42 protein-coding genes and 2 pseudogenes (2 of these 44 only partly in view) are annotated in these 57,671 nt (G+C 65.1%); 28 read left to right on the plus strand and 16 right to left on the minus strand.

Features of this window, described 5'->3' with window-relative positions; genetic code table 11:
- Window positions 1-188, minus strand: partial view of a hypothetical protein gene (locus tag LKE06_RS07535; protein ID WP_227997899.1) — the 5' portion only. 709 nt of this gene lie to the left of the window's left edge; the window shows 188 of its 897 coding nt (coding positions 1-188); it begins with the start codon at window positions 186-188; its stop codon lies off the left edge, out of view.
- A 134-nt stretch (window positions 189-322) separates the two neighbouring features.
- Between LKE06_RS07535 and LKE06_RS07540 the strand changes: the two genes are divergently transcribed.
- A complete protein-coding gene (locus LKE06_RS07540) occupies window positions 323-1,075 on the plus strand; it encodes a lysophospholipid acyltransferase family protein (RefSeq protein ID WP_227997900.1) in 753 nt (250 codons plus the stop codon).
- Window positions 1,076-1,152: 77 nt separating this feature from the next.
- On the opposite strand, the gene LKE06_RS07545 is transcribed toward LKE06_RS07540, so the two are convergent.
- From LKE06_RS07545 to LKE06_RS07555, 3 genes are read right to left on the minus strand one after another with little or no spacing between them, the layout of a single operon-like run.
- Window positions 1,153-3,408 carry a heavy metal translocating P-type ATPase gene (locus LKE06_RS07545; protein WP_227997901.1) on the minus strand — a complete coding sequence of 752 codons (2,256 nt, stop codon included), beginning with the start codon at window positions 3,406-3,408 and terminating at the stop codon, window positions 1,153-1,155.
- Window positions 3,409-3,436: 28 nt separating this feature from the next.
- Window positions 3,437-4,366, minus strand: coding sequence for a DUF8832 domain-containing protein (locus LKE06_RS07550; RefSeq protein ID WP_227997902.1), 930 nt, complete (start codon window positions 4,364-4,366; stop codon window positions 3,437-3,439).
- Window positions 4,367-4,393: 27 nt separating this feature from the next.
- Window positions 4,394-4,609 carry a heavy-metal-associated domain-containing protein gene (locus tag LKE06_RS07555; RefSeq protein WP_227997903.1) on the minus strand — a complete coding sequence of 72 codons (216 nt, stop codon included), beginning with the start codon at window positions 4,607-4,609 and terminating at the stop codon, window positions 4,394-4,396.
- A gap of 125 nt (window positions 4,610-4,734) precedes the next feature.
- On the opposite strand from LKE06_RS07555, the gene LKE06_RS07560 reads away from it, so the two are divergent.
- Entirely contained in the window at window positions 4,735-4,872 is a 138-nt protein-coding gene (locus tag LKE06_RS07560) for a hypothetical protein (protein WP_227997904.1), read from the plus strand.
- A gap of 167 nt (window positions 4,873-5,039) precedes the next feature.
- Here LKE06_RS07560 and LKE06_RS07565 read toward each other — a convergent pair whose 3' ends face one another.
- A complete protein-coding gene (locus LKE06_RS07565; protein WP_227997905.1) occupies window positions 5,040-6,320 on the minus strand; it encodes an erythromycin esterase family protein in 1,281 nt (426 codons plus the stop codon).
- Window positions 6,321-6,673: 353 nt separating this feature from the next.
- Window positions 6,674-7,588: a LysR family transcriptional regulator gene (locus LKE06_RS07570; RefSeq protein WP_227997906.1), complete on the minus strand. Its 915-nt coding sequence runs from the start codon at window positions 7,586-7,588 to the stop codon at window positions 6,674-6,676.
- A 115-nt stretch (window positions 7,589-7,703) separates the two neighbouring features.
- Here LKE06_RS07570 and LKE06_RS07575 point away from each other — a divergent pair, with 115 nt between their 5' ends.
- From LKE06_RS07575 to LKE06_RS07590, 4 genes are all read left to right on the plus strand, one after another.
- The gene (locus LKE06_RS07575) at window positions 7,704-8,444 is read left to right on the plus strand and encodes an SDR family NAD(P)-dependent oxidoreductase (protein WP_227997907.1); all 741 of its coding nucleotides are present in this window, start codon (window positions 7,704-7,706) and stop codon (window positions 8,442-8,444) included.
- A 295-nt stretch (window positions 8,445-8,739) separates the two neighbouring features.
- On the plus strand, window positions 8,740-10,197 hold the full coding sequence (locus LKE06_RS07580) for an NF041680 family putative transposase (RefSeq protein ID WP_227997908.1): 1,458 nt from the start codon (window positions 8,740-8,742) through the stop codon (window positions 10,195-10,197).
- Between the two features lie 139 nt (window positions 10,198-10,336).
- Window positions 10,337-11,602: an IS701 family transposase gene (locus LKE06_RS07585; RefSeq protein WP_227997909.1), complete on the plus strand. Its 1,266-nt coding sequence runs from the start codon at window positions 10,337-10,339 to the stop codon at window positions 11,600-11,602.
- Window positions 11,603-11,930: 328 nt separating this feature from the next.
- On the plus strand, window positions 11,931-12,500 hold the full coding sequence (locus LKE06_RS07590) for a TetR/AcrR family transcriptional regulator (protein ID WP_227997910.1): 570 nt from the start codon (window positions 11,931-11,933) through the stop codon (window positions 12,498-12,500).
- A 177-nt stretch (window positions 12,501-12,677) separates the two neighbouring features.
- On the opposite strand, the gene LKE06_RS07595 is transcribed toward LKE06_RS07590, so the two are convergent.
- Window positions 12,678-13,382, minus strand: a complete 705-nt coding sequence (locus LKE06_RS07595; protein ID WP_227997911.1) for a sterol desaturase family protein — start codon at window positions 13,380-13,382, stop codon at window positions 12,678-12,680.
- A gap of 24 nt (window positions 13,383-13,406) precedes the next feature.
- Window positions 13,407-14,126: a FadR/GntR family transcriptional regulator gene (locus LKE06_RS07600; protein WP_227997913.1), complete on the minus strand. Its 720-nt coding sequence runs from the start codon at window positions 14,124-14,126 to the stop codon at window positions 13,407-13,409.
- Window positions 14,127-14,335: 209 nt separating this feature from the next.
- Here LKE06_RS07600 and LKE06_RS07605 point away from each other — a divergent pair, with 209 nt between their 5' ends.
- Complete coding sequence (locus LKE06_RS07605; RefSeq protein WP_227997915.1) at window positions 14,336-14,929, plus strand: hypothetical protein; 594 nt, start codon at window positions 14,336-14,338, stop codon at window positions 14,927-14,929.
- A 74-nt stretch (window positions 14,930-15,003) separates the two neighbouring features.
- Here LKE06_RS07605 and LKE06_RS07610 read toward each other — a convergent pair whose 3' ends face one another.
- From LKE06_RS07610 to LKE06_RS07640, 7 genes are read right to left on the minus strand one after another with little or no spacing between them, the layout of a single operon-like run.
- Window positions 15,004-15,672: a hypothetical protein gene (locus LKE06_RS07610; RefSeq protein ID WP_227997916.1), complete on the minus strand. Its 669-nt coding sequence runs from the start codon at window positions 15,670-15,672 to the stop codon at window positions 15,004-15,006.
- Window positions 15,669-17,339 (minus strand): ABC transporter family substrate-binding protein, encoded by a 1,671-nt coding sequence (locus LKE06_RS07615; protein WP_227997917.1) that lies wholly within the window; start codon window positions 17,337-17,339, stop codon window positions 15,669-15,671. The genes LKE06_RS07610 and LKE06_RS07615 overlap by 4 nt, the downstream gene beginning before the upstream one ends.
- 34 nt (window positions 17,340-17,373) lie before the next feature.
- Window positions 17,374-19,065, minus strand: a complete 1,692-nt coding sequence (locus LKE06_RS07620) for an ABC transporter family substrate-binding protein (RefSeq protein ID WP_227997918.1) — start codon at window positions 19,063-19,065, stop codon at window positions 17,374-17,376.
- Window positions 19,062-20,771, minus strand: a complete 1,710-nt coding sequence (locus LKE06_RS07625) for an ABC transporter family substrate-binding protein (RefSeq protein ID WP_372477293.1) — start codon at window positions 20,769-20,771, stop codon at window positions 19,062-19,064. The genes LKE06_RS07620 and LKE06_RS07625 overlap by 4 nt, the downstream gene beginning before the upstream one ends.
- A gap of 24 nt (window positions 20,772-20,795) precedes the next feature.
- Window positions 20,796-22,661, minus strand: coding sequence for a dipeptide ABC transporter ATP-binding protein (locus LKE06_RS07630; protein WP_227997919.1), 1,866 nt, complete (start codon window positions 22,659-22,661; stop codon window positions 20,796-20,798).
- Entirely contained in the window at window positions 22,658-23,608 is a 951-nt protein-coding gene (locus LKE06_RS07635; protein ID WP_227997920.1) for an ABC transporter permease, read from the minus strand. The genes LKE06_RS07630 and LKE06_RS07635 overlap by 4 nt, the downstream gene beginning before the upstream one ends.
- On the minus strand, window positions 23,605-24,582 hold the full coding sequence (locus LKE06_RS07640) for an ABC transporter permease (RefSeq protein WP_227997921.1): 978 nt from the start codon (window positions 24,580-24,582) through the stop codon (window positions 23,605-23,607). The genes LKE06_RS07635 and LKE06_RS07640 overlap by 4 nt, the downstream gene beginning before the upstream one ends.
- A gap of 159 nt (window positions 24,583-24,741) precedes the next feature.
- Between LKE06_RS07640 and LKE06_RS07645 the strand changes: the two genes are divergently transcribed.
- Together LKE06_RS07645 and LKE06_RS07650 are read left to right on the plus strand one after the other, a co-directional pair.
- On the plus strand, window positions 24,742-25,536 hold the full coding sequence (locus LKE06_RS07645; protein WP_227997922.1) for a hypothetical protein: 795 nt from the start codon (window positions 24,742-24,744) through the stop codon (window positions 25,534-25,536).
- A gap of 77 nt (window positions 25,537-25,613) precedes the next feature.
- Window positions 25,614-26,414 carry an HAD family hydrolase gene (locus LKE06_RS07650; RefSeq protein WP_372477353.1) on the plus strand — a complete coding sequence of 267 codons (801 nt, stop codon included), beginning with the start codon at window positions 25,614-25,616 and terminating at the stop codon, window positions 26,412-26,414.
- A gap of 245 nt (window positions 26,415-26,659) precedes the next feature.
- Here the strand turns inward: LKE06_RS07650 and LKE06_RS07655 are convergent, their stop codons facing one another.
- Window positions 26,660-29,005, minus strand: a complete 2,346-nt coding sequence (locus LKE06_RS07655) for an N-acetylmuramoyl-L-alanine amidase (RefSeq protein WP_227997923.1) — start codon at window positions 29,003-29,005, stop codon at window positions 26,660-26,662.
- A 214-nt stretch (window positions 29,006-29,219) separates the two neighbouring features.
- On the opposite strand from LKE06_RS07655, the gene LKE06_RS07660 reads away from it, so the two are divergent.
- From LKE06_RS07660 to pks13, 19 genes and pseudogenes are all read left to right on the plus strand, one after another.
- Complete coding sequence (locus LKE06_RS07660) at window positions 29,220-30,680, plus strand: SpoIID/LytB domain-containing protein (RefSeq protein ID WP_227997924.1); 1,461 nt, start codon at window positions 29,220-29,222, stop codon at window positions 30,678-30,680.
- Window positions 30,681-30,883: 203 nt separating this feature from the next.
- Window positions 30,884-31,489: pseudogene (locus LKE06_RS07665) on the plus strand (TipAS antibiotic-recognition domain-containing protein); the annotation flags it as partial.
- A gap of 58 nt (window positions 31,490-31,547) precedes the next feature.
- The gene (locus LKE06_RS07670) at window positions 31,548-32,099 is read left to right on the plus strand and encodes a hypothetical protein (RefSeq protein ID WP_227997925.1); all 552 of its coding nucleotides are present in this window, start codon (window positions 31,548-31,550) and stop codon (window positions 32,097-32,099) included.
- A gap of 102 nt (window positions 32,100-32,201) precedes the next feature.
- Window positions 32,202-32,339, plus strand: a complete 138-nt coding sequence (locus LKE06_RS07675; protein WP_227997926.1) for a hypothetical protein — start codon at window positions 32,202-32,204, stop codon at window positions 32,337-32,339.
- Window positions 32,340-32,707: 368 nt separating this feature from the next.
- On the plus strand, window positions 32,708-33,946 hold the full coding sequence (gene glf, locus LKE06_RS07680; RefSeq protein WP_227997927.1) for a UDP-galactopyranose mutase: 1,239 nt from the start codon (window positions 32,708-32,710) through the stop codon (window positions 33,944-33,946).
- The gene (locus tag LKE06_RS07685) at window positions 33,943-35,955 is read left to right on the plus strand and encodes a glycosyltransferase (RefSeq protein ID WP_227997928.1); all 2,013 of its coding nucleotides are present in this window, start codon (window positions 33,943-33,945) and stop codon (window positions 35,953-35,955) included. The genes glf and LKE06_RS07685 overlap by 4 nt, the downstream gene beginning before the upstream one ends.
- 116 nt (window positions 35,956-36,071) lie before the next feature.
- Complete coding sequence (locus LKE06_RS07690) at window positions 36,072-36,587, plus strand: phosphatase PAP2 family protein (RefSeq protein WP_227999323.1); 516 nt, start codon at window positions 36,072-36,074, stop codon at window positions 36,585-36,587.
- 307 nt (window positions 36,588-36,894) lie between these two features.
- Window positions 36,895-37,821, plus strand: a complete 927-nt coding sequence (locus LKE06_RS07695) for a decaprenyl-phosphate phosphoribosyltransferase (protein WP_227997929.1) — start codon at window positions 36,895-36,897, stop codon at window positions 37,819-37,821.
- A complete protein-coding gene (locus LKE06_RS07700) occupies window positions 37,805-39,772 on the plus strand; it encodes an arabinofuranosyltransferase AftB family protein (protein WP_372477354.1) in 1,968 nt (655 codons plus the stop codon). Before LKE06_RS07695 ends, LKE06_RS07700 begins: the two co-directional genes overlap by 17 nt.
- A 271-nt stretch (window positions 39,773-40,043) precedes the next feature.
- Window positions 40,044-41,051 (plus strand): alpha/beta hydrolase, encoded by a 1,008-nt coding sequence (locus LKE06_RS07705; protein ID WP_227997930.1) that lies wholly within the window; start codon window positions 40,044-40,046, stop codon window positions 41,049-41,051.
- A gap of 305 nt (window positions 41,052-41,356) precedes the next feature.
- Window positions 41,357-42,418, plus strand: a complete 1,062-nt coding sequence (locus LKE06_RS07710; protein ID WP_227997931.1) for an alpha/beta hydrolase — start codon at window positions 41,357-41,359, stop codon at window positions 42,416-42,418.
- Window positions 42,419-42,765: 347 nt separating this feature from the next.
- Window positions 42,766-43,643: pseudogene (locus LKE06_RS07715) on the plus strand (alpha/beta hydrolase-fold protein).
- 467 nt (window positions 43,644-44,110) lie between these two features.
- Complete coding sequence (locus tag LKE06_RS07720) at window positions 44,111-45,145, plus strand: alpha/beta hydrolase (protein WP_227997932.1); 1,035 nt, start codon at window positions 44,111-44,113, stop codon at window positions 45,143-45,145.
- A 218-nt stretch (window positions 45,146-45,363) separates the two neighbouring features.
- Window positions 45,364-47,157: an alpha/beta hydrolase-fold protein gene (locus LKE06_RS07725; RefSeq protein WP_227999325.1), complete on the plus strand. Its 1,794-nt coding sequence runs from the start codon at window positions 45,364-45,366 to the stop codon at window positions 47,155-47,157.
- Between the two features lie 681 nt (window positions 47,158-47,838).
- Entirely contained in the window at window positions 47,839-48,369 is a 531-nt protein-coding gene (locus LKE06_RS07730; protein WP_227997933.1) for a DUF732 domain-containing protein, read from the plus strand.
- Between the two features lie 50 nt (window positions 48,370-48,419).
- Window positions 48,420-49,355, plus strand: a complete 936-nt coding sequence (locus LKE06_RS07735; RefSeq protein WP_227997934.1) for a cutinase family protein — start codon at window positions 48,420-48,422, stop codon at window positions 49,353-49,355.
- 193 nt (window positions 49,356-49,548) lie between these two features.
- Entirely contained in the window at window positions 49,549-50,568 is a 1,020-nt protein-coding gene (locus LKE06_RS07740; protein ID WP_227997935.1) for an LLM class F420-dependent oxidoreductase, read from the plus strand.
- 192 nt (window positions 50,569-50,760) lie between these two features.
- Window positions 50,761-52,680 (plus strand): long-chain-fatty-acid--AMP ligase FadD32, encoded by a 1,920-nt coding sequence (gene fadD32, locus LKE06_RS07745; protein WP_227997936.1) that lies wholly within the window; start codon window positions 50,761-50,763, stop codon window positions 52,678-52,680.
- Between the two features lie 150 nt (window positions 52,681-52,830).
- Window positions 52,831-57,671, plus strand: partial view of a polyketide synthase Pks13 gene (gene pks13 / locus LKE06_RS07750; RefSeq protein WP_227997937.1) — the 5' portion only. Its footprint extends 619 nt past the window's final position; only the first 4,841 of its 5,460 coding nucleotides appear in the window; it begins with the start codon at window positions 52,831-52,833; its stop codon lies beyond the right edge, outside the window.

Here is a 57,671-nt window from a genome sequence, read left to right on the forward strand (position 1 = left end):
GTGCTGTTGGCAGTGCTCGGCGACGCACTAGTGGATTCGGTCGCTCGGTTCGGCTCGTCACCGGGGATTCCGGACACGGAATCGCAACCGGTGAGCAGGATGGCCCCGGTCAGTGCCAGGCTGCCGATTAATGCCAGACGGTGGTCCTTCCGGTCGCGTCGACGCGTTGTCGGTCGGGGGCGTTCCACTTCGACAGTCCTCTTTCGTAGGCGTTCGGTCGGGCTACCACTCACGGTCCCCGTCCGGTTCGACGCTCACGAGTAGGAGCGAGTGGCGGCGGCTATGCCGGAATGGGACAGTCAGCGACTACGCTAGCGGACTTGTGGAACCCGTCTACCGGACGATCATCGGCCTGGCCCGTACCGTCTTCTTCCTCGAAGGTCTCAAGTTCACCGTCAAAGGCGCGCAGCACATCCCTGCGCGGGGTGGTGCCGTGATCGCGGTCAACCACACCGGGTACATGGACTTCACCTATGCGGGGCTGCCGGCGCGCACGCCCAAGCGCTACATCCGCTTCATGGCGAAAAAGGAAGTGTTCGACAACAAAATTTCCGGCCCGATCATGCGGGCGCTCAAGCATATCCCGGTAGACCGCGGCGCCGGCGCCGACTCGTACCAGGCCGCGGTGGACTATCTCCGCAAGGGCGAACTGGTCGGCGTGTATCCCGAGGCGACCATTAGTCGCAGCTTCGAGATCAAGGACTTCAAGTCCGGCGCCGCGCGCATGGCGATCGAGTCCGGGGTGCCGATCATTCCCATCGTCATTTGGGGCGCGCAGCGGGTGTGGACGAAGGGCTTCCCCAAGCGTCTGGGTCGCACCAACACTCCGATCTACATCGCCGTCGGCGAGCCCATCGCGCCCTACGAACCCGCCGCGGATCTCACCGCCCAGCTCCGCTCGACCATGCGGGAGCTGTTGGCGGACCTGCAGCGCGACTATCCCCATGAGCCGGGCGCCTACTGGGTGCCCGCCCGTCTCGGTGGCGGCGCGCCCACCCTGGAACAAGCCGATGCCATGGACGCCGCCGAAGCCGAGGAGAAGGCCGCGCGCCGGGCGTCGAAGGATTCTCGATAGGGGAGTGATGGCGCGCGAACCGGACGGCGCGGCATCCAGGAATGCCGTGCCGTCCGGATTCCTGTGTCAGTGGCCGATTACCGCGCCGTCGATCGGAACCGGCGCAACCGCAGGCTGTTACTCACCACGAACACCGAGGAGAACGCCATCGCCCCACCCGCGAGCATCGGGTTCAGCAGGCCCGCCATGGCCAGTGGGATGGCGGCGACGTTGTAGGCGAAGGCCCAGAACAGGTTCCCTTTGATGGTGCCCAAAGTCTTGCGGGACAGGCGGATCGCGTCGGCGGCGGCGCGTAGATCGCCGCGCACCAGGGTCAGGTCGCTGGCCTCGATGGCGACATCGGTGCCGGTGCCCATGGCCAGACCGAGATCGGCCTGGGCAAGCGCGGCAGCATCATTGACGCCGTCACCGACCATGGCGACGACCTTGCCCTCGGCCTGTAGGCGCTTGACGGTGGCCACCTTGTCCTGCGGCAGCACCTCGGCGATCACCTCGTCGATGCCGACCTGATCGCCGATGGTGCGGGCTGCGGCGGCATTGTCGCCGGTCAGCATGATGGGAGTGAGCCCGAGCGCACGCAGCTGCGAAATCGCCTCGGCGGAGGTCGCTTTCACCGCATCGGCGACCACGAGCACGCCGCGTGCCCGACCGTCCCAGCCCACCGCCACTGCCGTCGCGCCCTGTGCTTCGGCGGCGCGCATGGCCTGCGTCAGATCGGTATCCAGATGTTGGGACCAATCGGCGAGCAGGCGGGCGCGTCCGACGATCACCGCATGGCCATCGACCACACCCTGGACACCGAGACCCTCGAGATTCGCGAAACCATCGACCGGCCGCAGCTCGCCGAGCTTGTCGCGAGCGCCCTTCGCGATCGCCTGCGCGATCGGGTGCTCAGATGAATGCTCAAGTGCACCAGCAAGTTTCAGGATCTCCTCGGCGTCCTCGCCCGCGGCCGCAATGACATCGAGCAGCGTCATCTTGCCGGTGGTGACGGTGCCGGTCTTGTCCAGCACGACGGTGTCCACGCGCCGGGTCGATTCCAGCACCTCGGGGCCCTTGATCAGGATGCCGAGCTGCGCGCCGCGACCCGTGCCGACCATCAGCGCGGTCGGCGTGGCCAACCCCAAAGCGCAGGGGCAGGCGATGATCAGCACCGCGACCGCGGCGGTGAAGGCCGCCGCGATGGAACCGCCGGTGCCGAGCCAGAATCCGAGCGTCGCGACCGACAGCGCGATCACGATGGGCACGAAGATCCCGGAGATCCGGTCCGCCAACCGCTGTGCCTGCGCCTTGCCGGACTGCGCGTCCTCGACCAGCTGAGCCATCTGCGCCAGCTGGGTATCGGAGCCGATCCGGCTGGCGCGCACCACGAGTCGCCCGCCGACATTGACCGTCGCGCCGACCACCGCATCGTCGGGGCCGACCTCGACCGGGACCGACTCACCGGTCAGCATCGAGGCGTCCACCGCTGAGGAACCCTCGATCACCACGCCGTCGGTGGCGATCTTCTCGCCCGGCCGCACCACGAACTCATCGCCAACGGTCAACTGCTCGACCGGGATTCGCTGTTCGGTGCCGTCGCGCAAAACCGAAACCTCTTTGGCGCCGAGCTCGAGCAGGGCCCGCAGTGCCGCACCGGCGCGGCGCTTGGAACGTGCCTCGAAGAAGCGTCCGGCAAGGATGAAGGTGGTGACACCGGCCGCGGCCTCCAGGTAGATGCTGCCGGTGCCGTCCATTCGGGAGATAGTGAACTCGAACGGGTGCTTCATTCCGGCGGTTCCGGCGGTGCCCCAGAACAGTGCGTACAGCGACCAGCCCAGCGCCGCGAGGGTTCCCATCGACACCAGCGTGTCCATGGTGGCGGTGCCGTGCCGGAGGTTGGTCCACGCCGCCTTGTGGAAGGGCAGCGCCCCCCACACCACCACCGGAGCCGCGAGTGTCAGTGACAGCCACTGCCAGTTGGTGAACTGCAATGCCGGAATCATCGCCATCGCGATCACCGGCACCGTCAGCACCAGCGAAATCAGCAGCCGGTTCCGCAGCGAAGCGGTCGGATCATCTTCGCCGGCAACGGCTTCCGTCGACTGCTCGACCTTCGGTGCCGGCAGTGCGGCGGAGTAGCCCGCCTGCTCGACCGTGGCGATCAGCTCGTCGGGGGAGACATCACCGGTGACATCGACGCGCGCCTTCTCGGTCGCGTAGTTGACCGTCGCGGTGACACCATCGAGCTTGTTCAGCTTCTTCTCGATGCGATTGGCGCACGACGCGCAGGTCATCCCGCCGATCACCAATTCGACCTGCCCGGTGACCGAGGGGTGCGTCGTGGTGGTCATCGTGGCTCCGTTCTGTAGTGGTGGGCGGTCAGTGGCCGTGGCCGCTGTGCGCGGGTTCCGGTGTCGTCGCGCCGTGGCCTTCAGGCACTGGTGCGACGCTCAGCGTGAACTCGGCCGTGCGCACGACTCCGTCGTGCTGGAAGTCCAGGAACAGCCGGTAGTCGCCCGCGCTCGGTGCGGTGACGTAGAAGGTGATGCCGGGACCGGACGGGGTCACCCCGTCGCCGGGGTGGCCGTCCGGATGGACGTGCAGGTAGCCCAGGTCGTCGGCACGAAGGGCGACGAGATGACCGTACGCGGCGAGGTAGGGCTGTAGGTCGGTGACCGGCTTGCCGTCGCGGCTGACCGAAAGGACCACCTTCGACGCCTGCCCCGGCGTGACCTTGCCATCCAGGGTAACGGTGTAGCCGCCGACCGTGCTGGTGCCGGCCGCGGCGGGCAGCGGCTGCGGATCGTAATTCCCCGCGACCCGCAGGTCCGCGCCGAGGATCAGGTTATCGCCGCCTTCGGGAGTGAAGTCGGCGAAGACGCGATAGTCACCGGCGCGGCTGAGGTCGAGCGGGACGCTCCAGGTTCCGGCTGGATCGAGCGAGGGGTGCACGTGCTGGAATGCGGCCATATCGCGGCGGACGACGATGAGGTGTAGGTCCTTGTCGTGGGTGTTGACGTAGCGGGTGACCGGGGTGCCTGCCTGGTCGAGGATGCGCAATCGCAACGGTGCGTTCGCCGCCGCGGTTGTCTGGGTGGTGTCCAGGCGCAGTGTGTATCCACTTTCGGTGGTCATCATTCCTCCGGGTACTTGCTCAGGACGCGGTGCGCCGTCGGCGGGCCCGTCCTCATGTGACATCGAATCGTGTGTGGTGGGCTTCGGCCCGAGTGCGGCACCGGTGGCCAGCGCGATCCCGAAGACCGCCGCGAGGCCCAGGGCGAATCCGGCGAACTTGCTGGATGTGTTCATCGGGATGCTCCGTCCTTGTCGCTGGGATCAGTCGGCGATCCGGTAGCCCGCATTGTCGACGGCCGCGGCGATCGCATCGCGCTCGATCGGGGTCGCGCTGTCGACGCTGACCGTGCCGCTGTCGAGGTCAACGGCCACGGCGGTGACGCCCGGAATGCGGCCGACCTCCTCGCGGACCGAGTTGACGCAGCATCCGCAGGTCATTCCGGTGACGGTGACAGTGGCGGTAGCGGCAGCGCTCATTGGGTCTCTCCTTCTCGCGGCGACAGCCCGTGCTGTCGAATTGAGAATTACCATACCCCCCTAGGGTACATTGTCAACCCGTTCGTCGATCGACACTGAACCCGGGCCGGCGAGATTGCCGCCCTATGCCGATGCTGGCCCGGGTGCCGCATGTCGCACTGCTGAAGTCTGCCGAGAATCCACTGGTCAACTCCGGAAAGTGGCCGACGATCAGCAGCGCGCGCAATCACGTCCCAGATGCGGCAAGGCCGCTGGCCGAATAGACCTGGTGCGGAGATCGGCTATCCAAGGGAGTCGTGGTCGGCTATCCCTAGCGTGCCACGCCGATAGCCGTACCCAGTGAGGGTATAAACCGTTGCCATCGTTTGCGCCGTCCTGGTTCTGAAAAGCCTGCGGCTGCAACGTGCGCTCGTCTCGCTCGAGATTTGTCTCAAGCAAGACCGAATCCTGGATCTATACCCGCCAGGTCAGCACTCGCAGTCCACGCGCGGGCGGCGAAGTGTGGTGTCGGCCAGTTGGCCGTGAACTGATTCGAGCCTGGGCTTACCGCGCATTCCGAGCACTCGGGGACCCCACATTTGGCCTCCGCGAACGGACGGGTCGAGGACTGCCGGGCGGCGGGCCACGCACCGGCTTGCTTGCCCTGCAGGAGAAGACCGGCAGGCAGGCCCCGCAGTCGCTGACCGGTGGTCCGGACGTGCACCGGCGGGCGGGAGGGGGTGAGGGAGTCGAGCGCGCCGCCGGGGTGGTTCACCACGCTCATCGTCGTGCTTTCGGCGGCACGTAGGCGACGGTCCAACTCGAAACCGAACAGCATCTGCGCCAGCTTCGACCGTTCATACGTGCGCTTGGGGTGATAGTCCCGAGTGTTCTGCAGATCGGTGAGGTCCAGCCCGAACACCAGCATCGGCCCGCGGGGCTGTTCGCCGGCGTGGATGTCGAGGAGGTTGTCGGCCATTATCGCGTCGCGGGTGCCGAGCATGGCCGCGACCCAGCTCGGTGTCGTGTCGGCCATCGCCGCGTGGTATCGCAGCAACCCAGCCGCGGTACGGGCATACAGCAGCGTCCGCTCGTACTCGCCGGTTCCCGTCGCCGCGGCCAGGGCCGGTGCCTGACGGCGCAGACTGGCGACGAAATCGTCTGCGACTGTGCGCAGTTCGCGGGCCGCCGCCGTGTCGCCGATCGATTGGTTGCCGTCTGTCAGGGCCGCGGGGGCGGTCCAGTTGGAGTCCGCGCCGATCAGATCGAGCAACCTGTCGGTGTGGTGGTGCCCGCCGTGTGCGGACAGGTAGTCCGCGACCGCGACCAGCAGCGCACGGGGGCTGGGGGCACCGGCCATTTCCAGAGGTGCGTCGAACCCGTAGAGGCGGACTTGCCGGCGGCCGGGCACAGAGTCGTTGTGTTCACGCAGCCACGACACCAGCTCGCGGTTGGTCTGCCACGCGCCGAACCCATGGCTGAACCCGGTGGCCATCACCTCGTCGAGATCGTCACTGCCACCCAGTACGTAATCCCCCAGACGCAGAGCGGCAATTCGATCGGTTTCCAGCACCACCGCGCGATAGCCCTGTTGCAACACCAGGGTGCGCACGATCTGATTGCGCAGCTGCGCGAAATGTTCACAGCTGTGGGTCGGCTCGCCGAGCCCCAGCATCGTCGGCCGGGCCGGCAGCACGGCGAGGAATGCGGCGAGGCTGTCCTGCAGGGGCATGGCCGGCCAACGACATCGCCACGTCGGTCCGGTCGAACAAAGTACTCATCACGGTCCCTTCTCACGTCACACCATCAACCCAATCGACACTATCGTTGAAGAATCTGTTGAAAGTTATTCGCAGAGATACTGGGATAGCCGACCCAAACCCTCAAACCGAGGTGCCGACAACGCAGTGCTTGGACGACTTCGGGCTGCTCCGGAGACGAGTCCGGGTCTGCCCTACGAAGACGATGCGGCAGCGTGCATTCTCGACCAGGGCACGCCCCATCCCGTATCCCTGCGCCTGTCCCAGGGCATTCCATTACGCGACCATCAAACGGTGCTGTGAGATTCGGTGAGAAGAGACCCGATCACTCGCTCCGGGCAGTCTCCTGAGCGAAACGAGCCTGCAATCGGGCGACGAAGTCGACGAGATGCGGCCGATCGTCATCCACGCGGATGGCGGCGAACCAAGATCGGTGATCACCGCGCCGGCCAACTCGGACGGTGGCGACTTCGCCACGTTTTACATACGGCGCGACCACCCAGGAGGGCAGGACTCCCACCCCCTCGCCGCCGGCGACCAGCTCGACGACCAGCTCGGTGAGCGTCGGGACGATCGACACGCTGGCCGGGCGGGCACCGGGCGGGATCGGTAGTGGAAGCGGGTCGCGCCGGGTCTGGTCGTAATGGTCGTAGAGGATCAGATTTTCGGGGGTGAAATCCGAGGCGGTGACATATGTGCGCGCTGCCCAGGGATGGGTGGGAGCCACGACAGCACGCATTTCGTCATCCATGAGATGGGTGAGTCGAGCGTGTTCGGCCAGCGGGGTCAGTTTGGTGATGACCGCCACGTCGAGCTCGTGGGTGAGCAGCGCTTCGAGCGGATCCTCCGAGCCCAGGTCGCGCAGACCGACCACGACATCGGGATCAGCTTTTCGCATATCGCGCATGACCGCGGCAAGCCACCACACATTCGTTGCGCATTGGGCGGCCAGACGCAGATGACGGTCGCCGAATCGGGCAATATCACGGACTTCGCGTTCCGCGGCCGCCAGATCGGCCAGGATCCGCGATGCCCTGCTCAGCAACTGTGTTCCCGCTTGGTTCGGGACCAGACGACGACCGATGCGGTCGAATACCGCAGTACCCAGTCGCTCTTCCATCCGTAACAGTCGCTGACTCAAGGCGGGCTGACTTACGAACAACCGATCAGCGGCCTGCTGCAATGTGCCGCCGGCGGCCAACGCGTCGAGCAGCTCCAGGTCGCGGACGTCCAAAATCATAATCTGAGCTTATCTATAACAGAGAAATTGTGTCGTGGACGTTTGTAACACGGTCGTCGAACCTGGACAGGTGCCGGTCCAGCCCCGACCGCGCCACCACGACGAGAGGAAACAAATGACGTTCCAGTTGCGAACTGCGGTAGTAACCGGCGGATCGAGCGGTATCGGCTTCGCGACAGCACAAGCGCTGGTCGCCCGCGGAGACAAAGTGGTGATCGGCGGGCGGGATGGCGACAAACTGGCGCAGGCGGCACGCACCCTCGGTAGCGCGGAGCAAGTCCGCTTCGTCGCGGGCGACAGCGCCGACCCAGCCACCGCGACAGCGCTGGTGTCAGCCGCAGTGGAGGCATTCGGATCGATCGATATTCTGGTCAACAATGCCGGCACGTTCGGCATGACGCCGATCACCGATGTCGAGCCGGCCGAACTCGACCAACTCCTGAACGGGAATCTACGCGGCACCTACCTCGTGACCCAGGCGGTCGCCCGACAGCTGATCGCCCAGAACACCGGGGGCGCCATCGTCAACATCACCACCGCGCTGCTCTCACACGCCTTGGGCAGCCTGCCCGCCAGTGCCACACTGATCTCCAAGGGGGGCGTGCGCGCCCTCACCATCGCGCTGGCCGCCGAACTCGCCCCCTACCGGATCCGAGTGAACGAGGTCGCACCCGGCATTGTGCGCACTCCGCTACACGCTGGCGGTGATGTCGATGCCCTCAGCGGTCTCGCAGCACTCAACCGCGTTGCCGAACCCCACGAAATCGCCTCCGCGGTGATACATCTCGCAGATGCCGACTTCACCACCGGCGCCATCCTGACTGTCGACGGCGGCTTCGCAACAACCCGCGCCTGACGCGCGATCCATGGAACCGATACCGGGAGGTGAGTGCTCAACTGCGCCATTTCAACACCGGTAACGAGGGTCATCGCCCCTGCCGCTACCGAGCAGCTCGATACCTCGATCGGAGCCTTGGGACATCGCCAGGGATCGAGCGCGGAACACCTCCACATAATCTCTTAGCTTGTTCTTTATCCTCGTGGACCAGACTGTTTGGCTTGCTTGATGATTCCCGGGACAAGCGGGCGGCCTTCGCCTGATCATGTGCTCCGACCAAGGAATCACGTGAATCAGAACGAAGGCCGTGGGGATGAGTCTGCCGGTCGCCGGTGAGGCGGGGGAAGCGTTCGCGGAACTGTCACGTATGCGCGGCGAGTTCTACGCGTGTCTGACCGTGCGCGGCGATGAGTTGTTCGAGCTCACCGACGCGATGCTATGTGCGCAGGGGGCGGTGCGGTCGATTCCGGAGTTGACATTGACGCCCGAGCATCGCCGCGGGCACGGGGCGCTCTACGACGGCTTGAATGCCGGTCGTATCGATGTTGATCGATTGCGGAATCTGTTGTCCCGCACCAAGTTACCCAGGTTTCCGGAGGGTCGCCTGGTGTTGGCGGTGGATGTGTCGGCGTGGCTGCGTTCGGATGCGGCGTGTTCGCCGGATCGGCTGTTCTGCCACGTCTACGGACGAGCGAAATCGGCATCGCAGTTCATCCCGGGCTGGCCGTACTCGTTCGTCGCGGTCCTCGAACCCGGCGCTTCATCCTGGACGCAGATCCTGGACGCGGTGCGCCTCGGTCCCGAAGACGACGCGACCGTGGTCACCGCCGCCCAACTGCGGCAGGTGGTGCAGCGGCTGATCGCTGCGGGCCAGTGGCGCGACGGTGACCCCGACATCCTGATCGTGGCCGACGCCGGCTACGACGTGTGCCGGCTGGGATGGGTGCTGGCCGATCTGCCGGTCGAACTGGTCGGGCGGCTGCGCTCGGACCGGGTGATGCAGCTACCCAAACCAGTCCGGGCACCCGGCACCAACGAGCGCCCACCCAAACACGGGCCGCAGTTCCGGTTCACCGACCCTGGGTCCTGGCCGGAGCCCGCGGTCACCACGATCACCGCGACCAGCAACTACGGCAAGGCCCTCACCCAGGCATGGGATCGGGTCCACCCCAGGTTGACTCATCGCAGCGCCTGGCTCGGCCACGACGGCGCACTCCCGGTCATCGAGGGCACCCTGATCCGCCTCGAGGTCGCCCACCTGTCCCGAGACCGTGACGCGCCACCGGTCTGGCTGTGGTCCTCGAAAACCGGCGCCGCCGGCACTGATGTCGATCGGGCCTGGCAGGCGTTCTTACGGCGCTTCGACCTGGAACACACCTTCCGGCTGTTCAAGCAGACTTTGGGCTGGACCCGACCCAGGCTGCGGGAGCCCGAAGCCGCCGACCGCTGGACCTGGCTGCTCATCACCGCGCACACCCAGTTGCGACTCGCTCGTCCTCTCACCGCCGATCTGCGCCACTCTTGGGAAAAGCCCGCAGCCCCTGCACAATTGACTCCGGCGCGCGTGCGGCGGTGGTTTCGGAACCTCCGCCCGGCACTGGCCTGTCCGGCCAGAGCGCCGAAACCCTCCCGACCGGGCCCCGGCAGGCCATCCGGACAGCGCAACCGCCACCGCGCCACCCGCTACGACGTCGGCAAAACCGTCAAACGACCCAACCGACTACCCGCTGGCCACGCCCTGGCCAGGCCCGAACGAGTAACCCGAGGATAAAGAACAAGCTTAGACGCCCTCCGCCATGCCTGCACATCACCGGGACTTCGGACTTACTCGTCTAGTGGGACTTTGTTAGGTTTGTCACGAAGGGGCGTGCCGTCTCGAGATTCGGCGTGATTCTCGAGACGATGCCGGGGTGGATGCTGCAGCGCTGGTCGAGGTTGATGCTCGGCTCGATTCCTTTGTGAGCGAGGTGTTCTCGTCGTTGGCGCGTAGGGACCGGGTCGCGACGGCGGGGGTGTATGCGCGTGGGTTGCTGCTCAACGGTGAGCGCAAGTCGATGCAGCCGATGGCCGATCGGCTAGGGGTGGATCATCAGCGGTTGCAGCAGTTCGTGACTTCCTCACCGTGGAAGGTCGAGCCGGTGCGAATGGTGTTGTCGCGCAAGGCGTGTGAGCTGATCGTCCCGGACGCGTGGGTGGTCGACGACACCGGGTTCGCCAAGGACGGTGACGCGTCGGCGTGTGTGGCCCGGCAATACTCGGGCACCCTCGGTAAGGTCGGCAACTGCCAGATCGCGGTCAGTGTGCACGCCGCTACCGACGCCGCGTCGTGCCCGTTGAACTGGCGGTTGTTCATGCCCGAGCGCTGGGACGACGCGTGCGCCGACGATCTGGATGCCGCGGCCGTGATTGCGGCACGGCGGGCGAAATCTGCGATCCCCGACGATGAGCGGCACCAGCCGAAATGGGAACAGGCGCTGGGGATGATCGATCAGCTCCTGGACTGGGGCCGGCCCCGCCCACCGGTGGTGGCCGCCGACGCCGGCTACGGCGAGAACGCGCAGTTCCGCGCCGGGCTGACAGAACGAGACCTGCCCTACATCGTCGCAGTCAGGGCCGCCACCAGCCTCTATCCCGCCGCCGCCCGACCCGAGCCCGCCGAATACAGCGGGTTCGGCCGCCCGCCGACCCGGCCCCGCTACCGCATCCCGAAATCCAGCTGCAAGGCCCTGGCCACCGCCGCCGACCCGCACGCCTGGTGCGAGGTGACCTGGCGGCAAGGAACCAAGACCACACCCAACAACCCCGACGCCGCCATGACCTCCCGCTTCGCCGCCCTGCGCGTGCGCCCGGCCGGACACCGGGTGCCCCGCGCCACCGACGGCACCATCGCCGAGGTCTGGCTTCTGGCCGAATGGCCCACCGACACAACAGAACCCACCGACTACTGGCTATCCACCCTGCCCGCCGACACCCCCATCGCCGAGCTCGTACGCCTGGCCAAACTACGGTGGCGCATCGAACACGACTACCGCGAACTCAAAGTCGCACTCGGCCTGGACCACTTCGAGGGCCGCTCCTGGCTCGGCTGGCACCACCACGCCACCCTCGCCACCGCCGCCCACCTGTTCCTCACCACCCTCCGGCTCACCGACCCAAAAGCCGCTGGGCAGGACTGACCCTCTACAGCATCGTCCGCGAAATCCAACGCGCACTGGCCATTTGGATCGGCACCTGCCCACTATGCCACCACACCTTCCCAACCTAACAAAGTCCTACTAGGTGGTTGGTGGCGAACGTCAGCTCGTGGCCGTCTGGCGTCTCACGCCGTTGCGGCTGGTCGAGCAGCACACCAGCGTTGCACACGACCGCGTCGAGGCTGTCGAACTCCAGTGCGTCCACCGAGGATTCAGCGACGAGAGGTCTGCGAGATCCAATCGGAGGTGGCGTACACGCGCATAGGGGACGTGGGAGCGGATCGAGGTCATCGCGGCGTCGGCTTTGGTGGTGTCACGGCTGCCGAGGCGTAAGAAGGCCGCCACCCGCCAAGCCCTGGCCAACGCGGCACGGCGGCTGTTCCTGGAAGGAGGCTTCGACAAGGTCACCGTCGCCGAGATCGCCGACGCCGCAGACACGGCGGTATCGACGCTATTCGTGCACTTCCCTGGTGGGAAGGAGGCGCTACTCCTCGGCGACGGAGACGAACGTGAACGGGCTCTGACCGCTGCGGTGCGGCAACGCCGGAAGGACGTCGCAATCCTGCAAGCCCTGCGAGACTTCCTCGCCACGCGAGGCCCCTTCGATCCTGAACCCGATCCGGAATCGCGGCGCATCGCCGAACTCGTGATCTCCACTCCGGCCCTGCGGGCTTACGCCAGGACACTGTGGACCGGCTGCGAAGCCGCGCTCACCCGAGTCCTCGCCGAGCAGACCGGCCGCGATGCAGGTGACCTTTCCCTCCGGCTGCTGGCTCGCTATGTCCTGGAGATCCCTGATCTCGCCGGCACCCGGCCGGACCCGCTCGCCGCCCTGGACGCCGCTTTCACCCACCTCCGACGCGGCTGGCCCGACGTTTGACCACAACTCCGCCACCCCGCAACAGCTGAACCGCACGGCAACCCGACCGCTCATCGACATGAGCATGGTGAAGCGGCGCGTAACCCAGATGTCCTGTTATACAACCGATCTGTGGCACTACCGTAAGTCCGGTGGTCTGTCTCCGGCTGGGACATTCAGGTGATGCTGAGGGTTCGGTCAGGTCGAGTGGAGGTGGCGGGCGGTGGGGGAGGCGGTGACGGCTGCCGGGTCCGGGTGGGTGCCGAAGAGGCGGTCGGCGGTGCCGGAGGTGGTTACGGTGAACCAGTAGTGCTCGTTCTTGTAGTGATGGTGGCGGTGGTTGCGCCAAACTGCCCGGTATAACGAGCCTTTCGGCTTGTAGTCGGTGTGTATCAGGTAGTGGGTCCACTCGTAGCCGAGGCCGAGGACGGTGATCATCAGTAGGCAGGTCAGGCCGAGTCCGAGGCGTGGGAAGGCAAGAGCCGCAAGGGCTATCAGCACGATGACGAGTACCGCCAGCGTCTTCGTCGGGATGAAGATCAGCGGAATGTTGCGTGGATCCACATGGTGCTCACGGTGTTTGCGTGCCAACTCGCTATCGATCGGAATCGGACCGATCTTGCGTGGCCGCCAATGCAGGACGGTGACGTGCACGATCCATTCGAAGGCCGGGAAGAACGCGAGCATAACGGCGGGAACCAGCGCGTCGGTCCATTGCCAGTCGCCGACCAGAATTCGGCCGATGATGGCCGCGAGCAGGGTGGTGCCGATGAGCCAAGGCGAGGGATGTCGGACGAATTCGCGAAAGGCATCGCCGAGCGAGAGGCCGCGTCGCAGCGCCCGCTCGTCGCGACGCACGCGTTCGCGTGCTGAATCCTGTTCGGACGATTGGGGTTTCGTCATGACATTTCCTCTGTTGATGCGCGATCAGTGCCCGCCGAGGGCGTCGATCAAAGTGGTGGTCGCCGGCGCGAGCAGCGTCCGAGCGATATCGGCGGCCTCATTCGGCCGGCCCGCGACAATGGCGGCGGCCAGTTCGCGATACGCCTCGACATTGCCCACCTCGGCGGACATGATCGGGGCCAGCGCGACGAGCGCGGGTTCGTAGGCCGCGCGCAGCATGTTGAACATCAGCCGGAACACGATCGAGTCGGCCGCGTCGACGACGTGGTCCCAGAAATCCAGTGCATGCCGCTGCTGCGTTACCGGATCCGCTTCGGCGGCAAGCGCTGTCACGCTGCGCTCCAGCGCCGTGCCGACTTCGGAGTGGGTCGCGGCGAGTCGAGTCGCCGCGAGTTCGGCCACCTTCGGCCCGTTGTGCAGCCGAGCCTCCAGAATGCTGCGCGCTACACCGGGATCCAGCTCACCGGCCCGAACCAGCAAGCGCGGCAACACTTCCAGTCCTGCCCCGCGCCGATAGTCGAGCACCGTCGTCGCATCCCCTTGACGAACCGCCACCAGCCCCGCCGCCGCCAACCGCTGCAACGCCTCCCGCACCGCAGGCCGGGAAACCCCGAGCGCCTCGGCCAACTGCCGCTCGCTGGGCAACGTCGCCCCCGGCGCCAACTCCCCACTCAGCACATCCGCCGCGATCTGCTCGAACACATCGCCGGACACCGACCGCTTGACAACGGGTTGCAACGCCATATCCTCACTGTCCCCGCAATAGGCCAGGTGGTCAAGTGGTAAGACCAATTCGGTCGCGGTCGTGTCGCGGGCGACGTATTGCCCGGAAGGTCATCGGTCAGTTGTTCGGGCGTCATGGCGGTTGGCATGACGGCGGTGGTGCTATGCCGGGCAACTGTGCGGCGACGTAATTTCCGCGCGTGCCGGTCGTCGGTGGCAGGGTGTTCGGTGTGGGTGACTATTTCGAACGGATCGTCGATCTCGAAGTGACTGCGGCGGACGCGGATGCGCTGGCGGCACGCATCGTGGACTGGATGGTGTCGCGGCGCTGGCTGCTGCGGGAGATGTCCGGGGAGGTGATGTACAGCCTCCAGGTGGACGAAGGCTATGTGCCGGGACCGGATTGGGCACAGATCACCCAGGAATGGGGCGAGGACTGGATCCCCGGTCCAGTCGCCGTCATCATCGGCCGCCACGACCATTACGCCGGGCAGGGTGGGATCGAACCCGCTTCAGCGCAGTGCCCGCACTGTTCGGCCACCACTGTGATCATCGACTACCCGCTGCAATGGGAAGCCGACCCTGCGGTGTGGCAGCCGTTCTCGGACGCCATCGACGCATGGAAACAGACCGGCCTCGGCACCGCGACCTGCCGCACCTGTCGCGCGCCGAGCACGATCACCGACTGGCAATGGGCAGACGGCTTCGCCCTCGGCGCCCTCGCCTTCGACTTCTGGGGTTGGCCACCACTCACCGATGACTTCATCACCGAGCTCGGTGCGCAATTGGGTCACCGCACCGAACACCACACGGGCAAGTTCTAAAACGTCGAGAACCTCGCTGCCGCAAGAGGATAAACACGCCCCGGAACATGGCCGCATGCCCGGAACAGGCAAGCTCAGCTTGGGTCGGAGCCTCGGATGGCGGATAGCCAGATGGTGGTGGCGGCGGCAACGCAGGTGGCGGCGAGGAAGGCCGGGAAGCCGTCGTTTGCGATGTAGATCCACAGCAACGCGATGAAGGGGGCCGCCACGGCGGATTGGGCGTCGAGCAGGAGGCGGCGGGACGGTCGGGTCGATCTGGTTGCCTGGGCCGGGGCGTCGGGGTCCGGGCGTGACGGGTTGTCGATGAGGCGGCCCGCAGGTTCGGTATCGCGGATGCGCCCGGAGGGATATAGGCGCAGGCCGCCGGCGCGCGCGGCCCGAGCGGTCATCTCGCCGTCGGCGGCCGTCATGGTGAGCAGGGCCGGATCGAAATAGACAGGCAGCCAACGGGGTCGGCCGGTTCCGCTGATTTCCAACCAGGTTCGGCTGAGCAGCCGATGTTCTTGCCGGACGCGTTTGATGACGATAGTGCGTGCGGCACCGGTCAATCCGTTCGACACCTTGCCCAGCGCCATGCTCAGCCGATAGGTCGTGTAGCCGATGATCCCCAAGGCCACCGTTGCCAGCGCGGCGATTTGGTCGAGGTCGGCGAACGGCGCCCACGCGACACATATCGCGAGGGCGCCGATCGTCACGCTGACCGGGTACACCAATGGGTTGCCCCGACCCGGTCCGGAATTCACTTCAGGAAGCCGACTTTGGTGTAGTCGCGCGAGGCGAGTCCGAAGGCGCCGTAGTTGGCGAGATTGTCGCGCACCGCATATGTTCCCGCCGCCTGATACAGCGGAAGCGAATAGCCTTCGGCCCAGATCATTTGATCGCACTGGTTGGCGAGCGCGATCGCCTTCTCCGGGTCGAGTTCCGAGATCGTCTGATCGATCAACGCGTTCAGCTCGGGCGAGCCGATCCTGGCCTTGTTGCCCTGCAGGTTATTCGGGTCGTAGGCATAGATCTGCGGGAGCGCGCCGAGCGGGAGAACACTGCCACCCCAAGAGAACTGGGCGATATCGAAGTTGCCCGGATCGACGACATCCTTGAAAAGCCCACTGCCCGGCACGGTCTGAATGTTCAGCTTCACGCCGACAGCGGCCAGGTTCTGCTGCACAATCTGTGCGGTCTGCACCCACTGGTCCTGCTGATACATCACATCGCGGATTTCGAGCTTGCGCCCGTCCTTTTCGCGAACATCGCCGTTGAGCTTCCAGCCCAGGTCATCCAGCATTTTCGCGGCGGCGGCGGGGTCGTAGGCGACTGGGGCCGAATTGTCCTGGTAGCCCTTCTGACCCGCCACGAAGACGTGATTGTTCAGCGGCTTCGGGTCGTCGACAATGCCGTTCTGGCCGGCGGTCGTGATGCCCTGCCGGTCGATCGCCTTCGAAATAGCAATCCGCAGTTGCGGATCCGCGAGCAGCGCACCGGGCGCACCATTGAAGGTCAGGTGCGACCAGGTCGGCATCGGCGTGCGCCGGATGACCACATTCTTCGCGTTGCGCGCACCGGTCACATTCTCGATGCCGGACATGTAGGCGATGTCGAGTTCGTTGTTCTGGATGGCGGGCAGCAGCGCCGAATTGTCCAGGACGCTGAAGGTGACGGTGTCGATTTTCGGGGTGTCACCCCACCATTTCGGGTTGCGGCCCAGCGTGATCCGGTTCTGGGCGCGATCGATATTCGTCACCTCGAACGGGCCCGAACTGATCGCGAGACTGTCGCGGTCCACGCTGTCGAAGGCCTGCGGGTTCTCGGTGACCGCCTTCGGATACAGCGGGCTGAATTGTCCCTTCCATTCGGCATAGGGCTGATTGAAGGTGACGATCGCCTGCCGATCGTCCACACCGCGTTCCACCTTCTCGACCCGCTCGAAACCACTGGTCGACGACACGAGGAAGGCACTGTCCCGGCCGCTGAGCGCATTCGCCTCGGAACGCAGATCCTCCCAGGTAATGGGCGTGCCGTCCGACCACACGGCCTTCGGGTTGATCGTGTAGGTGACCTGCTGCGGCGCGGTGCCGGTCAGCTGAATATCGGTGAAGTAGTTATGGTCGATCGTGAGCTGTCCCGCGGCATCGCTGAGGAATGCCTGCGGCATTGTCGGCTCTACCACGGCGAAACCGTCCTCGGTACCGCCATCGATATGCAGATAGTTGAAGCTCGACGGGAACGCGCTCAGGTCCAGACGCAGATTCCCGCCCTCGCGCAGCTCACTCGGATCCCTCGGATTGATGTCATTGGTGCTGCCGACGGTGCTCGTGCCCCCGGACCCGCCACTGTTATCGGAACACCCGGTCACGATCAATCCGATGGCGACGACCGCAACGGCGATCCGGGTGCCTGGGACGCGGATCCTCATAGGTGGTCCTTCCTGGTCAAGGCGTCGGTCTCGGTCATTTCACGAAACCGACCTTGGTGTAGTCGATCGAAGAAAGCCCCGTCGCACCAAAGTTGGCGAGGTCCGCCCGCTCGGCCACGGTGCCCGCCGACTGCACGATCGGCAGGGAATAGCCCTCCTCGAAGATCATTCGATCGGCCTTGTTCGCCATCTCGATGGCCTTCTCCGGGTCGAGTTCGGAGATGATGTCGTCGATGAGGGCGTTGAGTTCCGGCGATCCGATCCTGGCCTTGTTGCTTTGCGGGTTGTTCGGGTCGTAGGCGTAGATCTGTGGGAGCGCGCCGAGCGGGAAGATGCTCTTGGCCCAGACGAATTGGGCGATATCGAAGTTGCCCGGATCGATCACATCGGTGAAAAGCCCATTGCCCGGGTAGGTCTGGATGATCAGCTTGACGCCGATCTGCGCCAGATTCTGCTGTGCGATCTGCGCCATCTGTGTCCAGGTATCGGCCTGGTACATCACATCGCGGATTTCCAGTTTGCGGCCATCCTTCTCGCGGACGTCACCGTTGAGCTTCCAGCCGAGGTCGTCGAGCATCTTCGCGGCCTCCTCGGGGTTGTAGGCCACCGATTGCGCGTTGTCCTGGTAGCCCTGCTGGCCGTCCAGATAGATGTGATTGTTGAGCGGCTTCGGATCGGTGACGATACCGTTCTGGGTCGCGGTCGCGATGGCCTGACGATCGATACCCTTCGAAATCGCCATCCGCAGTTTCGGATCCGCGAGGATCGAGCCCGGTGCGCCATTGAAGGTGAAGTGCGAGAAGCGCAGCGCGGGCGCGCGGCGCACCTTGATGCCGGGGGCATTCGCGACGGTCTTCACCTCGTCGATGCCGGAGACGCCAGTGGAATCGAGTTCATTGTTCTGTAGGGCGTTCAGCCGCGCGGAGCTGTCGAGCACGCTGTAGGTGACTGTCTCCAGCTTCGGTGCGTCGCCCCACCATTTCGGGTTGCGGCCGAGCACAATTCGCTGCTGCGGACGGTCGATCGAGGTGATGACGAACGGGCCCGATGACAGCGGCAGCGAATCGCGATTCACGTCATTGAACGCCTGCGGCGTAGCGGTCGTGGATTTGGGATACAGCGGATTGAACAGACCCTTCCATTCGGCGTAGTGCTGGCCGAGGGTGACGATCGCCTGCCGATCGTCCACACCGCGTTCGACCCGATCCACCCGGCTGTAGCCCTGGGTCGCGGACACCTGGAATTCTGGGTTGCGTCCACTGAGCGCGCTGGCCTGCGAACTCAGATCCTCCCAGGTGATCGGGCTGCCGTCCGACCAGACCGCCTTGGGATTGATCGTGTAGGTAATCTGCTGCGGACTCGTGTTCGTGAGCTGTATATCGGTGAAGTAGTTGGGATCGATGGTGAGCTCACCCGCCGCATTGGAGTTGACGGTGCCCGGCATTGCCCAGGAGATCAGATCCGCCGCCTCGCCGTCGGCGTCGACATGCAGAGCATTGAAGCTGGCGGGAAAGTTGGTGAGCGCAAGCCGCAGGTTTCCCCCGTCGCGCAGGGCATCGCGATCGTGTGGATTGGTATCACTGGCGGCGCTGATCGAACTCGATCCGGACTCCACCGCGGTGTCCGAGCCGCATCCGCCCAGTATCAGCGCGAACGCGACAGCGGGCGCCGCGACCTGAACGCCTATCCGGCGCCCCCGGCGGCGAGTCATAGGTGCAGAAGTCATTTCACGAATCCGATCTTGGTGTAGTCATAGGACGCGAGCCCAGGGGACCCGATATTCGCCAGCGCGGCCCGGGCGCCGTAGCTGCCGTCGGATTGGGTGATCGGCAGGGAGTGCCCCTCCTCGAACACTTTTCGATCTACTTCGTTGGCGAGTTCGATCGCCTTGGCCGGATCCAGTTCCGCGAGGGTGCGGTCGATGAGGTCGTTGAGTTCCGGTGAGCCGATACGGCCGTAATTGCCCTGCAGGTCGGTCGGGTCGTAGCGGTAGATCTGGCGAATGCTGCGGAGCGGGAACGAATCCCCCTGGAAGATGAACTGGGCGGCGTCGAAGTCGCCCGGCTGAATGACATCGGTGAAGTACCCGATGCCGGGCTTGGTGTCGATGGTCAGTTTGACGCCGATCCCGGCGAGATTCTGCTGGATGATCTGGGCGATCTGTATCCAGAGCGGGTCGTTGTACATGACATCGCGAATGACCAGCTGGCGGCCGTCCTTCTCCCGCACATCGCCATTCAATTTCCAGCCGAGCGCATCGAGTTCGCGCGCCGCGGCATCCGGGTCGTAGCCGAGGCTGTTGTCCCGGTATCCCTCCTGGCCTTGCAGGAAGATGTGATTGTTCAATGGCTTCGGATGCTCGACCAAACCGTTCTGGGTCGCGGTGGCGATACCCTGCCGGTCGATGGCCTTCGTAATCGCGACCCGCACTTGCGGATCGGCGAGGATCGATCCGGGTGCGCCGTTGAAAGTGATGTGCCGCCAACGGTTGCCGGGTGCCCGACGTAAGACCAGGTCCTGGGTGTTGCGCACCGTTTTGACCTCGTCGACTGACCCGAGCATGACGAGGTCGACTTCATTGTTCTGTAGGGCACCCACCCAGGCCGCGTGGTCGAGCACGCTGTAGGTGATGGTGTCGAGTTTCGGGGTCGCGCCCCACCATTTCGGATTGCGGCCCAGCACGATTCGGCCCTGCGCGCGATCGGTTGATTGGATCTGGAACGGACCCGCGGTCGGCCCCATGGCGTCGGCCAGGCTTTTGTTGAACGAATCCGGATCGGCGGTAACGGATTTCGGAAACAGCGACGAATTGCCCGAGAACTGCCCACGCCATTCCGCGTACGGCTGTTTGAACGTGAGGACGGCCTGGCGGTCGTCGACGCCGCGTTCCACCCGGTCCACGAACTCGAAGCCATTGGTGATCGCGATCAGGAAGCGTTTGTCGGCCCCGCTGAGAGCAGCCGCCTGCGAACGGATGTCCTCCCAGGTGATGGGGCTGCCGTCGGACCAGACTGCCTTCGGGTTGATTGTGTAGGTGACCTGCTGCGGTTCGGTATCGGTCAGCGCGACATCGGTGAAATAGTCGGTATTGAGCGAAAGCTTGCCCGCCGCGTCGACATTGAACGAGCGCGGCATCATCGGCCGTTCGATATCGGCGATCTCGCCATCGTTGCCGTCATTGGACAGGGTGTTCCAGTTTGCCGGGTAGCTGGTGGTCGCCAGGCGCAGGTTGCCGCCGTCGCGCACCTCGTCGGCGTTCTTCGGATTGATATCGCTGGTGGTGCCGATGGCATCCGATAGTCCCGTCGCCGAGTCCGTGTCGTTCGCCCCACACCCGGTAGCGATCAGTCCGACCACGACCACCGGCACCGCACAGCGCACGGCGAACATTCGGGATGAGCCCGTCCAGGCTCGGCTCGATCGGACCCGCATAGCGCTCTCCTTGCTTCCTGGCCGCTACCGGCTGACGACCGGCACCGGAACCGCGTCGATCAGCTCCCTGGTGTATTCATTGCGCGGATCGGCGAATATTTGTTCGGCGGGGCCGGATTCGACGATCTTGCCGCGACGCATCACCGCGATGTCGTGAGCGAGATTTCGCACCACCGACAGATCGTGGGAGACGAACAGATAGGACAGACCACGTTCTACCTGTAGGTCGCGCAGCAGATTCAGCACACCCGCCTGGATCGATACATCCAGTGAGGAAACCGGCTCGTCGAGGACGAGCAGTTCCGGATCGAGGGCAAGCGCGCGGGCGATGCTGATGCGCTGCTTCTGCCCGCCGGAGAAATCGCCGGGGTAGCGATCGGAGTGTTCGGGCCGCAGGCCGACCTGTTCGAGCAATTCCGGAACCCGGCGGGTGATTTCAGCGCGTGCGCGACCATCGATGCGTAGCGGTTCGGCCAGCGCGTCGAAGATCGGCAGGCGCGGATCCAGCGAGGCGGTGGGGTCCTGGAAGACGATCTGCATCTTCCGGCGAATCTCTCGCTTGCGTGCCTTGGTCAGAGTGGCGACGTCGCTGCCGAGGATTTCGATGCTGCCGGATTCGGGCGTGACCAGGTCGAGTATCTGGGTGAGTGTGGTTGATTTCCCGGATCCGGACTCGCCGACCAGTGCCAGTGTGCGGCCCGCCCTGACCTCGAAACTGATGCCGTCGACCGCGCGGACCTCCCCCTTGCGGCGGCGCAACACGACACCCGAGGTAATCGGGAAGGTCTTCACCAGATCCGAAACCTTCAGCACCACACGGTCATCGCTGCCCGCCTCGGTCGCCGGCTCGGAGATCTCCTGGCGGTAGGCCGCGAACAGGTCGGCGGGACCGACCTCAGCGGTTCGAATACAGGCGGCGCGGTGGCCCGGATTGGTTTTCTCCAACGGCGGCTCGGCGGCCCGGCAATTCTCGACCGCGATCGGGCATCGCGGCGCGAACGAACAGCCTGGCGGCAGCGCGTGCATGGCGGGTGGCGCACCGACAATGGGAATGAGCGGGGTGCGGGCGGGGCCGTCGATACGCGGAATGGAACCGAGCAACCCCACCGTGTACGGCATCCTCGGTGTATTGAAAAGCTCTGTGGTGTTGGCAGTTTCGACAATCTTTCCGGCATACATCACCGCGACCCGATCGGCGAGCGTGGCGGCGATACCCATGTCGTGGGTGATCATGATGACACCGGCGCCGGTGATATCGCGGGCCTTGCGCAATAGGCCGAGAATCTGTTTCTGCACCGTCACATCGAGTGCGGTGGTCGGTTCGTCGCAGATGATCAGTGCCGGATCGTTGGCAATGGCCATCGCGATGACCACGCGCTGGCGCATACCGCCGGAGAATTCGTGCGGAAACATTTTGGCGCGCACTTCCGGCTCGCTGATGCCGACCAGCCCGAGCAGGTCAACCGCCTTGGCTGCGGCTTCCTTCTTGCTCGTGGATCCGTGCGCGAGCAGTGCCTCCGCGATCTGATCGCCGACCCGGTACACCGGTGTCAACGCCGAGAGCGGGTCCTGGAACACCATGCTGATGGAACTGCCACGCAGCTTGGACAATTGGCGGTCCCCGAGCCCGAGTAGCTCGCGTCCGCGCAACCGGATGGAACCGTTCACGCGGGCCTGTTCGGGCAGTAGCCCGATCACCGCGAGCGAGGACACCGATTTACCCGAACCGGATTCGCCGACAATGGCGAGCACCTCGCCGTCGGACACGGTGTAGTTCACCCCGCGCACCGCGTCGATGCGGCCCTCCTCGCTGGGGAAGGAGACCCGCAGGTCGGTGACCTCCAATAGCGGTGCGGTCGAACTCTTTTCGGGGGTGCTCGCGCCTGTCATGCCTGACCCTTCTTCCGCGAGTCCTTCTTGCGCGAGTCCTTCTTGCGTGACCGCGCCCGCTTGGCACCCGGATCGAACGCGTCGCGCAGGCCGTCACCGATCAGGTTCGCGCTGAGCACCGTGATGATCAGCAGGCCACCGGCGAACAGGAACAACCACGGATAGGTGAGCGCCGACTTGGTGCCCGCCGCGATCAGTGAGCCGAGCGACACATCCGGCGGCTGCACGCCGAAACCGAGGAAGCTCAAACCGGTTTCGGCCATGATCGCCGCGCCGACGCTCAATGTGGTGTCGATGATCAGGATCGACGCGATATTGGGAATGATGTGGCTGACGATCACCGTCCGCGTCGGCGCGCCCATATATCTTGCGGCCTTGACGAATTCGCGATCACGCAGGCTCAGCGTCAGCCCGCGCACGATGCGCGCGCTGATCATCCAGCCGAACACGGCGAGCAGCACGATGAGCAACGCGATCGATCCGCTGCCCTTCGTGCGCGGCGCGAACAGCGCGATGATGATGAAGCTCGGCACCACGAGCAGCAGATCGACCACCCACATGATGGCCCGATCGGTCCAGCCACCCAGTAGCCCCGCCATCGATCCCGCCGTCGCGGCGATGGCGGTGGAGAACAGCGCGACGCATAAGCCGATGACCAATGACTTCTGTAGACCGCGCAGGGTCTGCGCGAGGACATCCTGGCCGATCTGCGTGGTGCCGAAGGGATGTTCGGGACTCGGAGGCTTCAGCAGCGCGGTGTAATCCAGCTGTTGATAGTCATAGGCCAGAAACGGTGGCAGCGCGAAACTACCGATGAACAACACGATCAGCACCACCGCGCCCGCGATGGCGGGCTTATTGCGCAGGAAGCGTCGCCAGACGAGTCTGCGTCGTCCCGAGGCCGAGACCTCCGGCGCACCCTGAACGATGATCTCGGCTTCTGTCATCCCACACGCACCCTGGGGTCGAGAATCGCGTAAACAATGTCCGACAGCAGGCCCGACACCAGCACCACGAGCCCGGCGAAGGCTGTCACCGTCACCACCACGTAGAGATCCTGGGCGTTGATGGAATCGACCAGCCACTCACCGACGCCGTGCCAGCCGAAGATCTTCTCGGTGAACGTCGCACCCGTGATGAGCCCGCCGAGACTGTAGGCGAACAGCGTTGCCATCGGGATCAGCGCGGTACGTAGGCCGTGCTTGTATAGCGCCCTGTTGCGGGTGAGGCCCTTGGCGCGGGCGGTGCGGATGAAGTCGCTCTGCAACACATCGAGCATCGCGTTGCGCTGGTAGCGGCTGTAGCCGGCCATAGCGCCGAGCGCCAGGCCGGCAGTCGGCAGTACCAAATGCTGGACACGGTCCAGCAACTGCGGCCAGAAGCCCTCGACCGCATTGGCCGAAGTCTCTCCGGTGTAGAGGAATATTTGCGAGCCGGTCAGCGAATTAATCTCCAGCGCACCATATTTCAGCAACGTGGCGAGTAAGAACACCGGCGTGCTCAGGATCAGCAGCGAGATGACCGTGGTGAAGTAATCGCTGAATTTGTACTGTCTGATCGCCCCGGCCGCGCCGATCAACACGCCGAGTACCGTGCCCACCAGTGAACCAACGATCAACAGTCGCAAACTCACCGCGACCCGACGTGGCAACTCCTCGCTGACCGGCTGCCCGGAGAGCGTGGTGCCGAAATCGCCGTGCGGGATACCTTTCAGCCAGGTCACATAGCGCTGCGGGATCGGATCGTTGAGATGCAGTTGCTCGGCCTTGGCGTCGATCACGGCCTGCGGTGGTCGTGGATTGCGCTGTTCGAGACTGTCCAACGGCCGGAACGTCAGCGACGCCAGGCTGAACGTCAAGAACGAGGCCAGCAGCAACAGCACGACATAATTCAGCGCGCGTCGTAGCAAAAAGCCGGTCATCAGTCCTCTGGTCTTACGGCTGGACAGGGCCAGCGTCGGTTCTTAGCCCCCGATCATAAGGACGTCAGTGCTTGCGTGCGTGCCACGCGGGGGCTGCGGCATGTCCTCTATTCTGTCGGTATCGGTGCGACAGGACTTTGCCGACGCGGAGGGGGCGACATGAACTACCCGCAGTATCCAGGTGGCTACGACCCATATCTCACAACGGCGCCGCCGAGTGGGGTGACCGCCATCATTGCCGGTGTGCTCGCGGCAATCGGCAGTGTCGGGCAGCTCTTCGGCGGTGGCAGCAGCATCTTCGTCGCTACCGCAATGGGTCCTGACCTGATCGGATCCGATTCGACCGGGCTGTTCGGGTACGGCTGGTATCCGTCCTACGCCGTGGCGAACGGCGTATTCGCGATTATTGCGGCGATCCTGCTCGGGGCGGGCGCGGTCACGTTGTTCGGCAAGAAGCCCCTTGGTCGCATCCTCATCGCCGCCGGCTGCGCGATTGTGGTCCTGGCGGGGCTCGCGGGGTTTGTGATCACGCTGAGTCTCGGCGCGTTCAGCGGTGCCGGGCTGATCGGCAGTGGCATCGGCGGCGTGATCGGCTTGCTCTTCCCGATAGCGACCGTGGTCCTCGCGCTTGTGCCCGCGACGGCCAAGTGGCTCGCCTACCACCAGACTGCCGGTTATCCGCAGGGCGGGCAGGCGGGGTACCCGCCACCGCCTCCGGTACCGGGTGGGTATCCGCAGGTAGGGCCGCCCGGTTACCCATCGCAGGGTCCGTCGGGGTATCCGCAGCCGGGTCAGCAGGCGTATCCATCGGCGGCGCCATCCGGCTACCCGCAGGCGGCGCCGTCGCCATATCCGTCCCAGCCGTCGGCATATCCCGCCCAGCCGTCGGCGTATCCGAAATCCGATCCGCAGGTGTCGCCCGACGATGCCACGTGGCGTCGACCATCCTCCTAGCAGCGCATCGCGATCGTCTCGAGACCGTTTTCGGGCAGGATGAGTGGGTGACTCGCCTGCACTTGCCTAAACCGAAGATGGTCGCCACTGATGTGGACGGCACCCTCATCGATCACGAAGAGCGGGTCACCGCGCGGACCAAGGCCGCGGTCGACGCCCTGATTGCCGATGGGGTGCCCTTCGTCCTGGCGACCGGACGGCCGCCGCGCTGGATCGATCCACTGATCGATGGGCTCGGTTACGCGCCGCTGTGTGTCTGCGGCAATGGCGCGGTGCTCTACGACAGCGCGGCCGACCGAGTACTCGCCAGCCAGACATTGGACGTGGACACCCTGAGCTGGATCGCCGAACTGGCCGAACGCGCGCTACCCGGTTGCGGCCTCGCCGCGGAGCGGGTCGGCGCCCGCGCACACGACGCCGCGACGCCGCAATTCGTCAGCTCTCCCGAATACGAGCACGCCTGGCTGAATCCGGACGATACGGCGGTCTCGCGCAGCGAGGTGATCGATGCGCCCGCGATCAAGATGCTGGTCCGATTACGCGGCACCCCGAGCGCGGAAATGCGTGCGGTGCTCGCACCGCTGATCGGAGACCGCGCCGACATCACATATTCGACCGACCACGGCCTCATCGAGTTATCCGCGCCCGGCGTAACCAAGGCCTCCGGCCTGGCCACGGTGGCGCAGCGGCTCGGCGTGGAACGCTCGACCATCATCGCGTTCGGTGATATGCCCAATGATGTCCCCATGCTGAGCATGGTCGGACACGGCGTCGCCATGGCGAACGCCCACGCGGACGCGATCGCCGCCGCCGACGAGGTAACCACGGCGAACTCCGAGGACGGCGTGGCGCGGGTGCTCGAACGCTGGTGGATTTGAGCTTGGTGCCGAGTCCACCCCGCACAGATCCAATACCTCGAAAAGCATTGAGCCACCTCGAGTAGCAGGGCAATGGTCGCCGTGGGGACATACTGTTCGAATGTCTGGAACGAAGTGCTCGAACTGTCTCGAGGTGGTGGCTTCTAAAGGGAGTCAGCAGCCGTGCGGTTCGAACGAATCGGAACCGAGAACGCCCCTGTCGACGTCGAGTCGACAGGGGCGCAAAGGTTTATACCGCGGGTGATTCAGGCGGCTGGTTCGTCGGCCGGTACCGGTTCCGGAACGGCTTCGGGAGCTACAGCTTCGGGCACCAACGCAGCGTCCGGTGCGGGAGCGGCATCGGGCCCGGGAGCAGCCTCGGGGGCGGGAGCAGCCTCAGGGGCGGGAGCGCCGCCGTCACCGGGCACCGTTCCCGGGCCGGGGACAAGTGCTTCGGGTGCGGGCACCGGGGCTGGGCCCACTCCGGGCGCCTGTACCCCGGGTGCGGGAGCCGGTGCCGGACCCGGTGCGGCGACCTGACCCTTCGGGCTGCGTCGCATCTCCTGCTGGTAGGTGTCGTTGTAGGTCTTCCATACGGTGGTGACGATGCCGGTCACCTGGTTGAGAATCAGTGAGCCGTACTGGAAATCCGAACGCAGGCCGTCGGGCACCAGGTAGGAATTGCTCAGCGGCAGCCCGAGAACACCCGCGTCCGCGCCGAGTTGCAGGAATCGGTCGAGGATCGCGCCGATCACTTCGTGCGCCTGGCCGTCCGGCCCGGAATACACATACCCATTGGTGAATTTGGCGTACTGCTGGCCCTGGGCGGCGGGCAGTAGATCCGACTGAGCGGTGCCGAGCGGCCCACTCGGGCCACCGCTCTCCGACCAGTGCTTGGCGACAATGCTTCGGTCCACCATGTCGAGCAGTTTGGTTGTCAGCGCGGCCAGTGCGGCGAGGTCGGACTGGCCGCGCCCGGACTGCTGCTGCTGATCATTCGGCTGCGTTCCGGTTTGCGCGGTGCCGGAATGTCCAGCCGTGTTCGCTGCGATATCGCGAATTCGATCCATCAATTCGTAGGCGGCGTCGCCGGGGCAGCTGGTGCTTCCGACATCGCGGTGGGCGAATACCACCGGCAGCCGGACACTTTCGCCCTCGGCGTACGGGGTGAACTCGGTGCCCTCGGAGAACATCGTGGTGTACCCCTTGGGATCGAGGCCCGCGACCTTGGACCGCCAGCCAACGAACTTGCCGACCGCGTTGATTGCCTCTTCGGTCGGTGCCTCGGACTCGTGGTCGCCCATCAGCGCGACGCCGGAGGTGTTCTCGTTGAACCCACCCGCGTGCGCACCCTGCACCGGACGATCCAGTCCGCCGAAGCGGCCCTCGAAGATCTGCCCGTACTTGTCGACCAGTGCGTTGTAGCCGATGTCGCACCAGCCCAAGGTCTTTGCGTGATAGGTGTAGATCGCGCGGACGATGCCCGCCGACTCGGACTTGCTGTAGTCGTTGCGTCCCGCCGTGTGGTGCACCGTGACGCCCCCGACGCCGTCGTCGTAGGTGGGTTCCTCGCAGCGGATCGACTCGTCGGCGCCCCATTGGGCGCGGGTGATCACGTTCGGGCCGCCGCCGGGCAGTGCCGCTGCGACATCGGAGAGTGCGTCATCGATGGCGCCGCGGCCCGGATCGATGAGCACGGCGGTCAATGGAGAAGCCTCCGACTGGGCCGGATCATCGGTATGCGCGGCGGCGGGGATGGGCTTTATGGGCGAGGCGGCGGGATCCGGGATCGTGGGCCCCGCCGGCTTGCGAGTTACCAGGATCTGCACCGATTTCGTATTGCCGACGTAGATCGGTTCGGTGCCGGTGGTGCGCGGGGTCGCGGGTCGATCGTCGCGGCGGGTGTCGACGGCTTCGGTGTTGTACCAGGTTCCCCAGCTGCCATCGGGCTGCTGGGCTCGGATCATCGCATTGGTGTTCGCCAGATCGTTGGCGGTGAGCGCGACGACGCTGAACGGTGTGTCGCGGCTGAGTTCCTTGACCTCGGCGCCTACCTGGTTGACCAGGTCGGTCGGCAACGCGCCGGGGGAGAGCGCGGGGGTATCCGGAGTGGTTCCCGGTTCGAGTCGGCTCGGATCGGCGATGAAGCTCACGCTCGGCGCCCGACCAGGAATGGACTGCGTCGGTGCGGATTGGCTGGGTGTGGATTGGCTGGGTGTAGTTGGGCTCAACGTGGTTTGACCGGGTGTGTTCCGGCTCGATCCATTGAGGTTGGGAAGCGGAATTTCCTTGGGTAATTGCACACCGGGCGGCACCGGCAGGCCATCGGGAATAGGCAGCGATGATGGCAGCGGCAGCATTCGCAAATCGGAAAGATGCAGATCGGGCAGGTCGAGTCCGGTGAGTTCTTTGAGCGGGAGCGTGATGTCGGGAGCGCTGGCGAGCGCCATTTCGGCGAGCTGTGCGGGCACCGCGGCGAGCCCACTGTCGTTGGCGGAGCGATAGTCGGTCGAATCGCTCAGCGTGAATGTGGCGAGCGGAGCCGCTACCGCGAGCGTTGTGACAACCGGGAGTACGTAGGAACGTTTCGGTTTGCGGTACGGCACGAGCATCTCCAATCAGGTCGAACTGGCGATCATGTGCGGAAAGTCAGGGTTGCTTCCTGATGCATCAACGATCACACTAGTTCACAACTGTCACATATCTAAACCTCTTGTTGAGGATTATGTAATTGCTCGAATGTAGCTCTCGGATTGCGACCGGACGCAACGACATGCCGACGGGTATCGAACCGATCCGGTCCCGGAAAACCATGGGAGTGAACGGATGCGACGAAACCAGTACCGGAATAAACGAGCTGGGCAAATACCGCGCCTGCGCGGCAGGCACCGTGGTCCGATAGCGCGGTCCGCGCCTGCGGTGCTGGTCACCGGGGGGACCGTCCTACTGGCTGGCACGGTCATCGCATGCTGGAGTTGGTCGGGGCACCCGCAGTATCGGTCGACCGCGGGGCCGGGGCACGGGCGCGGCATGAGTCAGGTCGGCGCGTTCGACAGCGCGCAGGACGGCTGGACCGCAGAGCGAATTCTCGACCACTACTACCCTGGCGCGACACTGGGGCAGATCCTGCCGACCACGGTCGCGGTGCGCCTCACTCAGCAGGACGACTCGACCCTCGACACCTTCGCCGATGCGGGCGGGTGGGTCGCGGGCCGGGCGCTCGCCGCGGGACAAGCCGCCCATCTCACCGCGCTGCCAGACGGTCGCGCGAATGTGGTGGTCACGATCGGCTGTGATGGCGAGGTGGTGTGGCAGTCCTCGACCGACGATCCGTGGGTGTATCCCGTCGACCCCGGATCGAATAGGCCCGCCGCCGAACACCTGCGCCTATGCGGCGGCTCGGCCTATCGCGGCGCGCTCGGTGTCGCGACCGAGGACGGCGCGGCGCGCACGGTCAACCGGGTCGAAGTCGAGGATTATCTGCTGGGTGTCGTCCCGGCCGAGGTGCAGGCCAACTGGGCGGACAAGGGTGCGGCGGAAGCTCTTCGCGCACAGGCGATCGCGGCGAGGTCCTATGCGCTCGCCGAGCAGCGCTACCCGTACGCGGATACCTGTGACACCACCGACTGTCAGGTCTATCCCGGTACAGACAAGGAAGATCCGCGCGCCGCCGCCGCTGTCGCGAATACCGCGGGCACCGTGCTGCTGCGCGACGGGCGAATTCTGCGTTCGGAGTACTCGTCGGCACCCGACGGCGGCCAGCCCGCCGACATCACCACCTTCGATGTCGGTCCCGCGCCGGATGAGCTGGAACCGGCGCTTGGCGAATCGGATTCGGTCCCAAGTCGATCCGGTACGGGCGAACAGTCGGGCGCGGGTGTGCCCACGGACCCACGCACCCGGACCTCCGTGGGTGAATCGCCGATCGATGTCGAGTATCGGCGGCTCGGTGGCGTGAACAGTTCGGTTGGGCAACCGATAGGACCGGAGATGGAATTGCCGGAACACGCAGGTATCTACCGACTGTTCAGCAATGGCGTCATCGTCGCGACGCCCACGCTCGGCGCGCAGGTCGTCGACTTCACCCGATTGATGGAGCTGGTACCGGAGGGGGCCGACGCATCAACGTCGGGCAGCACCGGTCCGTCGACGGGCCCATCGACCGGGCAAGTCCCGAGCGTCGTGGCCCCAGGCGCCGTCACGCCGAATACCGCGTCGACTCCGGTGCCACGGCCGACGCCGGGACCGATCATCACCTCCGGTGCGGGAAACGAACAGCAGCCTTGATCGGTGTGCGGGCATTGCCCGTGAATTGCCTGAGCGGCGTCGGTTTCTTAGAAATCGGCGCCGTTCTGGTGTGTCGGGTCGGATCGTGCGGCCGCGCGGGCGCTCGCTAGATATCCCCGAGAAACGCCTTGACCTTGACATGCCTTGACCTTGACCTAGCGTCAACTTGCAGACTGGATTCACCGACGAGAAAGAAGGGAGAACAGGTCATCCTGCTACTGCGAGAACTCGGCCTCGGCCTCGCCGTCATCGCCGAAGTTCTTGCTGGAGAACAGGATTCGGCCACCGCACTGCACACCCACCTGGAACTGCTCCGGCAGCAACAGGATCGGCTCCAGCGCCAAATCGAATCGGTGACCATCACGTTGCAGAAGACCGAAAGAGGTGAACAACTCATGGCTGCGGAAGTTTTCGACGGATTCGACCACACTCGGTACAAGGATGAGGTGATCGAACGCTGGGGTAAGGACGCCTACGAGAGCGGCGACCGCTGGTGGCGTTCGATGAGCGACGCCGACAAGAAGGCGCATTTCCAGACCCACCTCGACATCGCCGCCGACTACGGGCGGGCGCGCGCTGCCGGACTTGCGCCCAACAATGACGAGGTCCAGGCCGTTGTCGAGCGCCACTATGCGTACATCGGCGTGGGCTGGCAGGGCCGCCCAGTGGTGGCGGAGGCGTTTATCGGCCTCGGCGAGATGTATGTCGCCGATCCGCGCTTCGCCGCCAACTATGACGTACATGGCGAGGGGACAACCGAATTCGTGCGCGACGCGATGAAGGTCTACGCCGAAGCCCGGCTCCGGTAGCCGGGTTCTGCGCGGTCGGCATCTCAGCGGGCCGGTGCGGCGGCTACGGTCGAACATTGTGGACGTCAACGTGAATTCGGGAGCCCCGTCGACGGAACCGGACGGGCTGATGGCGACGACGGCGGGAGTTCTCGGTCTGATCCTCGGTGCGGGAAATCTGATCGGCGCGGGCGTGCTCTTGAACGCGTTTCGTCAAGACTCGAGTCGATACGACAAGTCGCTGACCATCTTCGCGACGCTGGGTGCGCTACTGCTGGCATTCGCGTTGAGCTACGGCGCCATCCTGCTGCTACGCCGCGACGAAACCGGCCGCTACCTGGTGATCGTCGCTTCCGGTTCGATGCTCGTCATCGGTGTTCTCGGCCTTATCGGTTCGCTGACCGGCTACGACTCCGGTTACGGCATCCACTGGTTCACCGAGGCGACAACCAAGACCGACGCGGGCAAATCGCCCCTCGGCCTGGTCGGCATCCTCACCGCCTTGATCCACCACAGCTGGATCGCCGGCCTCATCGCCCTAGTAGCCCCCCTCCTCACCTTCATCACCACCGCATCCCGCCCAACCCGAATCTGGACAACCACCCAGCCCCGCTCCCGCCTCACCTACTGAGCGCCGCGTGGTACATGGCTGCGGCAATCGTGGACAGACGCATGGGCAGCCGGGGTATGGCTATATATCGGTGTCCTGATCGGCTACAGCGAGGCCGAGCGCGTGATCGACGCACACCCCGAGTGCGTCCCCGACGGCCTCGAAATCGCCCGAATGGCCAATGACGAACTGGACGAACACTATTGGCGCATGCACACCGAGCGCGACGCGGGCGAGGTAGAGATCGGCTTCCCGGACTGACGCGGTCTACACCGCGCACATCGACTGCATGGCTCCCTTCCGGATCGGCGCGCCATAGGTCGTCGGAGCAGGCCGGTGACGTCGAGGCTCAGGGTGGCGAGGTCGAGGGCGTTTTCGACGAGGACCTCCGACAGCGGAACCGTGTGGTCCAGCGCCGGACCAACTGCTGCGATGAACTGGACGAATGATCAGTTCGGATGTGTAATAAAATTTGATCGCGCCCACATGACCGCCGTGGGTGCCTTTCGGGAAACCCACGGCGAAATCCCGATGGCTCAGATGCGAAATTGCCAGCTCGCAATGGCCTGCCGTGCGGAGGTCGTGACTCCGCCAAGACATCACGGAGACTTCCGATACGCTGGGCTCCCGTGACCGCCGCATCGTCCTCGGGTAACTCTGTCAACTCCGCCGCACAGTTCGATCTGATCATCGTCGGCTCCGGATTCTTCGGGCTGACCATTGCCGAACGCGCCGCCAATCTGCTTGGCAAAAAGGTGCTGGTGATCGATCGTCGCTACCACCTCGGTGGCAACGCCTATTCGGAGCCGGAGCCCGAAACCGGTATCGAAGTGCATAAATACGGGGCACACCTGTTCCATACTTCGAACAAGCGGGTATGGGATTACGTCACTCAGTTCACCGAGTTCACCGGCTATCAGCATCGAGTCTTCGCGAAGCACAATGGACAGGCCTACCAGTTCCCGATGGGCCTCGGCCTGATCTCCCAGTTCTTCGGCCGCTACTTCACCCCCGACGAGGCACGCGCGCTGATCGCCGAGCAGGCCGCCGAGTTCGAGACCAAGGACGCGCAGAACCTCGAGGAGAAGGCGATCTCGCTGATCGGCCGTCCGCTCTACGAGGCATTCTTCCGCGCCTACACCGCCAAGCAGTGGCAGACCGACCCGAAGGAACTGCCCGCGGGCAACATCACTCGGCTGCCGGTGCGCTACACCTTCGATAACCGCTACTTCAACGACACTTTCGAGGGCCTGCCCGCGCAGGGATACACGAAGTGGCTGGAAAACATGGCCGCCTCCGAGTTGATCGAGGTCCGGCTGAACTCCGACTGGTTCGACGTCCGTGAGCAGATCCGCGCGGAAAACCCGGACGCGCCGGTCGTCTACACCGGGCCGGTGGATCGCTACTTCGACTACAGCGAGGGCGAACTCGGCTGGCGCACCATCGATTTCGAGACCGAAGTGCTGCCGACCGGCGACTATCAGGGCACCTCGGTGATGAACTACAACGATGCTGACGTGCCCTACACCCGCATCATCGAGCCGCGCCACTTCCACCCGGAGCGCGACAGCTACCCGAAAGACAAAACCGTCATCATGCGCGAGTACTCCCGTTTCGCGCAGACCGGTGACGAGCCGTACTACCCGATCAACACCCCGGAGGATCGCGCCAAGCTCACCGCCTACCGCGAGCTCGCCAAGAAAGAAACGGTGGCGGAGAAGGTGCTCTTCGGCGGTCGCCTCGGCACCTACCAGTACCTTGACATGCACATGGCCATCGGCAGCGCACTCAGCATGTTCGACAATGTGCTGCGACCGCACCTGGAGTCGGGCGCGCCGCTGGCGGAAAGTGCGGAAAGCAACGAATGACTTCTCAATCGATTCTGGAAGAGATGACCACCGAGACCCGCGCGAAATCACTGCTACAGCGCGTCATCCTGCCTCGGCCGGGTGAACCGCTCGACGTGCGCACCCTCTACGTCGAGGAATCACCGACCAACGCTCGGCGCGCACACGCGACCACCCGCACCTCGCTGTCGGTGGGCGCGGAGTCCGAGGTGTCGTTCTGCACCTACTTCAACGCGCTGCCCGCGAGTTACTGGCGCCGTTGGAGCATCCTCGGATCGGTGGTGCTGCGGCTGGAACTGGCCGGGCACGGTCGCGTCGATGTGTACCGCTCGAAGGCGGACGGTTCCCGAATCCATGTGCAGGGCAAGGAATTCGCCGTCGCTATGGCACAAGCAACCGGCCCGGAGTCGGTAGCGGAGCGTGGCCACGCCGGGCCCCGAAAGCGCCGCACATCCAATACCGGCGCTGAATCGGTGTCGGTCGAGTTCGAGACCGATCTCGGCCCGTTCGAGGACGGCGGCTGGATCTGGTTCGACATCACCACCGATACCGAGGTCACGCTGCTGGCGGGCGGTTGGTACGCCCCGATCGAGGCACCCGGCGACGGCAGCCTCGCAATCGGCATGCCCACCTTCAACCGGCCCACCGACGCGGTGAAAACCCTTGGCGCCCTCGGCTCCGACCCGCTGGTGTTGGAGCAGATCGCGGCCGTCATCATCCCGGATCAGGGCAACCGCAAGGTGGTCGACGAGCCGGGCTTCGCCGAGGCCGCCGCGGTGCTGGGCGATCGGCTGGCCATTCACAACCAGCCCAATCTGGGCGGTTCCGGCGGCTATAGCCGGGTGATGTACGAGGCACTGAAAACCACTGCCGCCCAATACATCGTCTACATGGACGACGACATCGAAATCGAGCCCGACTCAATCCTGCGCGCGCTGGCCTTCGCCCGTTTCGCCAAATCTCCGATGCTGGTCGGCGGCCAGATGCTGAACCTGCAGGAACGCTCGCACCTGCACAGCATGGGTGAGGTCGTCGACCGTGGCATCTTCATGTGGACCTCCGCGCCGAATGTCGAGTACGACCACGACTTCTCGAAGTACTCGCTCTCCGACCGCGACAACTCCAAGCTGCTGCACCGGCGCATCGACGTCGATTTCAACGGCTGGTGGACCTGTGTGATCCCGCGCCAGGTCGCCGAGGAGATCGGCCAGCCGCTGCCGCTGTTCCTGAAGTGGGACGACGTCGAATACGGCCTTCGCGCCCGCACCCACGGGTACCCGACGGTCACCCTGCCGGGTGCGGCCGTCTGGCATATGGCGTGGAGCGATAAGGACGACGCCATCGACTGGCAGGCGTACTTCCACCTGCGCAATCGGTTGGTGATCGCCTCGCTGCACATGCCGGGCGACGGTCGCGGCATGATCGTCAACACCGTGAAGGCGACGCTGAAACACCTGCTGTGCCTGGAGTATTCGACGGTCGCCATCCAGAACGAGGCGATCCGCGACTTCCTGGCCGGGCCGCAACAGCTATTCGACCTGCTGCCGAGCGCGCTGGGGAAGGTGCACGGCATGCGCAAGGATTACCCGGACGCCGTCGTCGTGGCATCCTCCACCGAACTGCCGCTGGCCAGCCGCCATGGTGTTGGCGCGGTCGGTGAACCGGCCAACCCGATCGCCAAGGTAGCCAGGCTCGCCAAGGGCGTGGTGCGCAACTTCCGCAAGGCCGACACCACCCATCACGACACCCCGCAGCTGAACGTGCCGACGCTGGACGCGCGCTGGTTCCTGCTCTCGCAGGTCGACGGTGTCACCGTCACCACCGCCGACGGCCGCGGCGTCGTCTACCGCAAGCGTGACCCGCGCAAAGCGGCCGAGTTGTTCAAGGAGGCGCTGCGGCTGCGCAAGGAGTTGGCCGCCCGCTTCCCCGAGATGCAGGAGCGCTACCGTGCCGCGCATGCGGAGCTGACCAGCACCGCGGCCTGGGAGAAAGCCTTCGGTATCAGCGAAACGAAAGGCGAGCGGCAGTGAGCCTCGAGGCAAACGCGACCGACCATGCGGTGCTGAACGCGGCGGCGCGGAATACGAACGGATCGTCGGCCCACAGCGCGCCCGATGCCGGTACCTCCGCCCCGCCCGAGGTCGCCATCCTCAACGCCGTGCAGTCGAGGATCGGCAAGAATCCGTCGGTCATCACGGCCGCGCGCGGCATGTCGCATTTCGGCGAGCACGCGCTCGGCTGGGTCGGTATCGCCGCCGTGGGCTGGGTCGCCGACAAGCCCCGGCGCCGTCAGTGGGCCGGGGTCGCCGTCGGTGCCGTCGGTGCGCACGCCGCCTCGATCGTGATCAAGCGAATCGTCCGGCGCCCCCGCCCGAACGATCCTTCGGTGCAGGTCAATGTGTCGACGCCGAGCAAATTGAGTTTCCCGTCCTCACACGCCACCTCCACCACGGCGGCGGCGGTGTTGCTCGGGAAACTGACCGGGCTGCCCTTGCCCGCGGTGCTCGTTCCACCGATGTTGCTGTCCCGAGTTGTGCTCGGGGTGCACTATCCCTCCGACGTGCTCGCCGGATCCGCGCTCGGCGCCGCGTCCGCCGCGGCCCTGCTTGCCGCCGAAAAGAGAATCGGCAGCCGGTGCGAGCGACGGGCCGGGAGGCGGTAGCTTGCGTAACCACGTAGGGCACCGGGTGCATCGTAAATCGGATACCGCGGTGCGAGCGACGGGCCGGGAGGCGGTAGCTTGCGTAACCACGTAGGGCACCGGGAGCATCGTAAATCGGATACCGCGGTGCGAGCGACGGGCCGGGAGGCGGTAGCTTGCGTAACCACGTAGGGCACCGGGAGCATCGCAAATCGGATACCGCGGTGCGAGCGACGGGCCGGGAGGCGGTAGCTTGCGTAACCACGTAGGGCACCGGGAGCATCGCAAATCGGATACTGTGACCGCACAAGAAAGAGCCTTGGTTGACATGAGTGAAGAGCCGACCGGCGCCGACCTGGACGAGGCCGTCGTCAAGGGCCCGCCAAAGACGTTGGCCGGGGGGCTCGTCAAGGCTGTCCGACCGCGTCAGTGGGTCAAGAATGTCCTGGTGCTGGCGGCCCCGCTGGCGGCGGGCACGGTCAACCATTGGGACGTGCTGTGGCATGTCGGGATCGCGTTCGTCGTGTTCTGCCTGGCCGCATCCGGCATCTACCTGGTCAACGACGCACTCGACGTCGAGGCCGACCGGGCGCATCCGACCAAGCGGTTCCGGCCGATCGCCGCGGGCGTGGTGCCGGTCAATATGGCCTACCTGCTTTCGGCTGTGCTGCTGCTGGCCTCGTTGCTCGGATCGTTCCTCGCGGCATGGCAGTTGGCCGTTGTGATGGCCGTGTACATCGGCATCCAGCTCGCCTACTGCTTCGGACTCAAGCACCAGGCCGTGTTGGACATCTGCATCGTGTCATCGGGCTTCCTGCTGCGTGCGGTCGCCGGTGGCGCTGCGGCGAATATTGATCCGTCGCAATGGTTCCTGCTGATTATGGCGTTCGGTTCGCTGTTCATGGCCGCGGGCAAGCGTTACGCGGAATTGCAGATCGCGCTCGGCACCGGCGCCAAGATCCGCAAATCGCTCGAGTACTACACCCCGACCTACCTGCGCTTCATCTGGACGCTGGCGGCGACGGCGGTCGTGGTGTTCTACGGACTGTGGGCCTTCCAGCAAGACAGCCTGAAACACACGAACTGGTACGCGATCTCCATGATCCCGTTTACCATCGCAATCCTGCGTTACGCGGTCGACGTCGATGGTGGCCAGGCCGGTGAACCCGAAGAGATCGCGCTGGGGGACCGCATCCTCCAGTTCCTCGCAATCGCCTGGATCGGAGCGGTAGGTGTCGCTGTCTATCTCACCTGACGAGATACTGGTAGAGGAAGTGGAGCGAACAGAATACGCAGAGCGGGAGCTGGCCGAGGGCCCGGCTCGCTCGGCGTTGCGGTACGCGAAACTATCCCGAGCCATCTTCGTTGGTGGGATAGCGCTCACCATTGTTCTCTTCGCCACCGGCGCCTGGAATCGGCGCTGGATCGCCGACGATGGCCTGATCGTGTTGCGCACGGTGCGAAACCTGTTGGCAGGCAACGGGCCGGTCTTCAACGAGGGCGAGCGCGTCGAAACCAATACCAGCACCGCCTGGACCTACCTGGTCTGGTTCTTCAGCTGGCTTACCCAAGCCCGGCTCGAGTACGTGGTGCTCGGTGTCGCACTGACCGCGTCGATGGCCGCGGTGGTGTTCGCCATGCTCGGTTCGGCCCGGCTGTGGGGTGGCGCCAAATCGGTGCTGCTGCTGCCCGCCGGTGTGCTCGTCTACATCGCGACTCCGCCGGCCCGCGACTACGCCTCCTCTGGGCTGGAGAGCGGTCTGGTCATCTGCTGGCTCGGCCTGGTGTGGTGGCTGATGATGCGGTGGAGCCAGGCCGAGCGGGTGCGCCTGCCGGGCCTGTTCGGTTTGGTGTTCCTCGCCGGACTCGCTCCACTGATCCGTCCCGAGATGGCCCTGGTCGGCGCGCTGGCGTTGGCGATGATTTTCTGCGCGCCGATGCCTCGGACCCGACTGCGCCCGATTGCGTTGCGCGCGTTGATCGTTGCGGCCGCCGGGCTGGTGCCGCTCGGGTATCAGATCTGGCGGATGGGTTACTACGGCCTGCCCTACCCGAATACCGCCGTCGCCAAGGACGCGGGCGGCGCCAAGTGGGGACAGGGCTTCAAGTACCTGTGGGACCTGGTCGGTCCGTACTACCTGTGGGTGCCGCTGCTGGTGCTGTTGGCCGCAGGTGTTGTCGCGGCCCGTGCCGCGACACCAGCCCGGCCGGCTCCATCCGATGACGAGGCCGAGGCGCGCGGTTGGTCGGTGCGCCGGGTGCGCGAGTGGTTGCGTTCACCGAGCGCGGTCGTCGCGCTCATGGTGGGCAGCGGGCTCATCCTCACTGTGTACGCACTGCGCGTCGGCGGCGACTTCATGCACGGCCGTATGCTGCTGCCGCAGCTGTTCAGCCTGCTGTTGCCGGTCGCGGTCGTGCCGATCCGGCTGCCTGCCGGTGGGTTCAGGTCGATGTCGGTGGGGGACTGGTCCTTCGCGGTGATTGTGCTGGCGTTGCTCGGCACCGTGGTCTGGGCATTGTTCGCAGCCAACACCACCGCCATCAAGACCGGCACCAAGATCAGCGCGTCGGGCATCGTCGACGAGCGTGTCTACTACGTGCTCAACACCGGTCACGACCATCCCATCCTGGCCGAGGACTACCTGGACTACGCGCGTATCCGTCCCATGGTCAACAACATCGCCGAAACCCCCGACGGCGGCTTGCTGATGAACTCGCCGTCGTTCATGTTCTGGTACATCGCCCCGCCGCCGCAGCCGATCCCAGCGGGCGGTGCCGGCCACACGGTCTACTTCCTGAACCTCGGCATGACGAGCATGAACGTCCCGTTGAACGTGCGCGTCATCGACCAGATGGGCCTGGCCTATCCGCTGGCCGCGCACACCGAGCGCCTCACCGACGGACGCATCGGCCACGACAAGAACCTGTATCCGGACTGGGTGGTTGTCGATACCGGCATGGTCGATCAGAAGCCGTGGCTGCCCTGGTATATGGACGAGAAGTGGGTCACCCAGGCCCGCACCGCGATGTCCTGCCCGCAGACCGAGGCGCTGATGATCTCCTACCGGGATCCGCTCACCTGGGACCGCTTCAAACACAACCTGCTGCATGCGTTGACGTTCTCCGAGTACCGCATCGACCGGGTGCCGAAGTACGAAATCGAGCGCTGCAACCTGGTCGATCCCTTCCCGCAGCCGCCGCGCTGACATAGATCAAGCGAAGTCGACAAAGTGGCGTGCGCCGCTTTTGTATCTTTTTGGTAACGCTATCGCATCGGTGGCGCGATAAGGTGCGTGAGTATGCCCGTTGGTGGTGTCCGCTCGATGTGGGCGCCACCGGCGGTCACCGTTCGATATGGCCGAAACTCGGCCTGATGAGGGAAGGGCCGAACAGATGCGAAGCGTGATCCGACGAAAGGCAGACGGCCGACGACTGAGAATCCGGGGATCCGGTTCGTGGTTCAAGCGGTCGGTGCTGATGTCGTTGGCTATTTTGCTACCGCTCGGGGCGTCGGTGGCAGGACCTGCCGCCACGGCGTCGGCCGCGTTCAACCCGGACGGATTCGATTTCTGGGTCGACTCATCGATGGGGCCGATCAAGTCGCGGATCTTCCGCGCGGCGGACGGCAACACCGGACGCGTGGTGTACGCGCTCGACGGTATGCGGGCCCGCAGTGATATCAGCGGCTGGGAGGCGGAGACCGAGGTCGCCCGCGAGCTCACCAAGTGGAACATCAATGTCGTTATGCCGGTGGGTGGCCCGTCCAGCTTCTACGCCGACTGGAACGCGCCCGGTAACTTCCTCGGGCTGAGCACCGGCTCGGCAGGCGCGGCCAACGGTTCTTCCTCCGGCTCCGCGATGACCGGCTCCTCGGGCTGGTCGGAAACGCTCGGCAAGAACAACACCTACAAGTGGGAAACCTTCCTCACCGACAATTTGCGCTCGGCGCTGCATGAACGGCTCGGCTTCAACCCGAACCGCAACGGCGTGTTCGGCCTGTCCATGGGCGGTAGCGCGGCACTCACCCTGGCCGCCTATCATCCGGACCAGTTCTCCTATGCCGGTTCCTATTCCGGCTATCTGAATATCTCCGCGCCCGGTATGCGTGAGGCACTGCGCGTCGCCATGATCAGCGCGGGCGGTTACAACATCGATGCGATGGCACCGCCGTGGGGCCCGCAGTGGCTGCGCATGGACCCGTTCGTCTTCGCGCCGCGACTGATCTCCAACAACACCAAGCTGTGGATCGCCGCCGGTAGCGCCCTGCCAGGGCCGGCCGACGCGACATCGCCGCTCGACGTCGTCCAGGGCGTGCCGCTCGAGGCGCTGGCGCTCATCAACACCAGGGCCTTCCAGGTCCGCATGATGTCGCTCGGCGCGGACAACGCGACCTACAGCTTCCCGTCCGTCGGCATCCACAACTGGCGCAACTGGGAATCCGAGGTCTACCGAATGATCCCGGACCTGTCCGCCAACATCGGTTAGTCACGTCCACGGCGAAAGTCGGGCAACTTCGGACCGTCCAGCGCAGCGCGCGCTGGGCGGTTCTTTTTGTTTCCCGTCCGTCGTGGTCGTCGGCAACGAATGTGATGCGACGAGGCTTCATATCTTGTGGTGCGGATCACTTTCCAGCAACATGGAGGCATTCGTTGGTGATTGATACGCGAATAACATGCACACAGGTGGAAACGTCCGATTCCGATGGAGGTCCTGCCGGGGTGCCCGATGAGGGGTCAGTGGCGATTGCTTAATATTTGCTGACTGGCTGTCCGAACGAAAGGTCGAGTCGAATGCGAAGTTCGCGCTGGAAGCGTAGGCCCGGTAGCTCTGCAACGTCCGGATTCTGGGTGCACAAGTGGGCATTGGGGGCCGCGCTGTCGCTGCTGTTACCTCTTGGCGTCTCGGTCGCGGGCAGTGCCGCGACCGCATCCGCAGCGTTCAACCCGGCTGCGTTCGACTTCTGGGTCGACTCCGGTATGGGGCCGATCAAGACACGAGTCCTGCGTGCGGCGGACGGCAACACCAATCGCGTGGTCTATGCCCTCGACGGTATGCGGGCGCCGGAGAACCTGAACGGCTGGGAGATCGAAACCAACGTCGCCGAAACACTGGCGAGCCGGAACATCAACGTGGTCATGCCCGTTGGTGGCATGTCGAGCTTCTACGCCGACTGGAACGCCCCGAGTGAGTTCGCCGGGATTCCCGCCGGAACGGGCTCGAGCTCCGGGTCGGGCGCGCTCAATGCGCTGACCGGCGGTCCCGGCAAGAGCTACCGGTACCAGTGGGAGACGTTTCTGACCAACGACCTGCGCGGGGCCCTGCGCGACCGATTGGGTTTCAACCCGAACCGCAACGGTGTGTTCGGCCTGTCCATGGGCGGCAGCGCGGCACTCACCCTGGCCGCCTACCACCCTGACCAGTTCAGCTTCGCCGGCGCGTACTCCGGTTACCTGAACATCTCCGCGCCCGGCATGCGTGAGGCGATTCGAGTAGCCATGATGGACGCGGGCGGCTACAACGTGGATTCGATGGCACCGCCGTGGGGCCCGCAGTGGCTGCGGATGGACCCGTTCGTCTTCGCGCCCAATCTGGTCAACAACGGCACCCGGCTGTGGATCGCCGCAGGCAGCGGACGGCCGAACGCCAGCGACGCCCCTACATTCAACACACTCAACGGCATGAGTCTCGAGGCGCTTGCATTAGCGAACACCCGTGCCTTCCAGGTTCGGATGGCCACGCTCGGCGGCGGCAACGCGGTCTACGACTTCCCCGAGTTCGGTATCCACGCTTGGAACACCTGGACCGACGAGGCGAACCGGATGATTCCGGATTTGTCCGCCAATATCGGCTAGAACAGTAGAAACAAACCGCCCGGTGCCATTGTGGTATCGGGCGGTTTGTGTGTGTTCGCCCGGTTTGCTGCCTATGTCCATATCGTTTGCTGGCTGCTGTCTGGCGGAAGAATTTCGCTATGAGTGGTGTGATATCGCCACCGGCGGCTCGCTATTTCGGCGAATCTCCGATTTCGTCACGATCCGATCTCGCGGTGCGTTTCCGGAGGGTCTGTTTCGAGCTTTTACCGATAGAAGTGCAGCCTCGTCCAGGCTTTCCGGGGATGTGGCGTCGGCGGTGCCGATTGTCGATCGTCATGCAGCGCGTTTGCGGTCAACAGTGATCGCATGGGCGAAAGGTCGAGTCGATGCGGTCAGGCTGGGTATGCGAGACAGTTGCCGAACAACGCTCCGGAAAGCATCGCGACCGCGAGAACACGCAGCGGTCACGTGATCGCGTTCGGTGGCCGCGGCGTTCGGTGGCCGGTATCGCGGTTGCGTTGGTGGTGCCGGTACGGGGTCGCGGGGACCGATCACGGTGCGCCCGCCTCGGCGGTCTACGACCCGGCCGGATTCGACTTCTGGGTCGATTCCGGGATGGGCCGATCAAGACTCGCATCTTCGGTGCCGCCGATGGCAACACCAGACGCGTCGTATATGCCCTCGATGGCTTGCGTGCCCGCAATGATCTCAGCGGCTGGGAAATCGACACCGATATCTCCCGCGTGCTGCCGCAGTGGAACATCAATGTGGCGATGCCGGTCGGCGGACAGTCGAGTTTCTATTCGGACTGGAACGCCCCGAGTAATACCAACGGCCAGCAGAGCCCTTACCCGTGGGAGATCTTCCTCACTGACAACCTGCCCTGGGCGATGCGTGACGGGCTCGGTTTCAATCCGAACGGCAACGGTGTGTTCGGTTGTCCATGGGTAGCAGCGCCGCGCTCGCGTTGGCTGCCTACCGACCGGACCAATTCCGGTATGCCGGTTCGTATTCGGGCTACCTGAACATATCGGGCGCCCGGCATGAAGGAGGTGTTGCGGCCGGCGCTGCTCGACGCGGGTGGATTCAACATCGATGCGAGGTGGGGACCGCCCTGGGATCCGCGCTGGTTGCGCAACGATCCATTCGTGTTCGCACCACTGTTGCGCGAGAACGGAACGCGGATGTGGATCGCCGTCGGCAATGGTCGCAACGGTCCACGCGACGCGATCAACAACCCGATCGACGCCTTTTGCCTGGGTAATGCGATGGCCTTAGAGACGATTGCGCTGGCCAATACCCGGGCCTTCCAGCTCAGGCTGGATTCACCCGGTCCGAGCAATGTGGTGTTCGACTACCCACCGGTCGGCGTGCGCAACTAGCCGTACTGGCAAGATCAGGTTTTCAACATGCTCCCGATCTCAGCGCCGATTTGGGCTGAAAATCAGGCTCCGGGACGACATTTCCGAACGAACGCGATAGGGTCACCGAACGATCACAGGTTGTGTACGGGCGGATTTCGGTCACTCGGTTGCCTCGGCCTTGCTTAGGCTTCGGGCGTCGAATATCGTCCAGCGAGCGCAAGTGTGACCACATCGTTGTAGCGCCGTCTTTTGGGCCGGAATTTCGGGGTTCGGTTCAAATGTGACGCGCGTCTCGTCCGCAGCACGGGTGCTGCCCGGCCCCCTGGGTCACGGGCGGCACCACAACAGCAGAAAGAGAGCAGGATTCATGCGTTTCGGCAGGGCGGCCGGCCCGAAGAGAAGCACGGGACGGCGAGTCACCCCTCGCGGTTGGCGTAATCGAATTCTGGCTGTCGGTGCCGCTGTTCTAGCGCTACCGATCGCCGCCGGGGTGGTTGCCCCGTCCGTCGCCATGGCGACGCCAGCGCACAGCCCCGTCTTGCGCACGCCCGCGGGCGGCACCGAGGACCTGATGGTTCCCTCCGCGATGGGCCCGATCAAGGTCCAGGTGCAGTGGGCGGCCCGCGGCGGTGACGCGGCGCTGTACCTGCTCGACGGCCTGCGGGCTCGTGACGACCGCAATGCGTGGTCGTTCGAGACCAACGCCCTGCAGCAGTTCGGCAACGACAACATCACCCTGGTGATGCCGGTCGGCGGCCAGTCGAGCTTTTACGCCGACTGGTACGCGCCGAGCAACACCAACGGTCAGAAGACCACCTACAAGTGGGAAACCTTCCTCACCAAGGAACTTCCGGACTTCCTCGCCAACTACGGCGTCTCCCGTACCAACAACGCGATCGCCGGCCTCTCGATGGGCGGCAGCGCCGCGCTGGCGCTGGCCGCCTACCACCGCGACCAGTTCAAGTACGCCGCGTCCTACTCCGGCTACCTGAACATCTCCGCGCCGGGCATGCGCGAGGCGATCCGCGTCGCGATGCTGGACGCCGGTCGCTTCAATGTCGACTCGATGGCGGCGCCGTGGAGCCCGCAGTGGCTGCGCATGGACCCGTTCGTCTTCGCGCCGCAGCTCAAGGGCCTGCCGATGTACATCTCGGCCGCCAGCGGTCTGCCGGGGCAGTTCGACCGGCCGAACTCGGCGGTCGGCGTATTCAACACCGGTAACGCCATGGCGCTCGAGGCGCTGTCGCTGGTGAACACCCGCGCGTTCCAGGCTCGCCTCAGCACGCTGAAGATCCCGGCCCAGTTCGACTTCCCCGCCACGGGCACCCACTCGTGGAAGTACTGGGAGGGCGAGCTGTTCAAGTCCCGCAACGGGATCCTGGACGCCACCGGCGGCTGGTGAATTAACCGCTAGATCTACGGCGACGCCGTCTGCTTCCGAATCGGAAACAGACGGCGTCGTTTGTTTTGGATGAGCGCTACCCGCGCGTCCTCCACGAAACACCGCCTGAACGGGGGTAGAAAGCTCTTGTGGCAGGGATTTCGCGGGGCGGAGGGGTAACAGGCCGGCGGCAACGTGCCCGCCGGGCTCGCTGGCGTTCGACGCTGCTCGCCACCGCTATGGTGCTGCCGCTGGCATCCGGTCTGACCACCGTCGCTCCGCCCGCCACCGCGCAGCCGCCCGCCGACCAGGCCGCCGCCGCACCGGCTGATGTGACGGTGCAGAAGGTGGTGTGGTTCAGTGACCGCCGGGTCGCCCTGTGGGTCAACTCGCCGTCGATGGGTGCGCCGATACAGGTGCAGCTACTGCTGGCCAGGGATTGGAATATCCGCCCGGACGCCAAGTTCCCGCTGCTGTTCATGCTCGACGGCCTGCGTGCCACCGATGACGAGAGCGGCTGGACCAAGGACGCGGGCGCGGCAGACTTCTACGCCGACAAAAACGTGACCGTAGTGCTGCCGATCGGCGGACAGTCCAGCTTCTACTCCGACTGGGTGGAGCCGAACAACGGCCACAACTACAAATGGGAAACCTTCCTGACCAAGGAACTTCCGCCGCTGCTCGAGAGTCAATGGCGAGGCGCGGATATCCGTGGCATGGAAGGACTTTCGATGGGCGGCACCGCCGCCATGTTCCTGGCCGCGCGGAATCCGAGCTTCCTGAAGTACGCCGCGTCGTATTCGGGCTTCCTCACAACAACCACACTCGGTATGCCGCAGGCGATCCAGTTCGCCATGCGCGATGCGGGCGGGTTCGATTCGGCCGCGATGTGGGGGCCGCCGACGAGTCCGGAATGGGAGAATCACGACCCCTATGTGCTGGCTGACAAGCTGAAGGGCATCAGCCTCTACATTTCCAGCGGCAGCGGCTCGACCGGTCCATTCGATCAGGCCGCCGCCGGCATTCCCGGGGTGAGCACCAACCTGGCGGGCATGGGTCTGGAGATCCTGTCCCGTTTGACCTCACAGAACTTCGTCACCAAGCTCGGCGAGCTGACCATTCCGGCGCAGGTGAATTACCGCGCCTCCGGCACCCATTCGTGGCCGTACTGGGATTTCGAGATGCGGCAGTCCTGGCCGCAGGCCGCCGCCGCACTCGGAGTGGACCCGGGCAACGCGCCCTGCCAGGCGGGTGGCGCGATCGCGGCAGTGGCCGCCGCCAACGGCTGGCTCGGCGAATGCGTCACCGCCGAATACCCGGTGCACGGCGGTATCGCCCAGGACTTCCGTTCCGGCCGGGTGTTCTACTCGCAGGCGACTGGCGCGCACCCGTTGGGCGGCGTGATCGCCGGTGGCTACCAGGCCGCGCTCGGCTCGCTCGGCCTGCCGACCGGTGATGAGCGCGTCCTGCCCGACGGGCGCGGCCGATTCCAGGCATTCCAGAACGGCTCGCTCTACTGGACCCCGCAAACCGGCGCCCAGGTGGTGCGTGGCGCGATCCTCGACGAATGGGGCAAGCAGGGCTTCGAGGGCGGCCTAGCGGGCTATCCGGTCGCACCCGAGGTCAAGACACCGAACCGGGACGGCGCGGTGCAGGCGTTCGAGAACGGCCCGTTCTACTACAGCCACAAGACCGGCGTGCACCGCGTGCAGGGTCTGATCCTGGGCAAGTACGCGCAGATGGGCTATGAGAACAGCGCGCTCAGCTTCCCGACCGCCGAGGAAGTGCCGCTCAAAGACCTGGGCCGGGTCAGCGCATTCGAAGGCGGCAACATCTACTGGAGCCCACTATCGGGCGCGTGGGCCGTCCGCACCGGCCCGATCATGGACGCCTGGAAAGACGCAGGCTACGAAAACGGCAAACTCGGCTACCCCATCAGCGACGAGTTCCCGGTCCCCGGCGGCACCCAGCAAAACTTCCAAACCGGATTCATCGTCATCCGAGACGGCAAACCCGAAATTCACGGCCTCTGACCAGTGCTAGGTCAGTGAACCCGAACAGCACAGCGAGCACCCATCACCGCCAACCACAGCCCCCAACTAGGTACAGAATCGGCCAGTGCCGCACGAGCCCACCCACGCGCCTATTCGCCATGACACCAGTTTTCGAGCGCGGCGAGATCGAGCCCCTCAACTGCTAAAGCGCGGCACCTATCTGTGTTCAGTAGCAGTCGGTGCCGCGCGAGCCTACCTACGCGTCCATTCGTCATGACACCAGTTTTCGAGCGCGGCGAGATCGAGCCCCTCAACTGCCAAACCACGGCACCTATCTGTGTACAGAAACGGTCGGTGCCGCACGAGCCCACTTACGCACCCACTCGCCACGACAACAGTTTTCGAGCGCAGCGAGATCGAGCACTAAAGTTCGCGGCCGGCTCGCGTCCGAGGGGCAAATACGACGCGACGAAGGAGCAAGTATTTGCCCCTCGGACGCGAGCCAAAGGGGCCGCGAACACGCCGCGCCAGCGGCCAAAAACCCAGCACGCCCCAACCCCGGCTCTCATGCGTCCCCCTGCCGTGCCTTTGCCGTACCTATGGGTCGTGTGTGCCCCCCTTGACCCCCGTGAACACAGAGCGCCGCAAGCGCCGCCAAACCAACACAGCTAGCCTGGATGCGACCCGACCCCTTCTGTGACAGATCGAGGACACGAATTCATGCATCGGACCCGTGGCAAGGTACTCGGCGTGGCTGTGGCGATCGCCGCCACCGGATTGCTTGCTGCCTGTGGTGGCAATGATTCGACAGCATCGAGCACGCCGACGTTGAGCCACACCACGACGGCAACGCAGGCGCCCGCCGCGTCGAGTAGCGCTAATGAGACCGGCGGGCAGGCTCCTGCTCCCGAGTCGACCCAGCAGACTTCGCCGGAAGCGGAGCCCGAGCGTCCGCAGCCGGTGCCGACCGATGCCGGGCCGCCCGCGGATGAATCCAACCTCACCGATAAGGACAAAAAGTTCCTCGACGCGCTGAAGACGCAGGGCATCAGTACATCCAGCCCGGATATCGCGCTGAGCATCGGTAGTTATGTTTGCCAGGGTGTGGCGGCTGGTGCTTCCGAGCAGGATCTGACGACCTTTGTCAATGCGATGGCCGGTTCTGATCCGTCCTTCGATCCGGCCAAGATGCCGGTCGAGAAGGCCGGGAAGATCTACTTGGATACGGCTAAGCAGACGTACTGCCAGTGAGCGCGCGTCGAGGCTCGTCATCTCGCCGGTTGCGACCGGCGGGATGTTTGATGTTCCTCGCGGTTGTCGCGTTGATCGTCGTTGTCGTGGTGTTGTTGTGGTACTTGCTCGCGGGTCGGGTGCGTCCACCCGGGGTGCCACCGAAGCCGCCGGAGCGGCCGACCTCGCAGCCGGCCGAGTGCCCGGATGTGCAGATGATCTCGGTGCCCGGTACGTGGGAGTCCAGCAGTAATGATGATCCGCACAATCCGGCGGCCAATCCGATCTCGTTGATGCTCAATATCTCTCGACCGGTGGCCGAGCAGTTCTCGCCGGACCGGCTCGATGTGTATACCGTCCCGTACGTCGCGCAGTTCTCCAATCCGATCGCGATTCCGCCGGATGGGCAGGAGTCGTACAACAACAGCCGTTCCGAGGGCACGCAGCGGATGGTCGACGCGATGGTGAATCGGTATCGCGAATGTCCGCTGACCACCTATGTGATTGCGGGCTTTTCGCAGGGCGCGGTGATCGCGGGCGATATCGCCGCGCAGATCGCGGCGGGCAAGGGCCCGGTGCCCGCTGATCAGGTGCTCGGCGTGATGTTGATCGCTGATGGCAGGCGTACCGGTGACACCGGCCCTGGGCAGGCCATTCAGATCGGGAATCCGCCGCCACCGGGTGTTGGTGCGGAGGTCGCGTTGCAGGGGGTGAACGTGCCGGGTATTTCGATGACCGGAGCGCGACCGGGTGGTTTCGGCTCGCTGGCCGACCGGACTTACACCATTTGCGCGCCGGGCGATCTGATCTGCGATTCGCCACGTCAGGCGTTGAATCCACTGAACATCGTGGGTAGCGCGTTGACACTGGTTCGTGCGGCGGGCAACCCGGTGCACAGCCTGTACAACGGCTTTGTGGTGGATGGTGACGCAACCACTGCGACCCAGTGGACCGTCAACTGGGCGAACGGCCTGATCGATGGCGCACCGCACCCGGCCCATTCCTGAGCATCGGGCCAGGTGAGCGGCTATGTCATGTCAGGTCACAAGGCAGCTGTGCATGTCTGCACGGCGAAGGCTCGCCAATCGGACTGGAGCACGCTGTAAAGTGCGCTGATGATCGCGCGACGTCGGCTCGTGCCGCAGCACTGTGGGCGGGTCGCGCGGGAGGCAAATTCCTTACAGCCAGGAGCATGAATTCATGACAGAAGCCGCCGCACCGGCTGGTGAATTGACCGCGCTGGGTACGCCGCTGCGTAGCTTTCGCTTCGCGGCGGCGGGCGAGGGAAACAAGCAGGAGGGCGGTGCCCGTAAGTTCATCCAGACGGCGCAGACCGCCGAGGAGTACGGCTTCGACACATTTGTCGTGCCGGACCATCTCGGTGATCAGATCGGTCCGATCGCCGCGCTGGGTGCGCTGACACAGGCCACCGAGAAGATCCGCCTGGGAACATCCGTGCTGGCCAACGGTTTCCGGCACCCGGTGGTGCTGGCCAAGGACCTCGCCACCATCGACGTGCTGTCGAAGGGGCGTCTCGAGGTCGGGCTCGGCGCGGGCTGGAAGCAAGACGAATTCGCCGCTGCCGGCCTGCCCTACGAGACACCGGGCGTGCGGCTGGAGAAGCTGGACGAGGCGTTGACCATCCTGGACGTGCTGTTGCGCGGACAGGAGTGCACCTTCGCTGGCAAGCATTATCAGGTCAACGGCATCAAGGGCACTCCACGTCCTCGGCAGGGTCCGCGTCCGCCGATCTGCACCGGCGGCGGTGGTCCGAAGATGCTGCGTCTGGCGGCCAAGCACGCCGACATCATCTCGATCGTTCCGGTCACCACCAAGAACGGCAAGGGTCTGCTTTCGGGTATCACCATGGCGAAGACCATCGAGAAGGTGAACCTGATTCGTGAGGCGGCCGGTGACCGGTTCGCCGATATCGAGCTGAACTGGGCCATCACCGCGATCGTCGTCACCGATGACCGGGAGAAGACGGCGGAAATGGCCCTTTCGGCGATCGACCGCGGGCTGCATCCCGACCTCGAGGTCGATGTGAAGCTCACCGTCGAGGAGATCCTCGAATCGCCGTACGTGGCCATCGGCACGTTCGAAGAGATCGCTGAGCAGATTCGCCGGGTGCGCCAGCTCACATCGATGTCCTATGTCGGCGTGTTCCCAACCCAGATGGACGCTTTCGCGCCCGTTATTCCGCTGCTGAGGGATGTGTGAGCCCGGCTTCTCTGTAACATGACTCTGGTTTGAGAACATCTAGCCGATAGCGGTCACCGCGCAGACCGCAAACGAAATCTGCAGGCTGGCTCTGGTATATGGAGCACCCGCGGGCGATAGCGAGTCGGGGCCTCACAGGTAACAGCGGCGTAGTCGCCGTCTTGCTGCGTGTGCCTCGGAGGAGAAGAAGGAATGGACGAGACTTTCGACGACTACCTGGATGAAACCGGGAACATCCGTATTCCCGAGGATCACACCCTGGTCGATCACGTCGAGAAGCACACCAGGAACGACGCGAACACCCTTGCCTACCGCTACATCGATTACTCGCGTGAGCGCGATGGTGAGGCGCAGGAGCTGACCTGGCGTGAGTTCGGTATTCGGCTGCGCGCGGTGGCCGCTCGACTGCAGCAGGTGACGAATCCGGGCGACCGGGTCGCGATCCTGGCGCCACAGGGCTTGGACTATGTGATTTCCTTCTTCGCCGCGATCTACGCGGGCACCATTTCGGTGCCGCTGTTCGACCCCGACGAGCCCGGCCACACCGATCGGCTGCACGCAGTGCTCGGTGACTGCGAGCCATCGGCCATCCTCACCGCCAGCTCCTCAGCGGCGGGGGTGCGGCAGTTCTTCCGCGCGCTGCCCGCCGCGCAGCGTCCGCGCATCATCGCGGTGGACGCGATCCCCGATAGTGTCGGCGAGTCCTGGGTGCGCCCGGATATCGCCATCGACGACATCGCCTACCTGCAGTACACCTCGGGTTCCACTCGCGTCCCGGCCGGTGTGGAGATCACCCACCGGGCGGTCGGCACCAATCTGCTGCAGATGGTCGATGCGATCAACCTGGACTGGAATTCGCGCGGCGTCACCTGGCTGCCGCTGTTCCACGACATGGGTCTGCTGACGGTGATCCTGCCCGCGGTCGGCGGCAAGTTCATCACCATCATGTCGCCGAGTGCGTTCGTGCGGCGCCCATACCGGTGGATCAAGGAACTGGCCGCGCAGTCCGACGGTGCTGGAACTTTCGCCGCCGCACCGAACTTCGCGTTCGAGCACGCCGCGGCACGTGGCCTGCCGAAGAACGGCGAGTCGCTGGATCTGTCGAACGTCATCGGCCTGATCAACGGCAGTGAGCCGGTCACCACCTCGTCGATGAAGAAGTTCAACGAGGCGTTCGCGCCCTATGGCCTGCCGAAGACGGCGATCAAGCCCTGCTACGGCATGGCCGAGGCGACACTGTTCGTGTCCGCGACCAAGGCCGAGGATGAGGCCAAGGTCGTCTATGTCGATCGGGTCGAGCTCAACGCGGGACGCATGGTCAAGGTCGAGCAGGGTTCCGAGAACGCTATCGCACAGGTCTCCTGCGGCTTCGTTGCGCTGTCGCAGTGGTCGACCATTGTCGACCCGGAGTCCATCGACTCCGACGGCGGTGGGCACGAACTGGCCGACGGCCAGGTCGGCGAGATCTGGTTGCACGGCAACAATATGGGCATCGGCTATTGGGGTCGTCCGGACGAGACGGCCGCGACCTTCCAGAACAAGGTCGCCCATCGTCTCGCCGAGGGCAGTCACGCCGAGGGCACCGCCCCGGATTCGAACTGGATGCGTACCGGCGACTATGGCGTCTACTTCGAAGGCGAGCTGTACATCACGGGGCGCGTGAAGGACCTCGTGATCGTCGACGGGCGCAACCACTACCCGCAGGATCTCGAGTTCTCCGCGCAGGAGGCGTCCAAGGCGCTGCGGCCCGGGTTCGTCGCCGCCTTCTCGGTGCCCGCGAACCAGCTGCCTGCGGAGGTCTTCGAACAGGGCAGCCACTCGGGCCTGAGTTTCGATGCCGATGACGCCTCTGAGCAGCTGGTGATCGTGGGCGAACGCGGTCCAGGCGCGGGTAAGGCCGATTCGCTGCCGATCGCCGACGCGGTCCGTGCGGCCGTTTCGCAGCGGCACGGCGTGACCGTGCGTGACGTGCTGCTGGTGCCCGCCGGTTCCATCCCACGCACCTCCAGCGGCAAGATCGCGCGCCGCGCCTGCAGGACTGCTTATTTGGAGGGAACGCTCAGGGGCGGTTACACCCAGCAGGCTTTCCCCGATGCACCGGAAGAGGAATAGCTCCAAGGGGTGATTCGGCGGGCCGACCATCGACGCTCGGGACGCCGACCCATCCCATGCATCCGTTAGAGACTGCTTGCAGGTCGCTCGACATAGCACCGCGTCAATTCGCGGCACTCCCGGTACGCAGACAGGTAGCTTGAGGAATTGATGGCTGACAACGAGGGCACGCCCACCCAGATGACCGAAACCGTGCTAGCCGAGGCGTCGGAGACTCAGCCGGACGCGGCGAACTCCACGCCCGCGACGACTGACATGTCGGTCGCGGAGCTGCGGGAGTGGCTGCGGCGCTGGGTCTCCGACGCGACCGGTCAACCGGTGGAGAACATCACGGTGGACCGGCCGATGGAGGAGTTCGGGCTGGCCTCGCGCGACGCTATCGCGCTCGGCGGCGATATCGAGGAACTCACCGGCGTGAGCTTGAACGCGACGGTGGTGTATCAGCATCCGACCATTGCGTCGCTGGCCGACGTCGTCATCAATGGCGAGCCGGAGTTGCCGCCCGAATCCGCGGACGACTCGTTCTATACGGCCGGGTTCACGCCGGGCGAGGCGCACGATATCGCGATCGTCGGTCTGTCTACCCGGTTGCCGGGTGCGGGCGATACCCCGGAGTCGACCTGGGAGTTCCTGATCAATCGTGGTGACGCGATTCGGGAGCTGCCGGACGGGCGCTGGGAAGAGTTCACCGCGGACCCGGCGGTGGCCGCGAAGGTCGCCGAGGGCAATACGCTTGGCGGCTACCTCGACCAGGACGTCCTCAAGGGCTTCGACGCGGAGTTCTTCGCGATGTCGCCGATCGAGGTCGAACGGGTCGATCCGCAGCAGCGGCTCATGATGGAGCTGACCTGGGAAGCGTTGGAGCACGCCCGGATTCCCGCGAGTGAGCTCAAGGGCGAGTCGGTCGGGGTCTTTGTCGGCACCTCAACGAATGACTTCCAACTGCTGGCGGCCCTCGGACTCGGCGAGTCCGATCCGACAGCTCCTGCTTCGGCCGCCGCGTACGGGCTGACCGGTGGTTCCTCCGGCATCATCGCAAACCGGATCTCGTACTTCTACGACTTCCGGGGTCCGTCCGTCGCCGTCGACACCGCATGTTCCTCCACGTTGGTCGCCGTGCACCAGGCGGTGCGCGCGCTGCGCGACGGTGACGCCGATCTGGCTCTCGCCGGTGGCGTCAACATGTTGCTCGCACCCGCGATCACCCTCGGCTTCGACTCGATCGGTGCGGTCGCGAAGAACGGTCACATTAAGGCGTTCTCGTCCGATGCCGATGGCATGGTCCGCTCCGAGGGCGCTGGTTTGGTGGTGCTCAAGCGTCTTGCCGACGCCGAGCGCGACGGCGACAAAATCTACGCGGTGGTCAAGGGTTCCGCGGTTAATAATGACGGCCGCTCCAATGGCCTGCTGGCGCCGAATCCGGACGCGCAGGCCGACGTATTGCGCCGCGCCTACCGTGATGCGGGCATCCCTCCGTCGAGCGTCGACTACATCGAGGCGCACGGCACCGGCACCCCGATCGGTGACCCGATCGAGGCCGACGCGCTCGGCCGGGTGGTCGGCCGTGGCCGGGACGCGGACAAGCCCGCGTTGCTCGGATCGGCCAAGACCAACTTCGGTCACCTCGAGTCCGGCGCCGGTGCGGCCAGCCTGGCCAAGGTGATCATGGCGTTCCAGCACAATGTGCTGCCGCCGACCATCAACTACGTGGGACCCAGCCCGTATATCCCGTTCGATCAGGCGCACCTGAAGGTCGTCGACGAGCCGACCGAATTCCCGCGCTACAGCGGCACCGCGACCGTCGGTATCTCCGGATTCGGTTTCGGCGGCACCAATGCGCACATCGTGGTGCAGGAGTATGTGCCTGCCTCGGCTGCTGTCGGCGAAACCCCGGTCCTCGCCACCATGCCGGAGTCCGCCACCGAGCCGGAGTCCGCTGCCGAGCAGGAGTTCGGCACCGACGCGGCGGTTGCCGAGCCTGCCGTGGTCGCCGACAGTGCGTCCGGTCTGTTCGCGGCCGAGATCGCCGAGGCTACCGCGGTCCTCGCGGATCTCGAGTCCCTCGAGGTCGCCGAAGCCGTGGAAGTCGCTGCGCCCGTTGCCGAATGGTCGGACCGGGACGAGCCGCTGCCGGTGATTCTGGCCGTGTCCGCCTATCTGCCGTCACGTCGTCGTCGCGCCGCCGCGGACCTGGCCGACTGGCTGGAATCCGATGCCGGTCGTGAGGTTCCGCTGGAGAATGTCGCTCGGTCGCTGGCCAAGCGCAGCCATCAGCGTTCGCGTGGCGTCGTTTTGGCGAAAACCCATGAGGAAGCGGTCGCCGGTCTGCGCGCCATCGCGGCGGGCAAACCGGGCGCGGGTGTGTTCACCGCCGATGCCCCGGCCGCCAATGGCCCGGTCTGGGTGCTCGCCGGTTTCGGCGCCCAGCATCGCAAGATGGGTAAGCAGCTCTATCTGGAGAATTCGATCTTCCGCAAGGCCGTCGACGAGGTCGACGAGCTGGTGCAGGACGAGGCGGGCTATTCGATAACCGAGATGATCCTCGACGATGCCCAGGACTACGACGTCGGGACCTCCCAGGTCGGCATCTTCACCATCCAGATCGGTTTGGCCGCGCTCTTGCGCGCGCACGGCGCCGAACCCGCCGCGCTGGTGGGTCATTCGATGGGCGAGGTCGCCGGGGCTTATTTCGCCGGTGGTCTGGCGCTCGAGGATGCGGTGCGCGTGATCTGTGCCCGCTCGCGTCTGATGGGTGAGGGCGAGGCGATGATCACCGACGCCGACGTCCGCAATATGGCGTTGGTCGAGCTCAGCGCCGAAGATGTCCAGGCGATGCTGGTCGACTACCCGGACGTGGAATGCGCCGTGTACGCGGCGCCGACCAATACGGTGATCGGTGGCCCCCAGGACCAGGTCGCGGCGATCGTTGCGAAGGTCGAGGAAGCGGGCAAGTTCGCACGCGTGTTGCAGACCCGTGGCGCGGGACATACCTCGCAGATGGATCCGCTGCTCGGCGAGCTGGCCGCGGAACTCGCGGGCATCGAGCCGACAAAGCTGAAGGTCGGCCTGTATTCGACGGTTGACAAGGAAGAGTTCTACCGCGCGGGCCACGACCCGGTGCACAACGAGGACTACTGGGTGAAGAACATGCGCCACAGCGTGTACTTCACCAACGCGGTGCGCCTCGCGGTGGAGACCGGGCACACCACCTTCCTGGAGTTGGCGCCGAATTCCGTTGCGCTGATGCAGGTTCTGGGCACTACCTTCGCGGCCGGCGTGCACGACGCGCAGTTGATTCCGACGCTCAAGCGTAAGGAAGACGAGTCGGCCGGCGTGGTGTCCGCGCTGGCTCAGCTGTACGTGCACGGGCATCGCGTCGACCTGCCGTCGCTGCTGCCGACAGGCGAGTATGCCGACATTCCGCGTACCGCGTTCGTGCGCAAGCAGCATTGGCCCAATGCCAGGATGGCCTCCGGTAGCGGCAATGCCCGGGTCCCCGGCGCGCATGTCGCATTGCCCGACGGCAGGCATGTCTGGGAGGTGCAGGCCACGGCGGTCACCGATCTGGCCGCGCTGGTGAATTCCGCTGCGGCGCAGGTGCTCAGCGACGTGTCGCTCGGTGCGTCCATTCCGCACGCCGAGTTGCCGGCAACCGGAACGCTCACCACCACGCTGACCCCGCACCTCGGCGGCGCCTCGGTGCAGGTGCACGCACGTGCCGGTAGCGCTTTCCAACTGCTGTTCGAAGCTGTTGTCGCTTCGGGCGCGCCGCTTCCGGAAGCTGTTATCGCGCAGAGTGTTCCGACCACCGCAGTGCCCGCCACCGGCGACGCCGATATCGAGATCGTCGAAACCTTCGGGGACCGTTGGGATCCCGAGGGTACGCAGACCCTCGAACAGCGGCTGGCTTTGATCGTCGCGGAGTCGATGGGTTACGCGGTCGAGGATCTGCCTATGGAGATCCCGCTGATGGAGCTCGGTCTCGACTCGCTGATGGCCATGCGTATCAAGAACCGGGTCGAGTTCGAATTCGATATCCCGCCATTGCAGATTCAGGCGGTGCGCGACGCCACGCTGCACGAAGTGGCCAAGGTGCTGCGCTACGCCATCGAGCACCGCGAAGAGGTGCAAGAGATGGCCGATAAGCAGGCGGCCGGCGAAGAAGGGGCGATCGACAGCGGCTTCGCGGCGGCCGCTCGCGCGGCGCTGGAGTCCGGTGCGGATCCGGTCGACGCGGTCGCGAAAGCCGCTGGCGTCGACGGAGTTTCGAAGTCCGCGCTGGATGGTGAGAACACGTCGGTCGAGGCGGACGCCGAGGCCATCGTCGCGGCAGCCGAGGCCGCTGAGGGGATCACCGGCACAGCTGCGGTTACCGCGCCGGTCACCCCCGGGCAGACCGCCGCAGTCGCCGCGAAAGATGCGGCGACTGATCGCGCGCTGGACAAAGAGGACGGTGCGGCCGAAGCCGTCGCCGCGGCGGCTCCGGCCGCGCTGTTGGGTGCCGCGCCCTCGGCCGATGAGGACGATGTGCCCCCGCGTGACGCCGCCGAGCGCTTGACCTACGCCACCTGGGCGGTCATCACCGGTAAATCGGCGGGCGGCATTTTCAATACGCTGCCGATTCTGGAGGAAGAGGTCGCCGAGAAGTTGGCGGCGCGACTCACGGAGCGGGTCAAGGCCGAGGTCACCGTTGATGATGTGCTCGATTGCGAGACCATTGAGCAGCTGTCCGATATCGTGCGTGAGCTCCAGGATAGCGGTGCGGACGTCGACGGTTTCGTGCGTCCGCTGCGGCCACGCGTCAAGGGCTCGAATGCCGTGCCGGTCTTCGTTTTCCATCCGTCGGGTGGCAACACGCTCGTCTACGAGCCGCTGTTGAAGCGGCTGCCGAGCGATACCCCGATGTTCGGTTTCGAACGGGTCGAGGGCGACATCGAGGAGCGCGCTCGCCAGTACGTGCCGGAGCTGCGCAAGATCCAGGGTGACGGGCC

Origin of the sequence: Nocardia australiensis (assembly GCF_020733705.1) — a bacterium.
GTDB classification, from domain to species: Bacteria; Actinomycetota; Actinomycetes; order Mycobacteriales; family Mycobacteriaceae; genus Nocardia; species Nocardia australiensis.

Coding starts and splice junctions, on each gene's coding strand:
- LKE06_RS07545 (WP_227997901.1), bottom strand. CDS start 3,408: ATGACCACCACGACGCACCCCTCGGTCACCGGGCAGGTCGAATTGGTG.
- LKE06_RS07550 (WP_227997902.1), bottom strand. CDS start 4,366: ATGAACACATCCAGCAAGTTCGCCGGATTCGCCCTGGGCCTCGCGGCG.
- LKE06_RS07555 (WP_227997903.1), bottom strand. CDS start 4,609: ATGAGCGCTGCCGCTACCGCCACTGTCACCGTCACCGGAATGACCTGC.
- LKE06_RS07560 (WP_227997904.1), top strand. CDS start 4,735: ATGCCGATGCTGGCCCGGGTGCCGCATGTCGCACTGCTGAAGTCTGCC.
- LKE06_RS07565 (WP_227997905.1), bottom strand. CDS start 6,320: ATGCCCCTGCAGGACAGCCTCGCCGCATTCCTCGCCGTGCTGCCGGCC.
- LKE06_RS07570 (WP_227997906.1), bottom strand. CDS start 7,588: ATGATTTTGGACGTCCGCGACCTGGAGCTGCTCGACGCGTTGGCCGCC.
- LKE06_RS07575 (WP_227997907.1), top strand. CDS start 7,704: ATGACGTTCCAGTTGCGAACTGCGGTAGTAACCGGCGGATCGAGCGGT.
- LKE06_RS07580 (WP_227997908.1), top strand. CDS start 8,740: ATGAGTCTGCCGGTCGCCGGTGAGGCGGGGGAAGCGTTCGCGGAACTG.
- LKE06_RS07595 (WP_227997911.1), bottom strand. CDS start 13,382: ATGACGAAACCCCAATCGTCCGAACAGGATTCAGCACGCGAACGCGTG.
- LKE06_RS07600 (WP_227997913.1), bottom strand. CDS start 14,126: ATGGCGTTGCAACCCGTTGTCAAGCGGTCGGTGTCCGGCGATGTGTTC.
- LKE06_RS07615 (WP_227997917.1), bottom strand. CDS start 17,339: ATGAGGATCCGCGTCCCAGGCACCCGGATCGCCGTTGCGGTCGTCGCC.
- LKE06_RS07620 (WP_227997918.1), bottom strand. CDS start 19,065: ATGACTTCTGCACCTATGACTCGCCGCCGGGGGCGCCGGATAGGCGTT.
- LKE06_RS07625 (WP_372477293.1), bottom strand. CDS start 20,771: ATGCGGGTCCGATCGAGCCGAGCCTGGACGGGCTCATCCCGAATGTTC.
- LKE06_RS07630 (WP_227997919.1), bottom strand. CDS start 22,661: ATGACAGGCGCGAGCACCCCCGAAAAGAGTTCGACCGCACCGCTATTG.
- LKE06_RS07635 (WP_227997920.1), bottom strand. CDS start 23,608: ATGACAGAAGCCGAGATCATCGTTCAGGGTGCGCCGGAGGTCTCGGCC.
- LKE06_RS07640 (WP_227997921.1), bottom strand. CDS start 24,582: ATGACCGGCTTTTTGCTACGACGCGCGCTGAATTATGTCGTGCTGTTG.
- LKE06_RS07645 (WP_227997922.1), top strand. CDS start 24,742: ATGAACTACCCGCAGTATCCAGGTGGCTACGACCCATATCTCACAACG.
- LKE06_RS07650 (WP_372477353.1), top strand. CDS start 25,614: ATGGTCGCCACTGATGTGGACGGCACCCTCATCGATCACGAAGAGCGG.
- LKE06_RS07655 (WP_227997923.1), bottom strand. CDS start 29,005: ATGCTCGTGCCGTACCGCAAACCGAAACGTTCCTACGTACTCCCGGTT.
- LKE06_RS07660 (WP_227997924.1), top strand. CDS start 29,220: ATGCGACGAAACCAGTACCGGAATAAACGAGCTGGGCAAATACCGCGC.
- LKE06_RS07685 (WP_227997928.1), top strand. CDS start 33,943: ATGACTTCTCAATCGATTCTGGAAGAGATGACCACCGAGACCCGCGCG.
- LKE06_RS07695 (WP_227997929.1), top strand. CDS start 36,895: ATGAGTGAAGAGCCGACCGGCGCCGACCTGGACGAGGCCGTCGTCAAG.
- LKE06_RS07705 (WP_227997930.1), top strand. CDS start 40,044: ATGTCGTTGGCTATTTTGCTACCGCTCGGGGCGTCGGTGGCAGGACCT.
- LKE06_RS07710 (WP_227997931.1), top strand. CDS start 41,357: ATGCGAAGTTCGCGCTGGAAGCGTAGGCCCGGTAGCTCTGCAACGTCC.
- LKE06_RS07720 (WP_227997932.1), top strand. CDS start 44,111: ATGCGTTTCGGCAGGGCGGCCGGCCCGAAGAGAAGCACGGGACGGCGA.
- LKE06_RS07725 (WP_227999325.1), top strand. CDS start 45,364: ATGGTGCTGCCGCTGGCATCCGGTCTGACCACCGTCGCTCCGCCCGCC.
- LKE06_RS07730 (WP_227997933.1), top strand. CDS start 47,839: ATGCATCGGACCCGTGGCAAGGTACTCGGCGTGGCTGTGGCGATCGCC.
- LKE06_RS07735 (WP_227997934.1), top strand. CDS start 48,420: ATGTTCCTCGCGGTTGTCGCGTTGATCGTCGTTGTCGTGGTGTTGTTG.
- LKE06_RS07740 (WP_227997935.1), top strand. CDS start 49,549: ATGACAGAAGCCGCCGCACCGGCTGGTGAATTGACCGCGCTGGGTACG.
- fadD32 (WP_227997936.1), top strand. CDS start 50,761: ATGGACGAGACTTTCGACGACTACCTGGATGAAACCGGGAACATCCGT.